The sequence below is a fragment of the Streptomyces sp. NPDC020490 genome, assembly GCF_044335305.1.
In the GTDB taxonomy this organism is placed as follows: Bacteria; Actinomycetota; Actinomycetes; order Streptomycetales; family Streptomycetaceae; genus Streptomyces.
Genome location: NZ_JBIRUY010000025.1, coordinates 63,915 through 121,585, shown reverse-complemented (window position 1 = coordinate 121,585; position 57,671 = coordinate 63,915). Strand labels below are relative to the sequence as shown.

The 57,671-nt window shown below is 72.9% G+C and carries 42 protein-coding genes and 1 other RNA gene (1 of these 43 only partly in view); 24 read left to right on the top strand and 19 right to left on the bottom strand.

Annotated elements, in window-relative coordinates; translation table 11 throughout:
* A protein-coding gene (galE, locus tag ACH4ZX_RS25135) for a UDP-glucose 4-epimerase GalE (RefSeq protein ID WP_398276780.1) crosses the window boundary here: on the bottom strand, nt 1–459 show its start. The gene continues 522 nt to the left of window position 1, outside the view; only the first 459 of its 981 coding nucleotides appear in the window; it begins with the start codon at nt 457–459; its stop codon lies beyond the left edge, outside the window.
* Nucleotides 460–700: 241 nt separating this feature from the next.
* Between galE and ACH4ZX_RS25130 the strand changes: the two genes are divergently transcribed.
* A complete protein-coding gene (locus ACH4ZX_RS25130; protein WP_398276829.1) occupies nt 701–2,446 on the top strand; it encodes a glycosyltransferase family 39 protein in 1,746 nt (581 codons plus the stop codon).
* On the opposite strand, the gene ACH4ZX_RS25125 is transcribed toward ACH4ZX_RS25130, so the two are convergent.
* Nucleotides 2,391–2,867 (bottom strand): MarR family winged helix-turn-helix transcriptional regulator, encoded by a 477-nt coding sequence (locus ACH4ZX_RS25125; protein WP_398276777.1) that lies wholly within the window; start codon nt 2,865–2,867, stop codon nt 2,391–2,393. The two genes, ACH4ZX_RS25130 and ACH4ZX_RS25125, sit on opposite strands and share 56 nt — an antisense overlap.
* A gap of 120 nt (nt 2,868–2,987) precedes the next feature.
* Between ACH4ZX_RS25125 and ACH4ZX_RS25120 the strand changes: the two genes are divergently transcribed.
* Nucleotides 2,988–3,401, top strand: coding sequence for an organic hydroperoxide resistance protein (locus tag ACH4ZX_RS25120; RefSeq protein WP_398276774.1), 414 nt, complete (start codon nt 2,988–2,990; stop codon nt 3,399–3,401).
* A gap of 43 nt (nt 3,402–3,444) precedes the next feature.
* On the opposite strand, the gene ACH4ZX_RS25115 is transcribed toward ACH4ZX_RS25120, so the two are convergent.
* From ACH4ZX_RS25115 to ACH4ZX_RS25080, 8 genes are all read right to left on the bottom strand, one after another.
* Nucleotides 3,445–5,010 (bottom strand): hypothetical protein, encoded by a 1,566-nt coding sequence (locus tag ACH4ZX_RS25115; protein WP_398276771.1) that lies wholly within the window; start codon nt 5,008–5,010, stop codon nt 3,445–3,447.
* Between the two features lie 79 nt (nt 5,011–5,089).
* Nucleotides 5,090–7,339: a CDP-glycerol glycerophosphotransferase family protein gene (locus ACH4ZX_RS25110; protein ID WP_398276768.1), complete on the bottom strand. Its 2,250-nt coding sequence runs from the start codon at nt 7,337–7,339 to the stop codon at nt 5,090–5,092.
* Nucleotides 7,340–7,347: 8 nt separating this feature from the next.
* Complete coding sequence (locus ACH4ZX_RS25105) at nt 7,348–9,579, bottom strand: CDP-glycerol glycerophosphotransferase family protein (RefSeq protein ID WP_398276765.1); 2,232 nt, start codon at nt 9,577–9,579, stop codon at nt 7,348–7,350.
* Nucleotides 9,580–9,733: 154 nt separating this feature from the next.
* Nucleotides 9,734–12,010, bottom strand: coding sequence for a CDP-glycerol glycerophosphotransferase family protein (locus ACH4ZX_RS25100; RefSeq protein WP_398276762.1), 2,277 nt, complete (start codon nt 12,008–12,010; stop codon nt 9,734–9,736).
* A gap of 152 nt (nt 12,011–12,162) precedes the next feature.
* Nucleotides 12,163–13,080: a carbohydrate ABC transporter permease gene (locus ACH4ZX_RS25095; RefSeq protein ID WP_398276759.1), complete on the bottom strand. Its 918-nt coding sequence runs from the start codon at nt 13,078–13,080 to the stop codon at nt 12,163–12,165.
* Nucleotides 13,077–14,429, bottom strand: coding sequence for a carbohydrate ABC transporter permease (locus tag ACH4ZX_RS25090; RefSeq protein WP_398276756.1), 1,353 nt, complete (start codon nt 14,427–14,429; stop codon nt 13,077–13,079). Before ACH4ZX_RS25090 ends, ACH4ZX_RS25095 begins: the two co-directional genes overlap by 4 nt.
* Before the next feature lie 42 nt (nt 14,430–14,471).
* Nucleotides 14,472–15,842 carry an ABC transporter substrate-binding protein gene (locus ACH4ZX_RS25085; RefSeq protein WP_398276753.1) on the bottom strand — a complete coding sequence of 457 codons (1,371 nt, stop codon included), beginning with the start codon at nt 15,840–15,842 and terminating at the stop codon, nt 14,472–14,474.
* Between the two features lie 373 nt (nt 15,843–16,215).
* Nucleotides 16,216–19,815, bottom strand: coding sequence for an FHA domain-containing protein (locus ACH4ZX_RS25080; RefSeq protein ID WP_398276825.1), 3,600 nt, complete (start codon nt 19,813–19,815; stop codon nt 16,216–16,218).
* Between the two features lie 353 nt (nt 19,816–20,168).
* Here ACH4ZX_RS25080 and ACH4ZX_RS25075 point away from each other — a divergent pair, with 353 nt between their 5' ends.
* From ACH4ZX_RS25075 to ACH4ZX_RS25060, 4 genes are all read left to right on the top strand, one after another.
* Nucleotides 20,169–21,872, top strand: coding sequence for a protein kinase (locus ACH4ZX_RS25075; RefSeq protein ID WP_398276750.1), 1,704 nt, complete (start codon nt 20,169–20,171; stop codon nt 21,870–21,872).
* Nucleotides 21,873–22,145: 273 nt separating this feature from the next.
* Nucleotides 22,146–23,378 carry a serine/threonine-protein kinase gene (locus tag ACH4ZX_RS25070; RefSeq protein ID WP_398276747.1) on the top strand — a complete coding sequence of 411 codons (1,233 nt, stop codon included), beginning with the start codon at nt 22,146–22,148 and terminating at the stop codon, nt 23,376–23,378.
* A 67-nt stretch (nt 23,379–23,445) separates the two neighbouring features.
* Nucleotides 23,446–24,552, top strand: a complete 1,107-nt coding sequence (gene prfB, locus ACH4ZX_RS25065) for a peptide chain release factor 2 (RefSeq protein WP_398276744.1) — start codon at nt 23,446–23,448, stop codon at nt 24,550–24,552.
* A gap of 304 nt (nt 24,553–24,856) precedes the next feature.
* Nucleotides 24,857–25,459 (top strand): hypothetical protein, encoded by a 603-nt coding sequence (locus ACH4ZX_RS25060; RefSeq protein WP_398276741.1) that lies wholly within the window; start codon nt 24,857–24,859, stop codon nt 25,457–25,459.
* 186 nt (nt 25,460–25,645) lie between these two features.
* Here the strand turns inward: ACH4ZX_RS25060 and ACH4ZX_RS25055 are convergent, their stop codons facing one another.
* The gene (locus ACH4ZX_RS25055) at nt 25,646–25,837 is read right to left on the bottom strand and encodes a hypothetical protein (RefSeq protein ID WP_016438128.1); all 192 of its coding nucleotides are present in this window, start codon (nt 25,835–25,837) and stop codon (nt 25,646–25,648) included.
* A gap of 312 nt (nt 25,838–26,149) precedes the next feature.
* On the opposite strand from ACH4ZX_RS25055, the gene ftsE reads away from it, so the two are divergent.
* The 6 genes from ftsE (at nt 26,150) to ACH4ZX_RS25025 (ending at nt 31,462) form a co-directional block, all read left to right on the top strand.
* Nucleotides 26,150–26,839: a cell division ATP-binding protein FtsE gene (ftsE, locus tag ACH4ZX_RS25050; protein ID WP_264930924.1), complete on the top strand. Its 690-nt coding sequence runs from the start codon at nt 26,150–26,152 to the stop codon at nt 26,837–26,839.
* A 41-nt stretch (nt 26,840–26,880) separates the two neighbouring features.
* Nucleotides 26,881–27,798, top strand: a complete 918-nt coding sequence (gene ftsX / locus ACH4ZX_RS25045) for a permease-like cell division protein FtsX (protein WP_398276738.1) — start codon at nt 26,881–26,883, stop codon at nt 27,796–27,798.
* Nucleotides 27,799–27,866: 68 nt separating this feature from the next.
* On the top strand, nt 27,867–29,045 hold the full coding sequence (locus ACH4ZX_RS25040; RefSeq protein WP_398276735.1) for a S41 family peptidase: 1,179 nt from the start codon (nt 27,867–27,869) through the stop codon (nt 29,043–29,045).
* 45 nt (nt 29,046–29,090) lie between these two features.
* Nucleotides 29,091–29,570 (top strand): SsrA-binding protein SmpB, encoded by a 480-nt coding sequence (smpB, locus tag ACH4ZX_RS25035; RefSeq protein WP_324784162.1) that lies wholly within the window; start codon nt 29,091–29,093, stop codon nt 29,568–29,570.
* Nucleotides 29,571–29,772: 202 nt separating this feature from the next.
* Nucleotides 29,773–30,172: a transfer-messenger RNA gene (gene ssrA, locus ACH4ZX_RS25030) on the top strand.
* A gap of 309 nt (nt 30,173–30,481) precedes the next feature.
* A complete protein-coding gene (locus ACH4ZX_RS25025) occupies nt 30,482–31,462 on the top strand; it encodes a PHB depolymerase family esterase (protein ID WP_398276732.1) in 981 nt (326 codons plus the stop codon).
* Between the two features lie 63 nt (nt 31,463–31,525).
* On the opposite strand, the gene ACH4ZX_RS25020 is transcribed toward ACH4ZX_RS25025, so the two are convergent.
* From ACH4ZX_RS25020 to ACH4ZX_RS24995, 6 genes are all read right to left on the bottom strand, one after another.
* Nucleotides 31,526–32,536, bottom strand: coding sequence for a LacI family DNA-binding transcriptional regulator (locus ACH4ZX_RS25020; protein WP_398276729.1), 1,011 nt, complete (start codon nt 32,534–32,536; stop codon nt 31,526–31,528).
* A complete protein-coding gene (gene yicI, locus ACH4ZX_RS25015) occupies nt 32,536–34,785 on the bottom strand; it encodes an alpha-xylosidase (protein ID WP_398276726.1) in 2,250 nt (749 codons plus the stop codon). Before yicI ends, ACH4ZX_RS25020 begins: the two co-directional genes overlap by 1 nt.
* A gap of 12 nt (nt 34,786–34,797) precedes the next feature.
* Nucleotides 34,798–35,622: a carbohydrate ABC transporter permease gene (locus tag ACH4ZX_RS25010; protein WP_360752529.1), complete on the bottom strand. Its 825-nt coding sequence runs from the start codon at nt 35,620–35,622 to the stop codon at nt 34,798–34,800.
* Nucleotides 35,619–36,587 (bottom strand): carbohydrate ABC transporter permease, encoded by a 969-nt coding sequence (locus ACH4ZX_RS25005; RefSeq protein ID WP_398276723.1) that lies wholly within the window; start codon nt 36,585–36,587, stop codon nt 35,619–35,621. The genes ACH4ZX_RS25010 and ACH4ZX_RS25005 overlap by 4 nt, the downstream gene beginning before the upstream one ends.
* On the bottom strand, nt 36,584–37,879 hold the full coding sequence (locus tag ACH4ZX_RS25000; protein WP_398276720.1) for an ABC transporter substrate-binding protein: 1,296 nt from the start codon (nt 37,877–37,879) through the stop codon (nt 36,584–36,586). Before ACH4ZX_RS25000 ends, ACH4ZX_RS25005 begins: the two co-directional genes overlap by 4 nt.
* A gap of 127 nt (nt 37,880–38,006) precedes the next feature.
* Entirely contained in the window at nt 38,007–39,323 is a 1,317-nt protein-coding gene (locus ACH4ZX_RS24995; RefSeq protein ID WP_398276717.1) for an MFS transporter, read from the bottom strand.
* Between the two features lie 84 nt (nt 39,324–39,407).
* On the opposite strand from ACH4ZX_RS24995, the gene ACH4ZX_RS24990 reads away from it, so the two are divergent.
* The 4 genes from ACH4ZX_RS24990 (at nt 39,408) to ACH4ZX_RS24975 (ending at nt 45,196) form a co-directional block, all read left to right on the top strand.
* Nucleotides 39,408–40,373: a LysR family transcriptional regulator gene (locus ACH4ZX_RS24990; protein ID WP_398276714.1), complete on the top strand. Its 966-nt coding sequence runs from the start codon at nt 39,408–39,410 to the stop codon at nt 40,371–40,373.
* A gap of 151 nt (nt 40,374–40,524) precedes the next feature.
* The gene (locus tag ACH4ZX_RS24985; RefSeq protein ID WP_398276712.1) at nt 40,525–41,691 is read left to right on the top strand and encodes a hypothetical protein; all 1,167 of its coding nucleotides are present in this window, start codon (nt 40,525–40,527) and stop codon (nt 41,689–41,691) included.
* On the top strand, nt 41,691–43,889 hold the full coding sequence (locus ACH4ZX_RS24980; RefSeq protein ID WP_398276709.1) for a glycosyltransferase: 2,199 nt from the start codon (nt 41,691–41,693) through the stop codon (nt 43,887–43,889). The genes ACH4ZX_RS24985 and ACH4ZX_RS24980 overlap by 1 nt, the downstream gene beginning before the upstream one ends.
* Nucleotides 43,886–45,196: an acyltransferase gene (locus ACH4ZX_RS24975; RefSeq protein ID WP_398276706.1), complete on the top strand. Its 1,311-nt coding sequence runs from the start codon at nt 43,886–43,888 to the stop codon at nt 45,194–45,196. The genes ACH4ZX_RS24980 and ACH4ZX_RS24975 overlap by 4 nt, the downstream gene beginning before the upstream one ends.
* Before the next feature lie 171 nt (nt 45,197–45,367).
* On the opposite strand, the gene ACH4ZX_RS24970 is transcribed toward ACH4ZX_RS24975, so the two are convergent.
* Nucleotides 45,368–45,628, bottom strand: a complete 261-nt coding sequence (locus ACH4ZX_RS24970) for a hypothetical protein (protein ID WP_398276703.1) — start codon at nt 45,626–45,628, stop codon at nt 45,368–45,370.
* Nucleotides 45,629–46,092: 464 nt separating this feature from the next.
* Between ACH4ZX_RS24970 and ACH4ZX_RS24965 the strand changes: the two genes are divergently transcribed.
* The 8 genes from ACH4ZX_RS24965 to ACH4ZX_RS24930 all read left to right on the top strand — a co-directional run bounded on the left by ACH4ZX_RS24965 (nt 46,093) and on the right by ACH4ZX_RS24930 (nt 56,343).
* Nucleotides 46,093–47,454 carry a nitrate/nitrite transporter gene (locus tag ACH4ZX_RS24965; protein ID WP_398276701.1) on the top strand — a complete coding sequence of 454 codons (1,362 nt, stop codon included), beginning with the start codon at nt 46,093–46,095 and terminating at the stop codon, nt 47,452–47,454.
* 117 nt (nt 47,455–47,571) lie between these two features.
* Nucleotides 47,572–48,723 carry a uroporphyrinogen-III synthase gene (locus ACH4ZX_RS24960; RefSeq protein ID WP_398276698.1) on the top strand — a complete coding sequence of 384 codons (1,152 nt, stop codon included), beginning with the start codon at nt 47,572–47,574 and terminating at the stop codon, nt 48,721–48,723.
* 303 nt (nt 48,724–49,026) lie between these two features.
* The gene (locus ACH4ZX_RS24955; protein ID WP_398276695.1) at nt 49,027–49,623 is read left to right on the top strand and encodes a CGNR zinc finger domain-containing protein; all 597 of its coding nucleotides are present in this window, start codon (nt 49,027–49,029) and stop codon (nt 49,621–49,623) included.
* 350 nt (nt 49,624–49,973) lie between these two features.
* On the top strand, nt 49,974–50,495 hold the full coding sequence (locus ACH4ZX_RS24950; RefSeq protein WP_010039908.1) for a sigma-70 family RNA polymerase sigma factor: 522 nt from the start codon (nt 49,974–49,976) through the stop codon (nt 50,493–50,495).
* Entirely contained in the window at nt 50,495–51,301 is an 807-nt protein-coding gene (locus tag ACH4ZX_RS24945) for an anti-sigma factor family protein (protein WP_398276692.1), read from the top strand. Before ACH4ZX_RS24950 ends, ACH4ZX_RS24945 begins: the two co-directional genes overlap by 1 nt.
* 258 nt (nt 51,302–51,559) lie before the next feature.
* Nucleotides 51,560–53,902: a HelD family protein gene (locus ACH4ZX_RS24940; RefSeq protein WP_398276689.1), complete on the top strand. Its 2,343-nt coding sequence runs from the start codon at nt 51,560–51,562 to the stop codon at nt 53,900–53,902.
* Nucleotides 53,903–54,356: 454 nt separating this feature from the next.
* Nucleotides 54,357–55,772: an NAD-dependent malic enzyme gene (locus tag ACH4ZX_RS24935; RefSeq protein ID WP_398276686.1), complete on the top strand. Its 1,416-nt coding sequence runs from the start codon at nt 54,357–54,359 to the stop codon at nt 55,770–55,772.
* A 289-nt stretch (nt 55,773–56,061) separates the two neighbouring features.
* Nucleotides 56,062–56,343 (top strand): HU family DNA-binding protein, encoded by a 282-nt coding sequence (locus tag ACH4ZX_RS24930; protein WP_007382399.1) that lies wholly within the window; start codon nt 56,062–56,064, stop codon nt 56,341–56,343.
* A 292-nt stretch (nt 56,344–56,635) separates the two neighbouring features.
* Here the strand turns inward: ACH4ZX_RS24930 and ACH4ZX_RS24925 are convergent, their stop codons facing one another.
* The gene (locus tag ACH4ZX_RS24925) at nt 56,636–56,905 is read right to left on the bottom strand and encodes a hypothetical protein (RefSeq protein ID WP_398276684.1); all 270 of its coding nucleotides are present in this window, start codon (nt 56,903–56,905) and stop codon (nt 56,636–56,638) included.
* Nucleotides 56,906–57,671 lie beyond the last annotated feature (766 nt).

Genomic DNA, 57,671 nt, shown 5'->3' with positions numbered 1-57,671 from the left:
CCGCACCAGCCACTCCCCGGCCAGCTTGGTCTCGCCGTACGGCGACAGGGGTGCGCAGGGCGTGTCCTCGGTGACCAGCTCCACGTCCGGCATGCCGTAGACCGCTGCGGAGGACGAGAAGACGAAGGAGGGGACGCCGGCCGCCGTGACCGCCTCCAGCAGGACGCGCAGGCCCTCGACGTTCTCCCGGTAGTAGTGCAGGGGCCGCGCCACCGACTCGCCCACCTGCTTCTTCGCGGCGAGGTGGACGACGCCGGTCACCGCGTGGTCGGCGAGGGCGCGGGCCACGCGCTCGGCGTCCAGGGTCGAGCCCACGACCAGCGGCACGCCCTCCGGCACGCGCGCCGCGTCGCCCGTCGACAGGTCGTCGTAGACCACGGCGCCGCCGCGAGCCTCGGCCATCGCCCGTACGACGTGCGCCCCGATGTAACCGGCGCCGCCGGTGATCAGCCAGGTCATGTGCGGCCGTCCCCTCGTTCCTGCCCTGGTGTGCCGCGTATCAGTGAAGCAGGCCGCCGGGTGGAGCGGGCCGCACGGGCTTTCCGGCGTACGGGTGCCATCGGACCGTCAATCTCCGGCAGCCGCCCGCCCGCGGCACACAATCGGCTGCGTGGACAGCCAGGACAGTGGGGGCGCAGAGCGGGTGGGCCGGTGGCGGGTGCGGGCGGACGTCGGGGCGGTGGCGGTGCCCACGGCCGTGATGCTCGCCATCGGGCTGTGGGGCCTGGACCGCGGCGGCATATGGGGCGACGAGGGCGTCACCTTCCTGGTCGGGCAACGCTCGGTGCCGCAGATCTGGCGGTTCCTGCACGGCATGGACGCGGTGCACGGCCTGTACTACCTGTTGATGCACGCCGTCCTGGCCGTCCGTCCCGACGAGGTCGTGCTGCGTCTGCCGTCCGTGTGCGGGGCGGCCGCAGCGGCCGGGCTGGTCGCCGCCCTCGGCGTCCGGCTGGCCCGCCCGCGGGTCGGGCTGTGGGCCGGTCTGCTGTACGCGGTCACCCCGCTGACCGGCCACTACGCGCAGGAGGGACGCTCGTACGCGCTCGTCGCGGCGGGCGTGGCCGCGGCGACGCTGCTGCTGGTGCGGGCGCTGGAGGCGCGGCCGTCGCGGTGGTTGCCGTACGGGACCGTCGTCGCCGTGACCTGTCTGCTGCACGAGCTGGCCGTGCTGGCCCTGTGCGCGCACGCCGTGACGCTGGCGCTGCTGCGGGCGCCGGGGAGGGTGTGGGCCGGCTGGGGGCGCGCGGCCGGTGCGGCGGGGCTGGTCCTGCTGCCGCAGGTGTGGGTGTCGCGGCGGCAGTCGGCCCAGGTGGCGTGGCTGGTGGCGCCGGGGTGGGAGCAGGCGGGGCAGCTGCTGCGGGACTTCGCCGTCGCCCCGCACGGCCCGGCGTTCTGGGCGGCGGTGCTGCTGATGGCGGCGGGGCTGGGCGCGGGCCGGACGGGAGCAGTCGCGGGTCCGTTGCTCCTGGTGCCGCCGGGCGTCCTGATGATCCTGTCCCAGGTACGGCCCCTGTACCACGAGCGGTACGTGCTGTACGCGCTGGCGGGCGCGTCGCTGCTGGTGGCCGCGGGCGCCGACCGGTGCGCGCGGGCCGTGGTGCGCCCACGACCGCATCATCCGTCCCCGGTGCACCCGCCGTCCCCGGTGCATGCACAGTCCCCGGCGCACCCGCCGCGCCCGGCGCGCGCGCCGTACCCGCCACCTCCGGCTTACCCACCGCGCACGGTGCGCGCGACGGCGCAGCCGTCGTCCCCGCGTCCGGGCACGGGCGCTACGCCGGGTGCAGGCGCGCCGCCCTCGCCCGCGCCGCCGCCGTCCGCGCCGCCGTCCGCGCCGCCGGGTGCGGGCGGGCCGCCGTCCGCGCCGCCGCGCACGTCCGTGTCGCGCGCGCCCGTGCGGTCGCGGGTCGCCCTGGCCGGGGTCCTGGCGGTCGGCGTCGTCTTCGTGCACCACCTGCCCCTGTACCGGTACGACCGGTCCGCCGCGCACCGTCCCGAGAACCTCGCCGCCGTCGCCGCCGTCGCCGCCCGTGAGATCCGCCCCGGCGACCCGGTGCTGTTCGTGCCGTCGGTCTGGCGGCTGACGGCGCTGGCGTACCCGCAGGACTTCAGCGGGGCCCGCGATGTCGCGCTGCGGGAGTCCGGGCCCGCGTCCGGGACGCTGAGCGGGCTCGAGACGACGCCCGAGCAGCTGCGCGACCGCCTCGCCTCGGCGGACCGCGTCTGGGTGCTCGCCGAGACGCGTGTGCTGAGCGCGCCCGCCGACCCGGGCGACCCGACCGACCGCGCCAAGCTCGCGCTGGTCGGCGAGCAGTTCGAGCCCCGCGCCCAGTACGTCCGCGGCCGAGTCACCCTCCGCCTCTACGTGCGTCGCGCCGCCCAGGGGGCTACGAGCGCTCCGCCGGCGCCCCCTGCGCCGCGGCCGAGTCCAGCGCGGAGGTGAGCCGGTCCAGACGGGCGCGCAGATCTCCGATCTCGTCGAGGTCGAGGCCGGTGGACGCCGCGATCCGGCGCGGCACCTCCAGCGCACGCTCGCGCAGCGCGGCCCCCTCGCCGGTCAGCCGCACCTCCACCGAGCGCTCGTCGCGTGCGCTGCGCTCCCGCACGACGAGACCGGCCGCCTCCAGGCGCTTGAGCAGCGGGGACAGGGTGCCGGAGTCGAGGCGCAGGTGTTCGCCCAGCCGCTTCACGGGCAGTTCGCCGTGCTCCCACAGCACCATCATCACCAGGTACTGCGGGTAGGTGAGCCCGAGGTCCTTGAGGACCACGCGGTAGACGCCGTTGAAGGCGCGCGAGGCGGCGTGCAGGGAGAAGCAGACCTGCTGGTCGAGGCGGAGCCAGTCGGTGGCGGGAGTGGTGGCCATGCTCACGAGGATAGCTCTCCCCGCCATTTAGTTGCGCACAATTGAATTGCGTGCTCTACTTGTGGTCGTGAGGCGGCCGCAGCGAGCCGCCGGTACGTGACTCGAGAGGGATGGTCTTCCATGGACGCGCTCTACACCGCCGTCGCCACCGCCACCCACGGCCGCGAAGGCCGCGCCGTCAGCTCCGACGGCAAGATCGACCTTCCGCTGTCGATCCCGGTGGAGATGGGCGGCAACGGTCAGGGCACCAACCCCGAGCAGCTGTTCGCCGCCGGCTACGCCGCCTGTTTCGGCAGCGCCCTCGGACTCGTCGGCCGCCAGGCCAAGGTGGACGTCACCGACGCCGCCGTCACCGCCGAGGTCGGCATCGGCAAGCAGGGCGAGGGCTTCGGCCTCCAGGTGACCCTGCGCGTCGAACTGCCCGACGGCCTCGACGAGGAGACCGGCCGCAAGCTGGTCGAGCAGGCCCACCAGGTCTGCCCCTACTCCAACGCCACCCGCGGCAACATCGAGGTCGACCTCGTCATCGAGTGACACCCGGGGGGCCGGGCCCGACGGCCGGGCCACGGCCGCGCCCTCACGTCCCCGCCCCGACCCGCGCCAGCACCTCCCCGGTCCGCCGGCTCCGCGCCACCACCACCGCCTCCGCCGGCACCGGCCGGCCGCGCGTCAGCAGCAGCCAGCGCACGTGGTAGCGGCGGACCAGGGCGGCCCGCCGGGCGCGGGTCGCGTCGGGGGCGAAGTAGGCGCGGACGTCGGCACCGCGGCGTCTGCGCTCCCGCTCGTCGAGGGCGGGGTCCGGCCAGATCGGCGCGGCGAGGTTCGGACCGTACCCGGCGATGAGGTGCGAGGCGGTGTAGTCGTCGGTGAGCACCACCTCGCCGCGCCCGATGTACCGGGCCGCCCAGCCGTACGTCGGCCAGCGCGGCGGCTGCTCGAACCCCACGGGGTCCAGCGCGCGCGGCACCACCGCGCCGGCGTGCACGGTGAAGAACCCCACGCACGCCCACACCACCGCCGTCGCCCCCAGCACCTTCCGCACCGACCCCCACGGCCGGGGCGCCGCCAGCTCCACCGCGAGCGCGAACTGCAGCGGCACCAGCGCCGCCCACAACGCCCTCGCGTACGTGTAGTGCCCGCTCACCCAGCCGTACGCCAGCACCAGGCACCCCAGCGCGAACATCAGCACCAGCGGATCACGCGCCGAGCGCCGGGCCCGCCACCACAGCGCGGGCGCCCCGATCAGCGCCAGCCACGAGTTGCCCGCCAGGTGCTCGTACAGCCGCCGGTGCATCCCGTCCATGCCCGTGTCGCCGCTCAGCGACAGCACGTCGTAGTACGGCCACACCAGGGCGAGAGCCAGCGCCGACGCGGCCGCCAGCGCCCACCGGGCCGCGACCGGCCGGCGCCAGTCGCGCTGCCGCGCCGCCACGACCGCCACCGCGCCGGTCGCCGCGGAGACGGCCGTGACCGGGTGGATCAGCAGGATCAGGCCGTACAGGGCGCCGATCCCGGCGTAGCCCCACCAGCCGCCGAGGCCGCTCGGACCGACGTAGCGGACCGGCGCATCCCGTTCGCAGGCGCGCCGGCCGGTCAGCGCCCATGCCCAGAACGTCAGCCCGATCGCGAACGCCGACGGATAGCTGATGTTCGTCGTCATCGGCATCAGCCCCAGGTAGCCGCTCCACAGGATCCGCTCGGTGCCCCACAGCAGCGTCATCGCGGGCAGCGCCAGCACCGGCGCCCACGGGCGGGGCGTGAGCACCCGCACGAAACGGCCGACCCCGGTCAGCAGCACGGCCAGGTGCAGCGGACCCGCGAGCCGCAGGACCGCCCACCCGGACAGTCCCGTCAGCCGGGCGAACACGCCCTGCGCGACGGCGTACGGGCCGTAGTACGGGCTGCCCGTGCCCGGCAGGTCCGCCATGGAGTGGGCGGGGTGCAGCAGGTCGGCCCGCAGCCGCTCGACGACCGCCGCGTGCTGGCCGGCGTCGCAGCACAGCGGGATCCGCCAGAACGCCAGGGTCATCACCAGCCAGAACAGGCCGCCGAAGACCTGGTACGGGCTGGGCCGCCGGAGCCGGCCGGCGTGCAGCGCCGTCGCGCCGCGCAGGGTCCGGCGGACGAGGACGCCGGCGCTCACAGGACGGCCGGCCGGGCAAAGGTCTTGGGCATGGGCCGTATGTTTCCCGCCGGGAGCGACGCCTTGGCCGTCCGTCACCTCAACGGGTGAGACGGTGTGTCGGAACCTCCCGGCCGTCTCCGGCGGCGGGGGCGGGGACGACGGGGCAGGGCTCCGGGCCGGGCATCGGCTCGCCCAGCATCAGCGTCCGCACCACCCGCTCGGCGGCCCGGCCGTCGTCGAACTCGCAGAACCGCTCCCGGAACGCCGCCCGCAGCTTCGCCGACTCCTCGTCCCGCCAGCCGCCCGACGCGAACAGCCACGCCAGCTCCCGGTAGGAGCGCGACACCGGGCCCGGCGGCTCGGCCGTGACGTCGAAGTAGACGCCCCGGCTCGCCACGTAGGCGTCCCAGTCGTCGGCGTGGACCACGATCGGCCGGTCCAGGTTGGCGTAGTCGAACATCAGCGCCGAGTAGTCGGTGACCAGCACGTCGGAGGCGAGCATCACGTCCTCGACGTGCGGCTCGTCCGTCGCGTCCACCAGCACGCCCCGCCGGTGCAGGTCGGCCAGGCCCAGGCCGCGCGCGATGCCGGCGGCGAGCGAGGGGTGCAGCCGGACCACGAGGGTGTGGCCGGGGCCGAGATCGGCGGCGAACCGGGCCAGGTCGATCCGGTCCACATGGCCGCCGCGCCGGTACTCCCGCCGGGTCGGGGCGTACAGCACGACCGTGTCGCCGTCGGGGATGCCGAGCCGCTCGCGGACCGCACGGCCGCGCCGCGCGGAGGGCTCCACCAGGACGTCGTTGCGCGGGCTGCCGGTCCGCAGCGAGGTGAAGTGACAGGGGTAGGCCCGCTCCCACGCCAGCTCGGAGTGGCGGTTGGCGACCAGGCTGTAGTCCCAGCGGTCGGCGCGGCGCAGCATCTGCGGCACGCTGAAACCGTGCCGGGCGCCGGGCTTGTCCAGCAGGTCGGCGCCCATGAACTTCAGCGGGGTGCCCAGGTGGGTGTGGATGTGGACGCTGCCGGGCCGCTTGACCAGGCTGCCCGGCCAGTTGACGTTGTTCACCCAGTACGTGGCCCGCGCCATGACCGCGTGGTAGCGCGCCGACCCCGGCGTCACGTGCTCGATGCCCGGCGGCAGCGTGTCCACCGCGTCCTCCCGCACCACCCACACCCCGCGGATGTGCGGGGCCAGTTCGCGGGCCTTGGCGTGGATCGCCGCCGGGTCGCCGGACACCCCCCGGTGGTGGCCGGAGGAGTAGACCGCCAGGTGCGGGTCGAGGGGGAGCCGCGACCCGGCCCCGTACAGGACCCGCTGGGAGCGCGCCGAGACGGTCCGCGCCGTGCGCCGGGCCGCCTTCCCCGCCAGGGCGCGCGCCCCGCGCGCGCCCCGCAGCGCCGCGTACGCCGGGTAGGGCGACGACGCCAGCAGCCGGATCTCGGTGCCGCGCGGGCCGTCCGGCGGGGTGAAACCGGCCGGGAGGTGACGGCGGTGGAAGGACCGGATCTCGCGGTGGAAGGCGGCGCGGTGACCGGGCGTCACCCGGTCCTCGCAGGCCAGCACGTACAGCATGTGGTCCAGCGCCCGCTCGAACAGCAGCGGCCGCGCCCAGGCCAGGTCCGCGCGCTCCTCCAGGAACGCGAACAGGCCCTCGTACTGCGCGAAGATGTCGAAGTGGCGGCGCCCCGGCGTCTTGGTGATCGCGCCCTGCCGGCGCTGCCGGTACTCGACGCCGATCCGGTTCAGGCAGGCGATGCGGTCCGCGAGGACCATCGACCGGTAGGTGACCGGCGCGTCCTCGTACAGGCCGGGCGCGTACCGCAGCCCGTGCCCCTGGAAGAAGGAGCGCCGGTAGGCCTTGTTCCAGGCCACCAGGAACAGGTGCACGTACTCGGGGCTCTCGCGCAGGCTGAAGGTGTCCGGGCCCGCCGCCTGGAGCAGGGCGGCGGAGTCGCTGCGCCCGCCGCGCCCCCACCAGTGCGTGCGGACGTGGTCGAAGACCAGGATGTCGGGGTCGCCGGCCGACTCCAGCCGGCCGGCGACGGCGGCCAGCAGGCCCGGCGTGTAGGCGTCGTCGCTGTCGAGGAAGAGGACGTAGTCGCCGCCCGCCTGCTCCAGGCCGGCGTTGCGGGCCCGGCCGAGACCGACGTTCTCCGGCAGGTGCAGCACCCGCACCCGCGGGTCGCGCGCGGCGTACTCGTCGAGGATCGCGCCGCAGCCGTCGGGCGAGCGGTCGTCGACGGCGACCACCTCGAAGTCGCCGTACGACTGCCCGAGCACCGAGTCGAGGCACTCGCGCAGGTAGCCCTGCACCTTGAAGACGGGGACGATGATGCTGAAGCGGGGCACGGCTGACGTCAGCTCCTTACGAGGGGGGAGGCGGCCGGGGCCGGGACGCGCTCCGCGAGCGGGAGAACGGGCGGGATCGACTCGGGCGGCTCGCCGAGCAGCACCCGGCGCACGACCCGTTCGGCGGCGCGCCCGTCGTCGAACTGGCAGAACCGCTCCCGGAAGGCGGCGCGCGCCGCGGCGGCCTCCGGCCCCGCCCAGGAACCGTCGGCGAAGACCCGCGCCAGTTCCTCGGGCGTGCGGGCCACCGCGCCCGGCGGGCTCTCCATCAGGTCGAAGTAGACGCCGCGGGTCTCCCGGTAGACGTCCCAGTCGTCCGCGTACACCACGATCGGCCGGTCCAGGTTGGCGTAGTCGAACATGATCGACGAGTAGTCGGTGATCAGCGCGTCGGCGGCCAGGCACACGTCCTCGGAGGAGCGGTGCGAGGACACGTCAATAATGCGGCTGATGCGGCCTTCCCGGCCGGCCCGGCCGGTGTCCGGCCTGTCGCCGCGGTCGTAGAAGTAGTGGGCGCGCAGCAGCACGACGACGTTCTCGCCGGCCGCCTCGCAGAACGCCTCCAGGTCCAGGCCCGTCTCGAAGCCGGTGCGGTAGTCCCGGTGGGTGGGCGCGTACAGGACGGCCGTGCTGCCCTCCGGCACGCCCAGCTCCCGGCGCACGCGCGCCACGTCGTCCGCCGTCGCCGTGCAGTAGACGTCGTTGCGCGGATAGCCGTACTCCAGGGTCTCGTGCGCGCCGGGGAAGGCACGCTCCCACATCTCGGTGGAGTGGCGGTTGGAGGTGAGGTTGTAGTCCCAGCGGTCCACCCGGGCCAGCAGCCTGGCGAAGCTGCCGGTCGCCGCCGCGACCACGGGGTACGCCACCTGGTCGACACCCATCTTCTTCAGCGGGGTGCCGTGCTGGGTCTGCACGTGCACGCTGCCGGGCCGTTTGACGACGGCGTCCGCGAAGTTGGCGTTGTTGACGAGGTAGGTGGCGCGGGCCAGCACCTCCCAGTACCGGCGGCTGCCGATCACCGCGTACTCGACGCCCGCCGGCACGGTGTGCGCCTGGTCCGCCTCCACCAGCCACACCCCGCGGATGTGCGGGGCCAGTTGGCGCGCCTTGGCGTGGATCGCCGCCGGGCTGCAGGCGTAGCCGCGGCCCCAGTAGGCGCAGTACACCGCGAGGTGGGGATCCAGCGGGCGGCGCAGGGCGCGCGCGTAGCGCAGGCGGGTGCGCAGCCCCTTCGGACGCGGCAGGCGCTCCCGCGCCCCGGCCGCCGCCCGGTTGACGGAGCGCAGGGCGCGGAACGCCGTGTACGCCCCCGCCGCCAGCAGCCGGTGCTGCACGCCGACACTGCCGCCCGGCGGGCGGAAACCGGCCGGGCGGTGGCGCCGGTAGAGCCTGCTCGCCCGCCGGAAGAAGGCCCGCCGCCTGGCCGGCAGCCGCCGGGGATGCGCGGCGGTCTTCAGGATCGCGGCGAAGAGCTGCGCGAACAGCGGACCCGACCGCTCGGCCGGCAGCCCCAGTTCGGCGGCCCGGGTGAGCACCAGGTCGGTCTGGTCGAGGAGTTCGAAGTGGTGCTCGCCCGGCCGGGCCGCCCGGCTGCCCTGCCGCCGCACCAGGTGCCGTACCACGACCCGGCGCAGCACCGCGGCCCGCTCGGCGTGCAGCGCGACCAGCCCGCAGAAGCCGACGTCGGTGAAGTGGCCGCCGGGGAAGAGGAGTTCGTGTTCGAGGAGGAAGGCGCGGCGGTGCGCGGCGCTCCACGCCGGCAGCCGCACCCCGGTCAGCTGCGGCACCTGGCCGGGAGCGAAGGCGCCGTCCGGGAGCGTCCGCGGCCACAGCAGCGCGGCCGGGTTGCTTGGCTCGCCCTCCCACCACGGGGCCCGCTCGTGCTCGAAGTACAGCACGTCGACGTCGCCGGTCTCCGCCAGGCGGGCGTCGAGCGCCGTCAGCGCGCCCGGTACGAGGGTGTCGTCGCCGTCGAGGAACAGTACGTACGCGCCGGTCGCCGCCCGCATGCCGGTGTTGCGGGCCCCGGCCAGACCGGCCGAGGGGGGCGAGTGCACCGGGACCACCCGGGAGTCCCGCTCGGCGTACCGGGCGGCGACGTCCGCCGCGGGTGAGCCGGGGGCGTCGCAGACCGGGATCAGCTCGACGTCGCCGAAGGACTGCGCGAGGACGGAGTCCAGCGCCTGGGACAGCCGGCCCGCCACACCGTGGGACGGGACGATGATGCTGAAGCGGGGCATTCTGATCTTCCTGTCGATGTTCTGCACGGGCTTGGGCGCCTCAGGCGGCGCGGCCTCGCCCCGGACGCCCGGCGGGGCGCCGGCTGCGCGGCCTGCTCGGGGTGGGCCGCGACGGACTGGAGGGCATGCGAACTCCCCGGAGTGACAACGGCGTTCAGAGGCTGTCGGTGACGGTCAGCGGGCCGGCCGGTTGCGGCACCGTGGTCTGCGGGGCGCGCGCGGGGGCCGCCGCCGACGGCACCGGGCGGCGCTCGGCGAGCGGCACGACCGGCGGCAGGTCCGCCCCGCGTTCACCCAATACCACGTGCCGGACCACGCGTTCGGCGGCGCGCCCGTCGTCGTACGGGCAGAAGCGCTCCCGGAACGCCAGGCGCAGCCGCGCCGAGCGGGCGTCGTGCCAGCGTCCGGCGGCGAAGACCTCGATCAGCTCGTCCTCGCTGCGGACGACCGGGCCCGGCGGGGCGTCACGCAGGTCGAAGTAGGCGCCGCTGGACGCCTCGAACGCCTCCCAGTCCGCGGCGTGCACCACGATCGGCCGGTCCAGGTTGGCGTAGTCGAACATGATCGACGAGTAGTCGGTGACCAGGACGTCGGAGGCGAGGCAGACGTCCTCGACGCTCGGGTGGCCGGTGACGTCGATGATCCGCGCGCCCCGCGGCAGGGGGCCGGTGTGCCGGGGGTGGGCGCGCAGCAGGACGACGAAGCGCCGCCCGAGCCGGCGCGCGACGCGCTCCACGTCCAGGGCCGGTCCCTGGGTGCGCCGGTGGTCGCGGCAGGTGGGCGCGTACAGGACCGCCACCGCGTCCCCGGGGACGCCGAACAGCTCGCGCAGCCGCGCCACGTCCGCCGGGGTCGCGCGCTGGAAGACGTCGTTGCGCGGGGCGCCGTACTCCAGCGTGGTGTAGGCGCCCGGGAAGACGCGTTCGAAGGTCAGGGTGGAGTGGCGGTTGGCGGACAGCACGTAGTCCCAGGTGTCGACGCCTCGCAGCAGGGCGGCGAAGTCCGTGTCGCGGGCGGCCGCCGGGCGCTCCTGGAGGTCCAGGCCCCGGTGCCGGAGCGGGGTGCCGTGCCCGGCCCGCACCAGGATCTGGCCGGGGCGCTTGACCAGGCGCCGGTCGAGGTCGGCGTCGTCGACGAGGTACTTGGAGCGGGCGAGCGCCGTGAAGTACGCGGCCGTGTCCGGGCTGACCCGCGGGGCCGCCCCGGGGGCGGGGTGCCGGTGCCCGGGGCGGGCGACCCACGTCGTGCGGATGTGCGGCGCCAGGGCGCGGAACGCCTCCTCCAGTGCCCCCGGGTCGCAGCCGTGGCCGCGGTCCCCGGCGGCGGAGAAGACGGCGCGGTCGGCGCGCAGCGGCAGGCACCGCTGGAAGCGGTAGTGCAGCCGGAGGCCGCCCGCCCGCACCGCCCGGAGCAGGCGCGCGGCGAGCTTGCCGGTCCTGCGGTGCGCCGCCGACGCCAGCCGCAGGGCGCGGTACGTGCGGTGCAGGCCCCAGCGGACCAGGGCGTGCCGCAGCGGAACGCGGCCGCCGGTGCCGCCGGTGCCGCCGGGGCCGCCGGGAACCCGGTAACGGCGGTAGTACGCACGGGCCTTGCGCAGGAACTCGGCGCGGGCCTCGCGCGGCAGCCGGTCGCGCCGGGAGAACACCACGATCAGATGGTCGACCATGCGGCGGAACAACACCGGCCGCCAGCAGGCCAGTTCGGGGTGCCGCTCGAGGTAGGCGAAGACGCGGTCGTACTGCTCGAAGACGTCGAAGTGCCGGCGGCTGGTGGTGCCGAGGATGTTGCCCCGGCGGCGCTGCCGGTAGTGGACGCACACCCGGTCGAGGGTGGCCAGCGACTCGGCCGCCATCAGCGCCGGGAACGTCCACGGGGTGTCCTCGTAGTAGCCGGGCGGGAAGGCGAGCGCCTCGCGCTCGACGAACTCCCGCTTGTACGCCTTGTTCCAGGCGACCATCAGCAGGCGCAGCAGGCCCGGCCGGTCCGCCAGCCGGAAGGGCGCCGGGCCCTGCTCGGTGAGCTGGGCGGCGGCCTGGTTGCGGACGGTCTCGCCCGACCAGAAGGTGCGCGTGTAGTCGTAGACCAGCACGTCCGGGTCGCCCGTCTCCTCCAGCCGGTCGGCGATCGCCCGCAGCGCGTCCGGGGCGAGGGTGTCGTCGCCGTCCAGGAACACCAGGTAGTCGCCGGTGGCCCGCGCCAGCCCGGCGTTGCGCGCGGGACCGAGGCCCCCGTTCTCGGGCAGGTGCACGGGGCGCACGCGCGCGTCGCGCCGTGCGAACTCGTCGATGATCTCGCCGCAGGCGTCCGGCGAGCGGTCGTCCACCGCGATCACCTCGAGATCGGGGTACGACTGGGTCAGCACCGATTCCAGGCATGCGTGCAGGTACGCCTGAACCTCGTACGCGGGGACGATGACACTGAACCTGGGCAAGGCACATCCAAGTTGGCTCGGCGCGGGGGGTTCTGCCCAGGAACGGCCAGTGGAGTGACCTGGTTACGGTTTGTACGGCATACGGGGGATACCGGGTGAACGAGAGGGGGCGGGGCCGTGACGCCCCGCCCCCTCGGGCGTTGTTCACACGGTCACTTGACGGCGCCGGCCATCACGCCGGAGACGAACTGCCGCTGGAAGGCGAAGAACACGGCCAGCGGGATCACCATCGAGATGAACGCGCCGGGCGCCAGCACGTCGACGTTGTTGCCGAACTGCCGCACCTGCGTCTGCAGGGCGACCGTGATGGGCTGGGTGCCCGCCTTGGTGAACACCAGGGCGACCAGCATGTCGTTCCACACCCACAGGAACTGGAAGATGCCCAGGCTCGCGATCGCGGGCCCGCCGAGCGGCATCACCACGCGGGCGAACAGGCGCAGTTCGCCGGCCCCGTCGAGCCGGGCCGCCTCCAGCAGCTCCCGCGGGATCTCCGCGAAGAAGTTCCGCAGCAGGAACACCGCGAACGGCAGGCCGAAGCCCACGTGGAACAGGATCACCCCGGAGATCGTCCCGAACAGGCCGATGTTGCCGAAGAGTTCGGCGATCGGGATCAGCGCCACCTGCACCGGCACCACCAGCAGGCCGACCACGCCCAGGAACCACCAGTCGCGGCCCGGGAACTCCATCCACGCGAAGGCGTAGCCCGCGAGGGCGCCGATGACGACGACCATGACCGTCGCCGGGACGGTGATCCAGATGGTGTTCAGCAGCGCGTCGGTGATGTCGCTGTTGTCCAGCAGTTTCTGGTAGCTGTCGAACGTGATCTGCGAGGGCTCGCTGAACACGTTCCACCAGCCGTTCGCCGCCATGTCCTCGGGGGAGCGCAGCGACGCCAGCAGCAGGCCGATCGTCGGGACCAGCCAGAACAGGGCCACCACCAGGAGGAAGGCGCGCAGCACGCCGCCGCTGACCGCGCCCGCGAGCCGCGAGCCGAGCGACTGCCCGGCCTTGGCGGGCCGGACGGGCTCGACGGGCGCCGCTTCGGGGAGACTTCCGGCCTCCGCGGTCATCGCCGCACCTCCCGTCGCAGCCTGCGGACATTGAACAGCATCACCGGGATGACGAGCAGCAGCAGGAACACCGAGATCGCGCTGGCGATGCCGGGCTGGTCCTCGGAGAAGCCCTTCCGGTACAGCTCCAGGGCCAGCACGTTGGCGTCGTCCTGGGAGCTGTTCGGGGCGATGATGAAGACCAGGTCGAAGATCTTCAGGACGTTGATCATCAGGGTGACGACGACGACCGCGAGCACCGGCGCCAGCAGCGGCACGGTGATCCTGCGGAACACCTGCCACTCGCCCGCGCCGTCGACGCGGGCGGCCTCCAGCAGTTCCCGCGGGATGCCCGCGAGCCCGGCCGCGATCAGGACCATCGCGAAGCCCGCCCACATCCACACGTAACTGCCGATGATCGCCGGTGTGACCAGCGACGGACCGAGCCAGTCCAGGCCGTTGTACGGCTCCGCGAAGTTGGACGCGGGCAGCCGCAGGTGCGCCCCGTCGGCCTTCGCGGGCAGCGTGAAGGTGCCGTCGTCCGCGGCCTTCGCCGTCGCCACGACCTCGCCGTCCTTGACCGCCTCGATCCGCATGCCGGGATAGCCCAGCTCGGAGGCGTCGACGGCGCCGAGCTTCCCCACGCCCTTGCCGCGGGTGAAGTCCTGCCAGGTGGTGCCGGTGATCTTCCCCGGGTCGGGCTTCGCCTGTACGGCGTGGACCGCGCTGCCGGGCATCTGGTCGGGGGCGACGCCGACCAGCGGGAGGGCGACGGACTCCCCGGTGCGGACGGCCGCCTTGGTCACGAAGCCGCCGCCCTGCGCCGTCAGCGGTGACTCGCGGCCCGGGTGCGCCTTCGGGAACGCGGAGGACTCGGCGAAGGTGTCGTGCACCCCGACCCACACCGCGTTCGCCACGCCCTTGTCGGGGTCCTGGTCGTAGACCAGGCGGAAGATGATGCCGGCCGCCAGCATCGAGATCGCCATCGGCATGAAGACGACCAGCTTGAACGCCGTGCCCCAGCGCACCCGTTCGGTGAGCACCGCGAAGATCAGGCCGAGCGCGGTCGCCACCGTGGGCGCGAACACCACCCAGACGATGTTGTTCTTCAGCGCGGTGCGGATGCCGTCGTCGGTGAACAGGGCCCGGTAGTTGTCGAATCCGGCGAAGCCGTCGCCGGAGGCGTTGTAGAAGCTGCGGACGACCGAGTACCCGATCGGGTAGACCACGAGCGCGCCGAGCAGCACCAGGGCCGGCAGCAGGAAGAGCGCTGCCACCGTCCGGCGGGTGCCGGTCACACTCTTGCGCGGACGGGGAGCGGAGGGTCTCGCCGTGTTCTTGGCGACACCCTCCGCGGCGGCCGGCGTCATCGCCGGCTCCACCCCACTGTGACGTGTCCGGTCATCGCCCGGTCAGCCTCCGTACGCCTTCGCCGCGTCCGCCTCGAGCTTCGCCTGCGCGCCCGCCACGTCCTTGGGGTTCTTCAGGAAGTCCTGAAGGTCCTTCCACTCGCCCTTGCCGGGCGTGCCGCCGAAGGACTGCGGGGCCTGGTCGGACATGTCGAAGCGGAAGTCGTCGCCGGCCGCGACGAGGGCCTTGGCGATCTTCTGCTGGACCGGGTTCGGATACGCCGAGTTCGGCACGTTCTTGTTCGGCGAGAGGTAGCCGCCCAGCTTGGCCTGGATGGTCGCCGCGTCGGGCGAGGCCAGGAAGGTGACCAGGGCCTGCGCCGCCTTGGAGTCCTTCAGGATCACGGCCGCGTCGCCGCCGGAGACCACCGGCGGGCTGTCACCGACCGCGGGGAACGGGAACACCTTCGCGTCGGTGCCGACCTGCGCCTTGGTCTCCTGGATGTTGACCTGCACGAAGTCGCCCTCGTAGACCATGGACGCCTTGGGCTGGGCGCCGCCGGTGAAGGTCTGCGTGACGGAGGCGGGGAACTCCGTCTGCAGGGCGCCGGAACTGCCGCCCGCCACGTAGTCCTTCTTGCCCCAGATCTGGGCGAGCGTGGTCAGGGCCTCCTTCACGGAGGGGTCCGTCCACTTGATCTTGTGCTGGGCGAGCTGGTCGTACTTCTCCGGGCCCGCCTGGGAGAGATAGACGTTCTCGAACCAGTCGGTCAGCGGCCAGCCGTCCGCGCCGGCGACGGAGAACGGCGTCACACCGGAGTCGTAGACCGTCTGGGCGGTGCCGAGCAGTTCCTTCCACGTCTTCGGCTCGGAGGCGCCCGCGTTCTCGAAGACCTTGGCGTTGTACCAGATCAGCGACTTGTTGGCGGCCTTGTAGTAGGCGCCGTACTGCTTGCCGTCGACCTTGCCGATGTCCTGCCAGCCCTGGGCGTAGTTCTTCTTCAGCTCCGCGACGGCCTCGGTGCCGAGGGGCTTGGCCCAGCCCTTGTCGACGGCCTGCTTGATGGCGCCCGGCTGCGGCAGCAGCGCGACGTCCGGCGGCTGCCCGCCCGCGACCTTCGAGCCGAGAAAGTTGATGATCGGGTCCTGGGCGGGCACGAAGGTGACCTTGGCGCCGGTGCGCTTCTCGAATTCGGCCAGGACCTTCTTGAAGTTCTTCTGCTCGCCGCCGGTCCAGACGGCGGCGACCTCCAGGCTCGCGCCGTTCAGCTTCGGGAGGGTGACGGTGGAGCCCGTCTCCTTGCCGCCGCCTGTGTCGTCCTTGCCCTTGTCGTTGTCGTCGCCGCCGCAGGCGGTGAGCGACAGTGTGAGCGCCCCTAAGAGGAGCGCGGCGGCCGTCCTCGCGGCCCTGCGGTTCTTGCTCGTGCTGTGCATTCACTGCCCCGTTCTTCGATCTTCGTCGAACGACCGAGCGCTGTCCCGTCCGTCTGGTCTACGCCCGTGCGCAGGGGGCGGCAAGAGCGCCTCCGGTGTCAAGCGGCGATTCGTGACCGCGTCGTGACCGGGGGTGGGGGCGGGTGTCCGGACGGGTGTGCGGATGGGGTCCGGACGGCTGTCCGGACGGGGCGCGGGCGGGTGCGGACGGCGTGACCGGCGCCCGGCGGGCGCGCCCGCGGGCCGGGCGGCGCGCCGAGGGCCGGGCGGGGGCGGCCATGGGGCGGGCGGCTGTCGGGTGGACGCCGAGCGGGTGCCGACGGGTGTCGGGCGGGCTGCGAACGGCCGTCGGGGCTGCGAACGGCCGCCGGTGCTACAGCAGTGACGGGACGTGTGCCGCCGACACTTCTCGTGCGGCCCTCTCCAGCGCGCTGGCCAGCAGGGCGAGGTCCGTCGGACCGTTGCCCAGTTCCCGTACGGGGCGGCGGGCGGGCGGGTCGCCCATGCGCTCCCACTCCAGCGGGACGACCGTGGGGCGCAGCGTCGCCGTGCGGGGTATGCGGCCCGTGACCCGGCCGCCCTGGAAGGCCGTGGCCCGTCCGTCGGCCCAGGTCAGGTGGCCCCGGCCGGGAGCCGGCTGGTCCGGTCCGGCGCCGGGCGTGTCCAGCGTCACGCGCAGGCCGGCCCGGCGGGCCGGTTCGGTCTCCGCGGTACGGCCGCCCGGCCCGGCCGCCGCCACCAGGTGCACGCCGAGCCGCTCGCCCTCCCGGGCCACCGCCTCCAGCGCCCGCATCACCGAACCGGCCGCCGGCCGGCCGGGTGAACCCAGCGCGGGGGACACGAGGGCGTCGAGGTCGTCGACGACCACGACCAGCCGGGGCAGCGGCGGCGGCGTGTCCTCCGCCCGTCGGCGGGCGGCCGCCGGGCGCAGTCGCAGGGTCGAGCTGGGCGGGGTGTCCAGGTCGGCGGCCCCGGCCCCGGCACCGGACGGGCCGGCGGCGCGGCCTCCGGCCGCCAGGGCCGCCGCGGCCGCCGCGCCGGGTGCCACGGCCGCGGTGCCTGCCGTGGTGCCTGCCGCAGTGCCGGGCGCGGGCGCGGCGGCGGGCGTACCGCGGGTCCCCGCCGTCCGCTGCGGGACGATCCGGCCCGCCGCCGCCCGCCCGGCGTGCCACTTATCGAAGTCGCAGCGGCCCAGCAGTTCGGCCCGCCGCTTCAGCTCGGCGCTCAGGGACTGCGCGAACTCCCGCATCCGCACGGGGTCGTTGGCGGTGAGGTGGGTGGTCACGTGCGGGACGTCCGTGCAGACGCGCAGGCCCTCGCCGGGCCCGCCGGGCGCGCCCGTGCCGTCCCGGCCGTCGATCAGGACGATGCCCAGCCGGTCGGGGCGTTCGGCGGCGGCGAGCGAGGCGACCACGGCCCGCAGCAGTTCCGTGCGTCCGCTGCCCGCCGGTCCCTCGACCAGCAGGTGCGGCCCGTCCGCCGCGAGGTCCGCGCAGACCGGCCCGCGCGGACCGGCGCCGAGCACGGCCCACGCCCGCCCGCCGAGCGACTGCGCGTCGTCCGCCGCGTCCGCCCAGCGCGCCATCAGCGACGCCGGGGTGGCCCGGGCGAGCCCCAGCTCGTCCAGCAGCCGCGCCGCCTGGGGCAGCGGCACGGACACGCGCGTGTGCTGTTCGGCCGGGGAACCGTCCGGCCGCAACGGCGCCAGCGCCCGCGCGAACCGCTCGGCCCACGCGAGCGACACGGCGTCCACGGCGGCCGTCGTGCCGGGACCCACCGGCCCCGCGTGCGGCGGGGCGGGCGCGGCGGAGCGGCCCGCGGCACCGGAGCCGGGGCCGTCACCGAGGCCGGGGGTGGGGGTGGGGCGGTCGGCGGGGGCCGGAGCGGTCCGGGCCACGCGCATCAGGCGCAGCGCCGTGGCCACGTCGCCGCTGAGCAGCGCGACCGCGCCGCAGTCCCGGAACGCCGGGGCCACCGCGCACGCCGCCTGGTAGGTCTCCGTGACCGGCGACGTGGGCGGCGCGGACTCCGTCTCGGCGAGGCACACGACGTGTATCCCGGCCGCCGGTCCCGCCAGGGCCAGCCGGGTCACCGCCTCGCGCACGGCGGTGCCTCCGGGGTCGCCGTCCACCACCACCACGGTGTACGGCCCGGTGAAGCCGTCCGCCCCGTCCTCGTCGTCGTCCCGGGCCCAGGAGGGGCGCCGGGCGGCGGTGCGGGAGGCGGCAGGGAGCCCGGGGGCCGGGACGGACGGCCGGGCACCCGGACGGGCGTCCGCCGACCGGTCCTCCAGGCGCCGGATCAGCTCGTCGGTGCGCGCCGCGGCCTGGTCGTGGTCGTAGGCGAGCAGGAGACGGCAGTCCTGGCCGTGCGCGGGACGCACATGGGGGAGCCAGCCGAGCCAGGACCACTCCGCGGCACGCTCCTGCACCGGACGGGAGCGGTCCGCGCTGATCAGGACGATCTCCAGCAGTTCGGGGGAGTGCAGCGCGGCGAGCTGGGCCACCACCGCGCGGGCCAGCCCGGACAGGCGCGCGCGGGGGCCGGCCAGCCCCAGGGCGCCGGCCTCGCGCAGGTTCGCGGTCACCGGCACGGCGGGCAGCAGGCCGGAGCCGTCGGGCGCCGCCCGGTCGGCCGTGCCGAGCCGCACGGTGAGCGTCTCCGGGTGTCCCGGCCCGCGCTCCCACAGCCGGGGGCCCGGACCGAGCGCCGTCAGCAGCAGCGCCGCCGGGTCCGGCCAGGTCTCCGGCAGCCGGGAACCACCGGCGGGCGGGGACGCCGCCGCGCCGGGGGCGTCCTGGGCGCCGTACGCCTCGTCGGCCGCCGCGGTCTGCTCGCCGCGCCCGCCGGCCAGCCGCCGGGCCCATGCCGTGAGCCCGCCGCGCCTGCGCGCACCCTGGGCGGCCGTACCGCCCCGCGCGCGTGCGCCGTCTCCCACCGAGCCGTGGTCCACCGCGCCGTGGTCCACCGCGCCGTGGTCCACCGAGCCGTAGTCCACCGAGCCGTGGTGCGCCGCGTCGTGGGTGGGCGCGCCGGGGTTCCACGCGACCGCGCCCGGGTGGCCGGCGTGCGTGTCCCCGGCCATGTAGCGGGTCGGCCCGGACGGTGGCTGCGGCGGGCCGCTCTCGATCCGCGGCGCCCCGCCCTGCTCCGGCACCACCGGGGCGTGCCCCTGGGCGCCGGTCGCCTGCCGCAGGGCGGCGCCCGTGTCGCCGCCGTCCGCCACGCGCGCGTGGGACCCCGCCGGAGCCTGCGCGGCGGCCCCGGCCGGGCCCGCGCCGCCCGGCGCCGTCCGGTCCGCCCCGGAGGGCACCCGTATGTGGCCCTCCCCGTCCGGCGCGGTCGCCACCCGCTCCTGCGGCCGCGCGGCGGGGGCGAGCCGCAGGGCCGACTCGCCGATCCGCAGCAGCCCGCCCGGGGTGAAGGGCACCGGGCGGGCGTCCACCCGGGAGCCGTCCAGGACCGTGCCGTTGGTGGAGCCGAGGTCGGCGACCGAGACGCGGCCGTCGGCGGCGACCGTGACCGCGCAGTGCAGCCGGGAGACGTCCGGGTCGTCGAGCGGGACGTCGGCGTCGGCGGAGCGGCCGATGCGGATCTCCCCGCCGTGCAGCAGGTGCACTCCGCCCGCGTCGGGCCCGGCGACCACGTGCAGCTGGGTCGGGGCGTCGGCCGGCTCCGGGTGCGGCTCGGGGTCGGCCGGGGCGCCCAGGGACAGCACCGCGCCGTCGGTCAGCGGGGGCTCGCCGAGGGTGCTGCGGCGGTCGTCGAGCCGCTCCGCGCCCGCGTACAGCACGGGGGCGCCGCCGGACGCGGCCGCGCTCCCGTCGCCGGAGACCGCCGAGGCCAGCGCCGACGCGACCGCGGCGAGGGCCGTGCCGGCGGGCGCCGTGACCAGTACGTCGCGGCTCGCGGTGCGGCCCCGGGCCCGGTCGGGCGGGCCCAGCGGGTCAACGACGGTCAGCCGGATCTGCATCGCCGTCAGCGGTCCCTTCTGCGCGGGCGCGGACTTCCCCCCACCCCGCACGAGCACATCGGCCAGTACTGCAGGCATCCTCGCACCTGCCGCCGACAACACGCCCGCCGCCGGAGGGCAAGTGATCTTGATTGGTCGGCTCTGCCCGCAAAAGTGCCTGACAGCCGCCCTCCCGATGACCGCTTGAGATCGGTCACGACCGCTTCCGGCAACCGACGGACCGGGTCGAGCGTCTTTCCTTCGCACAGGCGCGGGAATCTCGTACGCGAGACGCTTGGGCGACGACAGCCGGTGGCGCCCTTCGCGCCATTACAGTGGGTCGGAACGTAAGCAAGCAGCAGGGAGCCCATGACGTGCGGCCGGTAGGGAGCAAGTACCTGCTCGAGGAACCGCTCGGACGCGGCGCCACGGGCACCGTCTGGCGAGCCCGCCAGCGCGAGACCGCGGGGGCCGAGGCCGCCGTGCCGGGCCAGCCCGGCGAGACCGTCGCCATCAAGGTCCTCAAGGAGGAGCTGGCGAGCGACCCGGACATCGTGATGCGCTTCCTCCGGGAGCGCTCCGTCCTGCTGCGCCTGACCCACCCCAACATCGTCCGGGTCCGCGACCTGGTCGTCGAGGGTGATCTGCTGGCGCTGGTCATGGACCTCATCGACGGTCCCGACCTGCACCGCTACCTGCGCGAGAACGGTCCGCTCAGCCCCGTGGGCGCCGCCCTGCTCACCGCCCAGATCGCCGACGCGCTCGCCGCCAGCCACGCCGACGGAGTGGTCCACCGCGACCTGAAGCCCGCCAACGTCCTGCTGGCGCAGGGCGGCGGCCAGATGCACCCGATGCTGACCGACTTCGGCATCGCGCGCCTCGCCGACTCCCCGGGCCTGACCCGCACCCAGGAGTTCGTCGGCACGCCCGCGTACATCGCGCCGGAGTCCGCCGAGGGCCGCCCGCAGACCTCCGCCGTCGACGTCTACGGCGCCGGCATCCTGCTGTACGAGCTGGTCACCGGCCGCCCGCCGTTCGCCGGCGCCACCGCCCTGGAGGTGCTGCACCAGCACCTGAGCGCCGAACCGCGCCGCCCCTCCACGGTCCCCGACCCGCTGTGGACGGTCATCGAGCGCTGCCTGCGCAAGAACCCCGACGAACGGCCCAGCGCCGAGAACCTCGCCCGCGGCCTGCGCGTCGTCGCCGAGGGCGTCGGCGTCCACGCGAGCAGCGCCCAGATCGCCGCCGCGGACGCCGTCGGGAGCCTGCTGGCCCCCGACTCGTCCCCGGCCGCCGTCCCCGGCTCGGCGGACGCGACGCAGGTGCTGCAGCACGGCGCGGGCGCCTTCGACCCGAACGCCGCGACCAGCGTCCTGCCGCACACCGGCGCCCCCGGTCCGGCGGGCGCCGCGGACCCCACCGCCGTGCTGCCGCAGACCGGCGCCGCCGACCCGACGGCCGTTCTGCCGCCGGTACCGCAGGGGCAGCCGGACCGGCAGTCCGGTGACCCGGAGCAGCCGCACCCCTGGCAGAGCCAGCTGCGCGCCGCCCGCGACCGCAACGAGCAGACCCAGGTGCAGTACATCGACCCCGGCGAGGATCCGCTGCGCCGCCGCCCCCAGCGCCAGGTCGCGCGCCCGCAGCAGCAGCCGCAGCGGCCCCAGCAGCGCCCGCAGCAGCGGCCCCCGCAGGCCGGCCCGGACTACGGCTACCCGCACCAGCCGCAGCAGTACGCCGGCCCGCCGCAGCAGTACGCCGCGCCGCAGCAGCACCAGCGGCCCCGGCAGCAGCAGCCGCAGCGGTACGCGCCGGAGCCGCAGCAGCCCGCCCGCGAGCCCCGGCAGCCGCGGCAGCGCGGCGCCAACCCGATGAAGATCCCCGGCCTCGGCTGCCTGAAGGGGTGCCTGTTCACCATCGTCATCCTGTTCGTGGCGAGCTGGCTGATCTGGGAACTGAGCCCGCTGCAGGACTGGATCGGCACCGGCAAGGGCTACTTCGCGCAGCTCAAGGACTGGTTCGACACCGTCTCCGGGTGGATCGGCGACCTGGGGAGCTCGATCTCGGGCAACGGCGCCTGACAACCCGGGCGCGGGGCGCCGGTGCGGGTGCGCCGGTCCGGGGTGCGCCGGACCGGGGTGAGCCACCGGGTGAGCCGTCCCGGGAAGCGCCGGTCCGGGGTGGGTGAGCCACCGGGTGAGCCGTCCCGGGAAGCGCCGGTCCGGGTGCGCCGGGCCGAGGACGCGTCGGACTGGGGATTTGTCGACTTCTGGCGGGTGATTTCCGTCTCCGCGGTGAAGGTCGGCTCCCCGGACGCGTAGTTTTAGCGACAACACGCGTCGGTAGGAGCAGTCTTGGCACGGAAGATCGGCAGCCGGTACACCGCCAACCAGATCCTGGGGCGGGGCAGCGCCGGCACGGTGTGGCTGGGCGAGGGGCCGGACGGTCCCGTCGCCATCAAGCTGCTGCGCGAGGACCTCGCCTCCGACCAGGAGCTCGTCGGGCGCTTCGTGCAGGAGCGCACCGCGCTGCTCGGTCTGGAGGACCCGCACATCGTCTCCGTGCGCGACCTGGTCGTGGACGGCAACGACCTCGCGCTCGTCATGGACCTGGTCCGCGGCACCGACCTGCGCACCCGCCTCGACCGCGACCGGCGGCTCGCGCCGGAGGCGGCGGTCGCGATCGTCGCCGACGTCGCCGACGGGCTCGCGGCGGCGCACGCGGCCGGCGTGGTGCACCGGGACGTGAAGCCGGAGAACGTGCTCCTCGACATGCAGGGCCCGCTGGGCCCCGGGGGCGCCCACCCCGCGCTGCTGACCGACTTCGGGGTGGCGAAGCTGATCGACTCACCCCGCCGGACGCGCGCGACGAAGATCATCGGCACTCCGGACTACCTGGCGCCGGAGATCGTGGAGGGCCTGCCCCCGCGGGCGGCCGTCGACATCTACGCCCTCGCCACGGTCCTGTACGAGCTGCTGGCGGGCTTCACGCCGTTCGGCGGCGGCCACCCCGGCGCGGTGCTGCGCCGGCACGTCACGGAGACGGTGGCCCCGCTGCCCGGCATCCCGGACGAGCTGTGGCAGCTGATCGTGCAGTGCCTGGCCAAGGCGCCGGCCTCGCGGCTGCGGGCCTCGGAGCTCGGCACCCGGCTGCGCGAGCTGCTGCCGCTGCTCGCGGGGATGCCGCCGCTGGACGTGGACGAGCCGGACGTGGAACCCGCCCCTCAGGACGCCCCGCCGCCGGAGCCGGTGTCCGCGGGCGGGACGCGCCGCGGCGCGGTGCCGCTGGTCCCGGGCTCCAGGCCGGCCGACTCCAACCGGGACACGCACACCTCGATGCGGGTGCCGGGGCCGGACGAGCTGGCCGGGGGCGCCCGCGGCACGGCCCGGGTGCCCAGGGCCGCCGGGGCGCCGCGTCCCGGCTCGGCGAGGCACCGGGCGATCGCCCGGCGGCGCCGGATCGTCCTCGCGGTGGCGGCCCTGGTCCTGGCCGCGGCGGCCGGGATCGGCACCTGGCTGGCCACGTCCGGCGACGACGCGGACACCGCACCGCGGGACCCGGGGGCCTCGGCGCCGGCCGCCCCGTGACCGGCGGGACCCGGGTGCGCCGTGGTCACCTGCGTTCCACGGTTGGCGGAACCGTTACGCTGGAGGCGTGGCAGTCGTCGATGTATCCGAAGAGCTAAAGTCCCTCTCCTCGACCATGGAGTCGATCGAGGCCGTTCTGGACCTCGACAAGCTGAGGGCAGACATCGCCGTGCTCGAGGAGCAGGCGGCCGCGCCGTCCCTGTGGGACAACCCGGACGAGGCGCAGAAGATCACCAGCAAGCTGAGCCATCTGCAGGCCGAGGTCAGGAAGGCCGAGGCGCTGCGCGGGCGGATCGACGATCTCTCGGTGCTGTTCGAGATGGCCGAGGAGGAGGACGACCCGGACACCCGCGCCGAGGCCGAGTCCGAGCTCGCCGCCGTCAAGAAGGCGCTGGACGAGATGGAGGTCCGCACCCTGCTCAGCGGGGAGTACGACGCCCGTGAGGCGCTCGTGAACATCCGCGCCGAGGCCGGCGGCGTCGACGCCGCCGACTTCGCCGAGAAGCTCCAGCGGATGTACCTGCGCTGGGCCGAGCGCCACGGCTACAAGACCGAGATCTACGAGACGTCGTACGCCGAGGAGGCCGGCATCAAGTCGACCACCTTCGCCGTGCAGGTGCCGTACGCCTACGGCACGCTCTCCGTGGAACAGGGCACGCACCGGCTGGTGCGCATCTCGCCCTTCGACAACCAGGGGCGCCGGCAGACCTCCTTCGCGGGCGTCGAGGTGCTCCCGGTGGTCGAGCAGACCGACCACATCGAGATCGACGAGTCCGAGCTGCGCGTGGACGTCTACCGCTCCTCCGGTCCCGGCGGCCAGGGCGTCAACACGACCGACTCCGCGGTGCGCCTCACCCACCTGCCCACCGGCATCGTCGTCTCCTGCCAGAACGAGCGGTCGCAGATCCAGAACAAGGCCACCGCGATGAACGTCCTCCAGGCCAAGCTGCTCGAGCGGCGCCGCCAGGAGGAGCAGGCCAGGATGGACGCCCTCAAGGGCGACGGCGGCAACAGCTGGGGCAACCAGATGCGGTCGTACGTGCTGCACCCGTACCAGATGGTCAAGGACCTGCGCACCGAGTTCGAGGTCGGCAACCCCGAGGCCGTCTTCAACGGCGAGATCGACGGGTTCCTCGAGGCCGGGATTCGCTGGCGCAAGCAGCAGGAGAAGTAACCGCGAACAGCTTTGTCGACTTGGCAACTGCCGCCCCACGGGCGGCAGTTGCCTTTTGTGTGGGCGCTGTGTCTGGGGTTTACGTCACACTCACAGACTCCAACTCCCGTCAAAGAAGGCCGAATTCAGACATTGCGCGCGCAACGGCCTTGACGTTGCTGTGAAAAGTGGGAAGGGTGAAGCCTTGGCATGCGTATCTCTGGGGCGCATGTGAACCGGGGGGCTCCTTCCGTGCAGCCGTCCCCGTCGATCACGGCCCCGAGCGCCGCCTCACTGACGATGAGCTACTGGGGGTAGCAACCACATGACCAACAAGATGCGCGTCCGCGTCGCGCGGATCGCCGCGGGTGCCGTGATCGCCGCCGGCGCCTCGCTGACCGCCGCGGGCGTCGCGGCCGCCGACGACTGCGATCTCCTCGACATCTGCGTCACGCCGACGCCGACCCCGACCGACCCGGCGCCGACCGAGACCACGCTGCCGACCGACCAGCCCACGGCGACCGACGAGCCGACCGACCCCACGGAGGAGCCCACCGAGCCCACCGAGGAGCCGACCGACGAACCGACCTCGCAGCCCACCGACCCGGGCAACGGCAACGGCAACGGCGGTGGCAACGGGAACGGCAACGGCAACGGCAACGGGAACAACGGGGGCGGCAACAGCAACACCGACCCCGACGGCGGTTCCGGTACCTCCGCGCAGGAGGAGGGCACCTCCGCCCTCACCGACACCGGCACGAACACCTCGTCCGGCACGGCGGCCCAGGGCGGCGGCGACGAACTCGCCGAGACCGGTGCCGGCCAGACCGTCTTCCTGGTGATCGGCGCCGCCACGATGATCGCCGGCGGTGTCGGCTTCCGCGTCCTGCCGCGCCTGGTGGGCGGCCGCGGCGGCGCCGCGGCCTGACGCGTACCGACGGCGTCCGCCCGCGTACGCGGCGTGCGCGGGCCGTGGGCGCCGCCGTGGCGCATCGCGGGAACACCGCGGGACACAAGCAGGTCAAGGGGCCCGGAGCGTGTCACACGCTCCGGGCCCCTGCCGTGTCTGTGTTCCGGGTCCCGTCCCGGTCGCCGCGCTACGCGGTCCGGTGCGCTACGCGGTCTGGTGCGCCAGCAGCGCCACCGCGGCGATCAGCACCGCGAGCAGCGCGATCAGCGCCATGGGGTTCAGCCCCGCGAAGAAGTTCTCCTGCTGCAGCCGCTCGCGGTTCGCACGGCACACGGGGCACCGGCCCTCGCTCACGGGCGCCGCGCAGTTCGCGCACACCAGCCGGTCGTACGTCATGCGCTCGCCCTCCTTGCCCGACGGTTCCACCGGGTGAACGCCCGAAGGTCGCCGGACGTTCCCCCTCCACTGTGCCAGGTTCGCCCCGGCGGTGCCCGGGGTCGTCCGTCCCGGGGTGAGTGAGGCTCGTCTCGCCGGGGCGGGCGGACGGCTGTCCGGCGCCCCGTTCCGTCTCCTCGCGGCCTCCCCGGAGCCTTCCCCGCACGGCACAAAACCGCACATCCGCTACGCAACCGCCACCGGTGCCTGCGCTCACGCGCCCGACTCGCGTATGGTCACGCTCATCTACCCCCGGCGACCCGTGGTGCATCCGTGATCCGATTCGACAACGTCTCCAAGGTCTACCCCAAGCAGAGCCGTCCTGCACTCAGGGATGTGTCCCTGGAAGTGGAGAAGGGCGAGTTCGTCTTCCTCGTGGGGTCCTCCGGCTCCGGAAAGTCCACCTTCCTGCGGCTGATCCTCCGCGAGGAGCGGTGCAGCCACGGTCAGGTGCACGTCCTGGGCAAGGACCTCGCCCGTCTGTCCAACTGGAAGGTGCCGCAGATGCGCCGCCAACTGGGCACCGTATTCCAGGACTTCCGGCTCCTGCCGAACAAGACGGTGGCGGAGAACGTCGCCTTCGCGCAGGAGGTCATCGGCAAGTCGCGCGGCGAGATCCGCAAGTCCGTGCCGCAGGTGCTCGACCTGGTCGGCCTCGGCGGCAAGGAGGACCGCATGCCCGGCGAGCTGTCCGGCGGTGAGCAGCAGCGCGTGGCCATCGCCCGGGCGTTCGTCAACCGGCCCAAGCTGCTCATCGCCGACGAGCCCACCGGCAACCTCGACCCGCAGACCTCCGTCGGCATCATGAAGCTGCTCGACCGGATCAACCGCACCGGCACGACCGTCGTGATGGCAACGCACGACCAGAACATCGTGGACCAGATGCGCAAGCGCGTCATCGAGCTGGAGAAGGGCCGCCTCGTCCGCGACCAGGCCCGCGGCGTCTACGGCTACCAGCACTGACCGCGTCCCGACCCGTCCACGGAAAGGCTTGATCCGACGCCATGCGCGCCCAGTTCGTCCTGTCGGAGATCGGTGTCGGTCTCCGTCGCAACCTGACGATGACCTTCGCGGTCGTCGTCTCCGTCGCCCTGTCCCTGGCCCTGTTCGGCGGCTCGCTGCTGATGAGCGACCAGGTGAACACCATGAAGGGCTACTGGTACGACAAGGTCAACGTCTCGATCTTCCTCTGCAACAAGAGCGACGCCGAGTCGGACCCCAACTGCGCCAAGGGCGCGGTGACCGAGGACCAGAAGAAGCAGATCATGGCCGACCTCGGCAAGATGTCGGTCGTCGAGAAGGTCACGTACGAGTCGCAGGACGAGGCGTACAAGCACTACAAGGAGCAGTTCGGCGACTCCCCGCTGGCCAGCTCCCTCACGCCGGACCAGATGCAGGAGTCGTACCGCATCAAGCTGAAGGACCCGCAGAAGTACAAGGTCGTCGCGACCGCCTTCGACGGGCGCGACGGCGTGCAGTCGGTGCAGGACCAGAAGGGCCTCCTGGAGAACCTCTTCGGGCTGCTCAACGGCATGAACTGGGCGGCGCGGGCGGTGATGGCGCTGATGCTCGTGGTGGCGCTGATGCTGATCGTCAACACGGTGCGGGTGTCCGCGTTCAGCCGACGGCGTGAAACCGGCATCATGCGCCTGGTCGGCGCCTCGGGCTTCTACATCCAGGCGCCGTTCATCGCGGAGGCCGCGGTCGCCGGGCTGATCGGCGGCACGGTCGCCTGCGGATTCCTGCTGATCGCCCGCTACTTCATCATCGACCACGGGCTCGCCCTGTCGCAGAAGCTGAACCTGATCAACTTCATCGGCTGGGACGCCGTCCTGACGAAGCTGCCCCTCATCCTGGCCACCAGCCTGCTGATGCCGGCGTTGGCCGCTTTCTTCGCGTTGCGCAAGTACCTCAAGGTGTGACGCACGCCAAGAGGGCCGTACGGGCAACGGGCCGTGCGGCCCTCTTGCGTTGTCCTAGACTCACCGGCATGTCAGGCCGTGACCTGTTCTGCCAGCCCCGCCGCGTCCGCCGCGGGGCCGCCCTGACATTGGTCTTCGCGAGCGTGCTGGTGGCCGGCGCGGCGACCGGCTCCCTCCCCGGACCCGACCGGAAATCCTCCCCGGACGCGGCCCGTCCGTCCGTCCCCCTCAGTCACCACGAGGACGTCGCCGAGGCCGCCCGGCAGGCCATGGCGGACGGCAAGTCCCCCATGGAGGCCGCCGAGCACGCCGTCAGCCGCAGCGGGGACCGCTGGGGGGCCGTGTACTCGCAGGGCGACTACGAGGAGTTCGAGCAGGCCCTCGACGGCCGCTACACCGGCGTCGGGCTGTGGGCCCGGCGCGAGCGGGACGGCCGCGTCGAGGTGACCCGGGTCCGGCCGGGCTCGCCCGCGGCCGCCGCCGGGATCCGCAAGGGCGACCGGCTGCGCAGCGTCGACGGCCGGAAGGTGGACGGCCTGCCGGTCACCGAGGTCGTCGCCCTGCTGCGCGGCGAGGCCACCGACGCGCCCGCCGGCACGACGGTCACGCTCGGCCTGCAGCGGGGCACCCGCGCGTGGCACGAGACGGTGCGGCGCGCCAGCCTGTCCACGGACTCCGTCACCGTCCACCGGCTCGCCGACGGCGTGACCGTCCTGCGGGTCGACGCCTTCACCAAGGGCTCCGGCGCCGCCGTCCGCACCGCGGTCCGGAAGGCCCCGGCAGACGAGGGCGTCATCCTCGACCTGCGCGGCAACTCCGGCGGCCTGGTCTCCGAGGCCGTCACCGCCGCCTCCGCCTTCCTCGACGGCGGCCTGGTCGCCACCTACGACGTGGACGGCGACCAGCGCGCCCTGCACGCCGATCCGGGCGGCGACACCACCAGACCCCTGGTCACGCTCGTCGACGGCGGCACGATGAGCGCGGCCGAACTGGTCACGGGCGCCCTGCAGGACCGCGGTCGCGCGGTCGTCGTGGGCTCCCGCACCTTCGGCAAGGGCTCGGTGCAGATGCCGAGCCGGCTGCCCGGCGGCTCCGTCGCCGAGCTGACCGTCGGGCACTACCGCACCCCCTCCGGGCGCGAGGTGGACGGCCGGGGCATCACGCCCGACCTGGAGGTCGGGCAGGGCGACCGGCAGGTCCTCGAGCGGGCCGAGACGGTGCTGAGCGGCCTGGGCGACGCGGATTAAGGACTGGCCCGGACACCCCCGCACAGTGCGAAAATGGTCGGCACTATGGCTAAGGAAAAAGGGCGCAAGCTGATCGCGCAGAACAAGAAGGCGCGGCACGATTACCACATCCTCGACACCTACGAGGCCGGTCTCGTGCTCACCGGGACCGAGGTGAAGTCGCTGCGCCAGGGACGGGCCTCGCTGGTGGACGGCTTCGTCCAGCTCGACGGGAACGAGGCGTGGCTGTACAACGTGCACGTGCCGGAGTACAGCCAGGGCACCTGGACCAACCACGCCGCCCGCCGCAAGCGGAAGCTGCTCCTGCACCGCGAGGAGATCGCCAAGCTGGAGTCGAAGTCCCAGGAGACGGGTCACACGATCGTGCCCCTCGCCCTCTACTTCAAGGACGGCCGGGCCAAGGTCGAGATCGCGCTGGCGAGGGGCAAGAAGGAGTACGACAAGCGTCAGACGCTGCGCGAGAAGCAGGACCGGCGCGAGGCGGAGCGGGCGATGTCCGCGGTGCGGCGCAAGCAGCGGGCGTGATCCCGTGGCGGCGCGGTCTCCGGCCCCGCCGCCGGTGGTCCCGTGACCGTGTGGTCCCGTGACCGTGTGGTCCCGTGACCGTGTGGTCCCGTGAACGCGAGGTCCCGTGGCCGCCGGGAATATGCTGGCACGCGGGTTCGTTGGTCACGTACGATGGCATCAGCACCGGCCACGGCCGGGGTGAGCATTGAAAAATCAACATGGGGATGATCGGTTTCGACAGCGGCTGTCGAAGCAGGGGAAGCGTGTCGAGGAAGCGGCCATGATCTCGTAAACCACAGGCCGAAAAAAATAATCGCCAACATCAAGCGCGATTCCTCCCAGCAGGCCTTCGCCCTCGCTGCCTGATCTCAGGTAGCGAAGCGAGCCTCCTATCACGGGAGTGTCAGCCCGGGGCTGTTCCCGACCCGGATCCTGGCATCAGCTAGGGGACTAAACCTTGATCCCGGTCACGGGGTGAAGAGGGAAACCAAACAGTGACTGAGCCCGTCGGAGACTTGTCCGCGTGATCTCCGGGGCCGAGAAAAGCGAAGCGGACTGCACACGGAGAAGCCCTGATTCCGCACCGTTGGACGCGGGTTCGATTCCCGCCATCTCCACGAAGACGAAGGCGACGTGTGCCCGCGACAGCGCGGGCCGCGTCGCCTTCGTCGTTTCCGCGCGACTGCGCCGCACCGGCGGGGGCTTCGCCACCGGCACCTCCTGCGCCGCCGGCACCCTCTGCGCCACCGGCACCTCCTGCGCCGCCCGCACCTCCTGCGCCGCCCGCACCTCCTGCGCCGCCCGCACCCCCTGCGCCACCCGCCCCCCTGCCGCGGGCGCGGGCGCGTGGCGGGCCACAGTCCGGGGCGTCCGCTTGTGGGGCCCGGGGCCATATCGGCGGGGCGTTCACGCTTCTACGGTCCATGTTCATGACACAGACCAGAGCCGCACGCCGCCTCACCGTCCTGGCGACCCTGCTGGTCGCCCTGCTCTCCCTCGTCCAGCCGGGGCGGGCGCACGCCGCCGCCTCCCTGGAGGAAGTCACCGGATTCGGGTCCGACCCCGGCGCCCTGCGCATGTTCCGCTACGTCCCCGCCGGTCTGCCCGCCGGACGCCCCGTCGTCGTCGCCCTGCACGGCTGCACGCAGGACGCCGCCGGTTACGGCACCGGCAGCGGCTGGCTCCAGCTCGCCGACCGCTGGGGCTTCTCCGTCGTACTGCCGCAGCAGCGCAGCGCGAACAACGCCTCGAACTGCTTCGACTGGTTCCAGAGCGGCGACATCGCGCGCGGGCAGGGCGAGGCCGCCTCCATCGCGCAGATGGTCGACCGGCAGCTCGCCGACGTGTCCGGGGACGCCGGGCGCGTGTATGTCACGGGGCTGTCCGCCGGGGGCGCGATGACCGCCGTGATGATGGCCGCGTATCCGGAGAAGTTCGCCGCGGGCGGCATCGCCGCCGGGCTGCCGTACGGGTGCGCGCAGGCCGCCGGATCGCCGTACGTGTGCATGTACGTCGGCGCCACCCAGACCCCGCAGCAGTGGGGCGACCGGGTGCGGGCCGCCCGGCCCGGCTACGGCGGGCCCTGGCCGACGCTCACCGTGTTCCAGGGCACCGCCGACTACACCGTCAAGCCCGTCAACATGACCGACCTGATGAGGCAGTGGACCAACGTCCACGGGGCCGACCAGACGGCCGACGTCAGTGACACCGTCGCCGGTTACCCCCACCAGGTCTTCCGGGATCCGGCCGGTGCCGTGGCCGTCGAGACGTACAGCATCACCGGCATGGGGCACGGACAGCCCGTCGACCCGGGCAGCGGCGGCGAGCAGTGCGGTACGGCGGGGGCGTACCTCCTCGACGTCGGCCTGTGCGCCGCCTACCGGCTCGGGCGGGCGTGGGGGCTGGGCTGAGCCGGTCCTCCCGTACCGTCCGTCCACCCGTACCGGTCCGCCCGTTCCGGCCGGCACCGCGGGTCACGGGGCGTCCCGCGGTGCCGTGCTCGCCCGGTCCGTCAGCCGGGGCGGCAGCAGCGTGGCCTCGGGCACGGGCGTGCCGCCCAGCTTCCGCATCAGCAGCTCCACCGCCCGCTCGCCCACCTCGGCGGACGGCAGGGCGACGGAGGTGACCGGGACCCGTAACGACTCGGCCAGCTCGTCCGGGCAGATCGCGGTGACGGACAGATCGCCCGGGACGCGCAGGCCGAGCTGTTCGAAGGCGTCGATCAGCGGCTCGAGGACGGGTTCGTTGTGGACCACGACGCCGGTCAGCGCGGGCTGCTCGCGCAGCAGCTGCTGGGCGACCAGGCGGGCGGCCGCGGGGGAGGCCTCGCAGGGGTGGACGGAAGAGGCGAGCCCGCCGCGGTCGGCGGCCGCGGTGAAGCCCTGGACGACGCGCTGGGCGAACGCCGTCTGCCGCACGTACACCTCCGGCGGCGACCCGACCAGGGCGACCACCCGGTGCCCCAGCCGTGCCAGATGCTCCACGCATGCCTCGCCGGCCGCTTTGAAATCCAGGTCGATGCAGGTCAGCCCGTCCGGATCGGCGGGGAAGCCGATGGCCACCGAGGGCCGGTCCAGCGAACGCAGCAACGGCAGCCGGGGATCGTGGAGCTGGACGTCCATCAGGATCAGCGCGTCCACCAGTGCCGTGTCGGCGACCCGCCTGAGCCCTTCCTCGCCCTCCTCCTGAGTGAGCAGCAGCACGTCGTGGTCGTGCCGGCGGGCGGCGGTGACCACCGACACGGCGAACTGCATGGCCACCGGCACATGGATCCCGGTGCGTAACGGGATCACCAGCGCCAGCACGTTGGACCGGCTGCTGGCCAGCGCCCGGGCGCCGGCGTGCGGCCGGTAGCCCAGCTCGCGGATGGCCTCCTCGACCCGGCGCCGGGTCTCCTCCGAGATCGGGCGCTTGCCGCTGAGCGCGTAGGAGACGGTGCTGGGGGAGACGCCGGCCCGCCGCGCCACATCCGTGATCTTCACCATCAGGACAGCTCCAGGGAGAGGAATCCGGTGCCCGCCTGTGCCCGCGCCGTGCGCTCCCCGACCGCCAGGTTCCACGGGGCCGCCGGATCACTGCACGACGCCCGCAGAGTCTCCCCCTCTCGTACGACGGTGAACACCACCTCCCCGACGCGCACCGTCACCTGGTCGCCCCGCTCCAGCTCGTACGCCCGCAGCGTCACCCCGTCGGCGTGGTCGTAGTCGGGCCGGTCGGCGACCGCCCCCACCGGGATCACCGCTCCCGGCCTGACCAGCAGCGGCACGCCGAGGAACCCGTGCCGCTCGCGCACCCAGCGCGGGCCGGTCACCGTCTGCCCGCTGACGAGATGGGTCCAGGTGCCGGCCGGGCAGTAGTACGTCACGTCGCCCTCGTCGTTGAAGACCGGCGCCACCAGCAGGTCCGGGCCCAGCATGTACTGCCGCTCCAGGTGCGCGCACCCGGGATCGTCCGGGAACTCCAGCACCATGGCCCGCATCACCGGCACGCCGTCGGTGTGGGCGGTGCGGGCGGCCTCGTACAGGTACGGCATGAGGCTGAGCTTGAGCCGGGTGAAGTGCCGCAGCACGTCCACCGACTCCTCGTCGAACAGCCACGGCACCCGGTAGCTGGAGCTGCCGTGCAGGCGGCTGTGCGAGGACAGCAGTCCGAACGCCAGCCACCGTTTGAACAGCGCCGCCGTCGGGGTGCCCTCGAACCCGCCGATGTCGTGGCTCCAGTAGCCGAAGCCGGACAGGCCGAGCGACAGCCCGCCGCGCAGCGACTCGGCCATCGACTCGTACGTCGCCTCGCAGTCGCCGCCCCAGTGCACCGGGAACTGCTGGCTCCCGGCCGTCGCCGACCGCGCGAAGACGACCGCCTCGCCCTCGCCGCGGTGCTTGCGGAGCACGTCGAAGACGGTGCGGTTGTAGAGGTGGGTGTAGTAGTTGTGCATCCGCTCCGGGTCGGAGCCGTCCGACCACCGCACGTCGACCGGGACCCGCTCGCCGAAGTCGGTCTTGAAGCAGTCGACGCCCTGCGCGAGCAGCGCCTCCAGCTTGGAGGCGTACCAGTCGCGGGCCGCCGGGCTGGTGAAGTCGACCAGCGCCATGCCCGGTTGCCACAGGTCCCACTGCCAGATGCTGCCGTCCGGCCGCCGCAGCAGGTGGCCGAGCGCCTTGCCCTCGGCGAAGAGGGGGGAGCGCTGGGCGATGTACGGGTTGATCCACACGCAGATGTGCAGCCCCTTCGCCTTCAGCCGGGCCAGCATCCCCTCCGGGTCCGGGAAGACCCGCGGGTCCCACCGGAAGTCGCACCACTGGAACTCGCGCATCCAGAAGCAGTCGAAGTGGAAGACGGAGAGGGGGAGTTCGCGGTCCCGCATGCCGTCGATGAACGACGTCACCGTCTCCTCGTCGTAGGAGGTGGTGAAGGACGTCGACAGCCACAGCCCGAACGACCAGGCGGGCGGCAGCGCCGGGCGGCCGGTCAGGGCGGTGTACTTGCGGAGGATGTCCTTCGGGGTCGGGCCGTAGATGACGTAGTACGTCAACTGCTGCGACTCCACGCTGAACTGCACCCGCGAGACCGCCTCCGAGCCCACTTCGAAGGACACCTTGCCCGGGTGGTCGACGAAGACGCCGTAGCCCGCGTCCGTCAGATAGAACGGGACGTTCTTGTAGGCCTGTTCGGTGGCCGTGCCGCCGTCGGCGTTCCAGATGTCGACGACCTGGCCGTTCTTGACCAGCGGGCCGAACCGCTCTCCGAGGCCGTACACGCTGGTGCCCACGCCGAGGCCCAGCTGCTCCCGCAGGTAGTGGGCGCCGGTCCCGTCCCGCATGATGCCCATGCTCTTGGGGCCGCTGGAGGTGAGGACGCGGCCGTGGGCGAGGAAGTCGACGTGCCACGGGCCGGTGCGGGCAACCCGGACCGAAAGCGCGCCGGAGGTGAGGGTGGCGTGCTCCTCGTCGTACTCGGTGTGGACCGCGACCTCCGCCCCGGTCAGCTCGAACTCGGGTCCGCGGGGCTGCTCCCCGTCGAAGTGGGTCAGGGTCACCCCGACGACGTCGGGCATCGGGGCGTGCGCGGTGATCGTCACGACCGGTCCCTTCAGCAGGTCGCCGCGGTGCCGGATGGGCTGGGTCGGCGCGTGGATCTCCAGCGTGCGGTCCGGGGCGGCGACGTCCAGGACCTGGACCGGATGGGCCGCGGTGACACCCTCGCGCAGCAGCCAGTAGCCGTCGGTGAACTTCACGGGCGCACCCCTTTACTTGACGGCGCCCACGGCGATGCCGCGGGTGAGCGTCCGCTGGAAGACGAGGAAGAAGACGATCGCGGGCAGCACGCCCAGCAGAGCGGCGGCATTGGTCATCGTGGCGTCCATCAGGCGCTGGCCCTGCAGGACGCCGAGCGCCACCGACACGGTCTGGTTGTCGTTGGAGATCAGCATCACCAGGGGGAGCAGGAACTCGTTCCAGGTCCAGATGAAGAAGAACACCAGCAGGACCCCGAGGGTGGGCCGGCTGACCGGGACCACGATCCGCCACAGCACCTGCCACTTGTTCGCGCCGTCGATCCGGGCGGCCTCGATGATCTCGTGCGGGAACTGCCCGAGGACCGAGGAGAGGAGATACGTGCCGAAGGCCGCCTGGATCACCGTGAACACGATGATCACGCTGAGCCGGGTGTCGTACAGGCCCAGTTGCTTGCTCAGGTAGTAGACCGGGTAGACCAGCGCCTCCTGCGGGAGCATGTTGGCGAGGACGAAGAAGGCCAGGATCCAGGTGCGGCCCTTCATCCGGCCGATGCCGATCGCATAGGCGTTGAGCACCGACAGGGCCGCGGCCAGAACGGCCACGCAGCCGCTGATCAGCACGGAGTTGAAGAGTTTCTGGCCGTAGTCGACCCGCTGCCAGAAGTCCTTGAGGCCGTCCAGGTAGAGGCCCTCGGGCAGGCTGAGCGGGCCGTGCGCGGAGTACTCGGCCGGCGACTTGACCGCGTTGACGGCCACGATCACGAACGGCACCACCATGAACAGGGCGGCGAGGCACAGGGCCAGCAGCACCGGGTAGCGGCGCAGGGCGGCGGTCATGCGCGGACCCCTTCCTCGGCGTCCTCGGCACGGGTCTGGAATTTCAGGCCGATCAGGGAGAGGCCCAGGATGATCACGGTGAGGATGGTCGAGATCGCGGCGCCGTAGCCCACCTGGGTCTTCTCGAAGAAGGTGGCGAAGGAGAAGTACGACGGCACGTCCGTCGCCCCGCCCGGGCCGCCCTTGGTCAGCACGTACACCGCGCCGAACACCTTCAGCGCCGCGATCGTGCACCAGGTCAGCACGACATAGGTCTCCGGGCGGATCTGCGGCAGCGTGATGTGCCAGAACCGGCGCCACCAGCCGGCTCCGTCCAGCTCGGCCGCCTCGTACAGCTGCGGGTCGACGCGTTGCAGGCCCGCCATGAAGACCACCAGCGGAAAGCCGATCTGCACCCACACCATCACGCCCATCACGCTGTACAGCGCGAGGTCCGGATCGCCGAGCCAGTCCTGCTGCCAGGAGCCCAGGCCGACCGCCTTCAGCAGTTCGTTGAGGGAGCCGTTGTCGGGGGCGAGGATCCAGCTCCACACGATCCCGGCGACCGCGATCGGCAGCACCTGCGGGAGGTAGAAGCAGGCGCGCAGCACCGCGGCCACCCTGCTGCCGAAGTGCTTGCCGACGTAGTCGAACAGCGCGGCGGCGAGGACGAGTCCGAGCACCGTCGGCACGGCCGCCATGGCGACGACCATGAACATGCTGTGCCGGAAGGACGCCCAGAACTCCGAGTCGTCCATCAGCTCCCGGTAGTTGGCGAGCCCGGTCCACGTCGGGCTGCCGACGCCCTGCCAGTCGGTGAAGCTCACGCCCGTGTTCATCAGGAACGGCAGGACGATGACCGCCAGGAAGGCGAGGATCCCGGGAAGCAGGAAGAGAGCGTACGAATCGCGGGTACGGGGGCGGCGCGGGCCGGCCGGCAGGTGCTTGCCGACGGCCCGCGGGCCCCGTTCGACGGTGGCCGTCATTGCTTCGGCGCGCCCTTGTCGTAGGCCTGCTGGAGGGCGTCGAGGTAGCCGTCCGGCTTCTCGCTGCCCGTCATCAGCTTCTGCGTCTCGGAGACCAGGACGTCGTAGAAGCCGTTCACCGGCCAGTCCGGGTAGAAGGCCAGGCCGTCCCGCTGGCTCACCGTGTTGAAGTTGGCGATGAGCTCCTTGGACTTCGGGTCGGTGATCGCGGACGCGTCGGCCGCGACCGGGATGCCGCCCTTGTTGCCGAGCAGGTTCTGGATCTTCTTCGACATGGTGATGTCGATGAAGTCGTAGGCGAGGTCCTTGTTCCTGGCGTTCTTCGGGACCACCCAGAGGTTGCCGCCGGAGCCCAGGGTCAGGTTCGAGCCGGGCCACAGGGTGGTGCCCCAGTCGAACTTGACCTCCGACTGGAACCGGCCGTACCACCAGCTGCCGGAGAACAGGATCGGCGTCTTGCCCTGGATGAAGGAGACGCCCGCGTCCTCGGCCTTGGTGCTGGTGGACTTCTTGCTGATGTAGCCCTTCTTCACCCAGTCGGCGAAGGTGTCCGCCGCGTAGGTCCAGGCCGCGTCGTGGAAGTCGGTCCTGCCCTTGTACAGCTCGTAGCTGTCGACCCACGAGCGGTCGGCCTTGGAGAGCGCGAGCTGGTACAGGTACTGCTGGGCGATGTACTCGGCGCCGCCGTTGGCGAGCGGTGTGATGCCCTTCTTGGCGAAGGTGTCCATGGCGGCCGTGAGATCGTCGAACGTCTTCGGCTCGTCGATCTTGTACTTCTTGAACAGGTCCTTGTTGTAGTAGACCATCGTGTACTCGGCGTAGTTCGGTACGCCGTACCAGTTGCCGGAGCCCATGACGCCGTTGGTGTCGTACATGCTGGTCGTGCGCACGCCGGCGCTGAGCTTCTTGTCCCAGCCGCGCTTGGTGGCCTCGGCCGTCAGGTCGGTCAGCAGCCCCTGCTTCGACAGCTGGCCCGCGGTCGCGTTGCCCTTGTTGTACTCCATGATGTCGGGCGCGTCCGAGGAGTTCAGGACCATCGGCGCCGTCTTCTGGACCTGCTCGAAGCCCTTCTCCTCGACCTTCACCTTCACACCCGGGTGCTTGGCCTCGAACTCCTTGATCGCCTCGTTCCAGGCCTGGCCCATCGCGCTGTTGGGCGCCTCGTAGTGCCAGAGCCTGAGGGTCTTGCCGTCGGACGATCCGCTGTCCGAGCCGCCGCAGGAGGTCAGCAGCAGCGATCCGCCGAGGATCGCCGCCGTGACCGTCGTCACGCGCATTCGTGTTGTCAACATTCCGTGCCTCCCACGGAGCCGGATGGGTTCAGGGCGTCACGCGAAGGACGGCCGTGCCGTCGAATCGATTCGATGCGTGACGTCGAAGCGCTTCGACGGCCGAAGGTAGGTGCGGTCTGTGAGCCCGTCAATGCATCGCACGAAATTGGCCGCTCCGGTTCGGAGCGCCCCGTTGCGCGAGGGAGATCGTCAACGCGACCGCCGCCGCTGTCACCGGCACCCCGAACCCGGCCGCCGTCGACAGGTGCTCCACGCTCCAGCCGCCGGTGGCCGAGCCGCAGGCGATGCCGCCGAGCAGGCCGGTCACCGCCAGGGTCATGCCCTCGTTGAGCCGGCCTGCGGGTGTGCGCGCCTGCACCAGCGTCATCGTCGTGACCATCGTCGGGGCGGTCGCCATCCCGGCGACCAGCAGCGCGCCCGCCAGCAGCGGCAGCGAGCCGGCGCGGGCGGCCGCGAGCAGCGGCAGGGTCAGCAGCGCCGTCATCGCCGCGACGCACCACGGCAGCCGGCGCTCCGCGGGACCGGCCGGGCGCACCGCCCCGAACAGCAGGCCCGCCGCGAACGAACCGGCCGCCTGCAGGGCGAGCACCGCGCCCGCCGCCGACCGGTGCCCCTGTGCGTCCGCGAACGCGATCGTGACGACCTCCATGGACCCGAACACCGCGCCCGTCGCGAGGCACATCGCGAGCAGCGCCGGCATGCCCGGCGCGCGCCACGGCGGCTTCGGGCTCCGCAGGGCTCCGCGCGCGTGGACCGGGTGGACGGGGGGCTCGGTAGAGCGCTGGGCGGCGAAGACCAGCATGCCGGTCAGCAGCAGCACCGCACCGGCCAGCGTGCCCGCCTCGGGGAAGAGCGACGCGCACAGGAAGGCCGCGAGGACCGGGCCCAGCATGTAGCACAGCTCGTCCGCGGCCTGCTCGAAGGAGTTGGCCGTGTGCAGCGCCCGCTCGTCGCCCCCCAGCAGGTGGGACCAGCGGGCCCGGGACATGCCGCCGGTGTTCGGGGTCGTCGCGGTGGCGGCGTAGGAGGCGAACAGGGTCCAGACGGGGGCGCCGAGGCGCACGCACAGCACCAGGGCGAGGGAGCCGAGGACGGCGACCGCCGTGGCGGGCACGGCCACCCGCGCCTGGCCGTGCCGGTCCACCAGCCGCGCGATCCACGGGGCGACGACGGCGGTCGCCGCCAGCCCGGTCGCGGTGACGGCGCCGGCCAGGGCGTACGAACCGCGGGCCGCGGCGATCATCACCACCGCGCTCACGCTGAACATGCCCATCGGCAGCCGGGCCACCAGGTTCCCGGCTGTGAAGGCCAGGGCGCCGGGCACGGCGAACAGCCGGCGGTAGGGGCCGGGCGGGCGCGGGCGGAAGCGGGGGGAGAAGTCGACGGCCACGACGGCGTCGCCGGTGACGGTGTAGCTGACGGTGTGGAGGGGCTGCTCGGACATGCGCACCACCGTCGCCCGCGCCCGGTCACCGGGTCCAACACCTTCTCCGCGCCCATTCACGCGGTCCCGTTGTAAATTCGGCGGATGCCCGCCAACCTCGACCCGCGCCTGCTGCGCGCCTTCGTCGCCGTCGCCGAGGAACTGCACTTCACGCGCGCCGCGGTCCGCCTCTACGTCGCCCAGCAGGCGCTCAGCCGGGACGTGCGGCGCCTGGAGCGCGAACTCGGCGCCGACCTGTTCGTGCGCACCACCCGGCAGGTGACGCTGACGGCCGACGGCGAGCGGCTGCTGCCGCACGCGCGCCGGGTGCTGGAGGCGCAGGACGCGCTGCTCGCCGCCTTCGGGCAGGCCCGGCCCCTGCTGGTCGACCTCAACTCCCCGGGCCTGGCCACCGGCCGCCGGGTCCTGCACCGGGCCCGCGAACTCGCCCCCGAGCAGGAGTTGATGGCCCGCTACGAGAGCGGCCTCACCGGAGCCGCGGGCGAGCTGGCCGCCGGGCGCCTGGACGCCTCGTTCGGCCGGTTCGCGGGACTCGACCCGGCGCTGCGGGCCCCGCTGGACCACCAGCCCGTCCGCTACGAGCCGATGGCGCTGGTGCTGCCGGAGGGTCACCGGCTTGCCTCCCTGGCGGCGGTGCCGCTGGCCGCGCTGGCGGGCGAGACGGTGTACGCGGGCGCCGGGAACCCCCGTACGCCGGAGTGGACCGACCTCGCGCGCCGCCTGTTCGACGGGCGGGGCGTCGAGATCGCGCCACCCGCCCCGCTGGCCGTCGGCGAGGAGGAGTTCCAGCGGCTGATGGCCAAAACGGGCCACCCCGTCCTCGCCGTGGTGGACTTTCCGGCCATGCCAGGCACCGTGGTGCGGCCCCTGGTGGACCCGGTCCCGCTCTCGCCGGTGTCGCTGGTGTGGCGAAAGGGACTGGTCCATCCCGGACTCGACGCGCTTCGACAGGCCGCGGCCGAACTCGCCGCCGCGGAAAACTGGCTGCGACGACCGTCCGAGGGATGGATTTCAGCCACCGACGAGAGGGCCATGACGTCTCACAACTGACACGTGGCCACCACAGTTCCTCCGCGTGCGCTACATTCATGCCCTGAGCACGGTGTGGTAAAGGGGGCGCTCGAACCGGGTGGGGGCCTGGCTCAGCCGACGGGTGCTCGAGTCGTAAGCGCACCCAGAACTGTCCCGTGGGGGGTTGTGCGTGCGTGTGAAGAAGTGGCGGGAAGACGCCCAACCGGAATGGGCCGGTTCGGCATCCGGGGCCCAGGCTCTCCCGGCGACCGGGGGAGACACCCGGGCGTTTCCCGAACCCGGAGCGACCGGAGTCCCCGACGGCGCCTTCCGGGCCTTCGGCGACGCCGCCTTCGGAGAACCCGCTTCGGGAGCCCCCGCCTCGGGAGACGCCGACGCCACGCAGGCGCTGCGCGGCGGCCCCGGCGCCCACCCGCACGCCGACGCCTTCGCGCGGACCGACGCCTTCCCGCACGCCGCGCACGCCGACGCCTTCGCGCGGACCGACGCCTTCCCGCACGCCGCGCACGCCGACGCCGACCACACCGCCGTGCTTCCCTCCTCGGCCCGCCCCGGGACCGGCCCCGCCGCCCCGCGCGACCCCTGGCAGACCCCGGGCGACACGGAGCACACCCACGACCCGCACGAGGTGACCGTCCAACTGGACGCCGTCAGCCTGCAGCAGGACATGGGCCTGCGCCGGGCCAAGGGCGGCGCGGCCGGTGGCGACGGCTCCGACAGGCCCGTCTTCGTCGACGAGTCCGGCCGCCGCAGCCGCCGCTTCCGCCGCATCGGTGTGGCCATCGGCCTGGCCTGCGCGGTCTACGCCGTCGTCATCGTCATGACCCTGCTCTCCGGCAGCTCCGACGCCCCCTGGCTGCCGGTGCCGGGCCAGAAGGACGAGCAGCCCGCCGACGAGGTCGACACCTCGCCGCAGCCCTCCGGCACCGCGGACCCCTCCGGCACCGCCGGCGCCTCACCCGGCGCGTCGGCCACCACGACCGACGGCGCGACGGCCTCTCCGGGCGCCGCCGGCGTCACCCCCGGCGCGTCCGGGGGCGCCGGGCAGGGGGCCTCCGCGGACCCGCAGCCGTCGGCCAGCACGTCGACGTCGAAGCCGGGGACCGGCGTGAGCCCGCCCGTCCCGTCGCTCTCGGCCGACCCGGTCACCCCGTCGGCCGGCCCCAGCACGGGCGGCAGCACCACCGCCGCCCCCTCCGAGTCACCCGTCGGCGACACCACCGGCCTCGGCAACGGCACCGGCGCCGTGGCCGCCGGCCCGAGCACCCCGACTCCCGTCGCCGAGGAACCGGGTACGCCCGCCCTCCCGTCCACGTCCCCGGAGTACCACCTCTGATGGCATCCCGCTCCCGCCGTCGCAGGGCCGCGAACAAGGCCCCCGACGGCTCCCGGCGCCGCGTGCCCATGCGGCTGCTGCTGCCCATGCTCGTGCTCGTCGCCCTGATGGCGATGCTCATGCTGCGCGGCTACGTGCACAGCGAGATCCTCGCCGACCACCGCATCCAGCCCGAGGCGGCCGCCGACAAGGTGCCGGAGAAGATCATCGACGGCGGCCCGGTCATCGACACCCGCAGCGGCCGCACCACCAGCCTGCGGCTGTCCGACCACCACCTCGTCCTCACCTTCGACGACGGCCCCGACCCGACCTGGACCCCCAAGGTCCTGGACGTGCTCAAGGAGCACCACGCGCACGCGGTCTTCTTCGTCACCGGCACCATGGCCTCGCGCTACCCGGACCTGGTCAAGCGCATGGTCGACGAGGGCCACGAGGTCGGCCTGCACACCTTCAACCACCCCGACCTCTCCTTCCAGTCCAAGAAGCGCATCGACTGGGAGCTGTCGCAGAACCAGCTCGCGATCACCGGCGCCGCCGGCATCCGCACCTCGCTGTTCCGGCCGCCGTACTCCTCCTTCGCCGACGCCATGGACGACAAGTCCTGGCCGGTCACCGAGTACATCGGCACCAAGGGCTACATCACGGTCGTCAACAACACCGACAGTGAGGACTGGCAGAAGCCCGGCGTCGACGAGATCATCCGCCGCGCCACGCCCAAGGACGGCAAGGGCGCCATCGTCCTGATGCACGACTCCGGCGGCGACCGCCACCAGACCGTGCAGGCGCTCGACAAGTTCGTGCCCATGCTCCAGGAGCAGGGCTACCAGTTCGACAACCTCACCGAGGCGCTCGGCGCGCCCAGCGCCCACACCAAGGTCGCCGGACTGGACCTGCTCAAGGGCAAGGCGTGGATCTTCCTGGTCAGCGCCTCGGACAACATCACCGGCGTGCTCGTCGTCGGCCTCGCGGTGATCGGCGCCCTGGTCATCTCCCGCTTCGTGCTGATGCTCCTGCTCTCCGGCGTCCACGCCCGCCGGGTGCGCCGCCGGCGCTTCAGCTGGGGACCGCCGGTGACCGAACCGGTGTCGGTGCTGGTGCCCGCGTACAACGAGGCGAAGTGCATCGAGAACACGGTCCGCTCGCTGATGGCGAGCGAGCACCCGATCGAGGTCATCGTCATCGACGACGGCTCCAGCGACGGCACCGCGCGGATCGTGGAGGCGATGGGCCTGCCAGGCGTCCGCGTCGTCCGGCAGCTCAACGCGGGCAAGCCGGCCGCCCTCAACCGGGGCCTGGCCAACGCCCGCCACGACATCATCGTGATGATGGACGGCGACACGGTCTTCGAACCGTCCACCGTCCGCGAGCTGGTGCAGCCCTTCGGTGACCCCAAGGTCGGCGCCGTCGCCGGCAACGCCAAGGTCGGCAACCGCGACTCGCTCATCGGCGCCTGGCAGCACATCGAGTACGTGATGGGCTTCAACCTCGACCGCCGCATGTACGACATCCTGCGCTGCATGCCGACGATCCCCGGCGCCGTCGGGGCCTTCCGCAGGTCGGCCCTGGAGCGGGTGGGCGGCATGAGCGACGACACGCTCGCCGAGGACACCGACATCACCATGGCGATGCACCGCGACGGCTGGCGGGTCGTCTACGCCGAGAAGGCGCGGGCGTGGACCGAGGCCCCGGAGTCCGTGCAGCAGCTGTGGTCCCAGCGCTACCGCTGGTCGTACGGCACCATGCAGGCCATCTGGAAGCACCGCAAGGCGCTGGTGGAGCGGGGCCCGTCGGGCCGCTTCGGCCGCGTGGGCCTGCCCCTGGTCTCGCTGTTCATGGTGGTGGCGCCGCTGCTGGCCCCGCTGATCGACGTGTTCCTGCTGTACGGCGTGGTGTTCGGCCCGACGCAGAAGACGGTCGTGGCGTGGCTGGGCGTCCTGGCGATCCAGGCCGTGTGCGCCGCCTACGCGTTCCGTCTCGACAAGGAGCGCATGACCCACCTCATCTCGCTGCCCCTGCAGCAGATCCTCTACCGCCAGCTCATGTACGTCGTGCTGCTCCAGTCCTGGATCACGGCGCTCACCGGCGGCCGCCTGCGCTGGCAGAAGCTGCGGCGCACGGGCGTCGTCGAGGCGCCGGGAGGCCCGGTGCCACGCCGGCGGACCGCGACCAGCAGCAGTGATCGGAGGCCCGTGGCATGACCCACGGATACACGACCGGAACCCCGGAGTCGACGCCGTCCTACGGCTTCCCGCAGGCGCGGACCGCGCAGGCGGCGCCCGCCGCCGGCCCCGACACCGTGCCCGTCCCCGACACCGCGGCCGCGCCCGAGACCGCGCCCGCGCCGAAGAAGCCCGGCCGTGACCGCTACCTGGACCTGCTGCGCTCCATCGCCCTGGTCCGCGTGGTGGTCTACCACCTGTTCGGCTGGGCCTGGCTGACGGTGCTGTTCCCCTCCATGGGCGTGATGTTCGCGCTGGCCGGCTCGCTGATGGCGCGGTCCCTGAACCGCCCCGCGGTGAGCGTGATCAAGAGCCGCGTCCGGCGCCTGCTGCCTCCGCTGTGGGCGTTCAGCGCGGTGGCGCTGGCGCTGATGTTCGCGGGCGGCTGGAACCCGGTGAAGGACCCCGACCACGGCGGCACCTGGGGCCTCGTCGACCTGGTCAACTACGTGATCCCGATCGGCGCCCCGCCCTTCCCCTGGCACATCGGCTCCAAGTCGGGCCTGCTGGAGGACACCTGGGCGGTCCAGGCGTGCGGCCCGCTGTGGTACCTGCGCGCCTACCTGTGGTTCGTGGTGGCCTCCCCGCTGCTGCTGTGGGCGTTCCGCAAGGCGCCGTGGCCGACGCTGCTGGCCCCGCTGGGCCTGACCGCGATCGTCGGCACGGGCCTGGTGACCATCCCCGGCGAGACCGGCAACGCGGTCAGCGACTTCGCGGTCTTCGGCGGCTGCTGGGTCCTGGGCTTCGCCCACCACGAGGGCGTCCTGCAGCGCGTCCCGCGCTACATCGCCATCTCCTGCTCGGCGCTGATCATGGCCTTCGGCCTGTGGTGGGCCTCCGGCCACCTGGGCCCCGACGGCTGGGACCTCAACGACATCCCGCTGGCCCAGGCGACCTGGTCCTTCGGCTTCGTGGTGATCCTGCTCCAGTACTCCCCGTCGTGGCAGGAACTGCCGGGCAAGCTGGCCAGGTGGGACAAGCTGGTGACGCTGTCCAACAACCGCGCGGTCACCATCTACCTGTGGCACAACATGCTGATCATGGCCACGGTCCCGATCATCGACCAGGCGTACAACCTGCCGTTCATGCAGAGCGACCGAGCGGTGGCGGCCCTCGACTCCACCTACATGCTGTGGATGTTCTTCCTGGTCTGGCCGCTGATCGGCCTGGTCATCCTGGCCTTCGGCTGGATCGAGGACATCGCCGCGAAGCGCAGCCCCCGCCTGTGGCCGGACGGCCACCGCAACAAGCGCCCACAGCCCAACCCCGGCACGCACCGCTCCTGACGGCCCCGCTCGCGTCCGCGAGCTCCGGCACCACATCAAGGGCCGCCCGGATCCCCCGGGCGGCCCTTCGCCGGTGCGGTACCGGGCCGGGCATCGGTCCCCATCCTCCGACGTGGGGATAGGGCTGTGGCCCGTCGATGTACGACGGGCCATGCCTTCTCATCTGTGGTTCTACTTCGGGGTGTTCTTGTCGTTGGCCGGGAGCTTGATGGTCTCTTCGTAGTCCGTCCAGTGGTAGACCCACTGCTTGCGGACGGCGACTTTCCCGGCCCAAGGGAACAGGCTCTCGGAAAGGCCGATGATGCGGTCGGCCATGGTGTCGAGTGCCTTTTGAACGCTGGTCCCAGGGATGTTGACCCCCTTCAGGCCGCGCGGCACCTCAAACTCGAAGCTGATGCGCAGTGAACGTGGCGTTCCCTCGTGTTCTGACATTGCCCCTCCCTCATGACGAGCGCCAGTACGCATGAGAGTACGTCAATTTGGTAGAACGTCAACTCTCTCACGAGAGCGATGGTTTCCAGTGAGTACTTGAGGGAGTCCCTGGATGAAAAGGGCAGTTCAGAGGCCAGGTTCGCCCGCGTTTTGCAAACCAGCGGAATCTCTTCTCGTGACGTCGCTGTTGGGCGGCCAGAGTGAGGGGCCCCCTCGCGTTATCGGGCGCGGCTGGAACGCGAGCGCTGGGGGGTCGCTGCCCGAGGTCAGTGGGGCCCTTGCGGTTCGGGATTATGCGCTGGCCAGCCGAGATCCCGAGCAGGCGCGCCCCCCCGTGACCTCTCATCCCGCCCCCGCGCGGGGTGAGAGCAACGTTCCTTCGCGGTCACCCGGTGCCACAGGGCGGAAACGCGCTCTCCCTACCTTCGGGAACCACCGAGCCCGAAGCGCACCGTGGAGGCGTCATGACAGCACCGAGCAGGGGCGGCCGCTGGATCCAGCACTGGGATCCGGAGAACGAGACCTTCTGGAACGAGACCGGGGAGAAGATCGCCAAGCGCAACCTCCTCTTCTCCGTCCTGTCCGAGCACATCGGGTTCTCCGTGTGGACCCTGTGGTCCGTGCTGGTGCTCTTCATGGGCCCGGAGTACGGGCTGACCCCCGCCGACAAGTTCCTGCTCACCTCGATGGTGACGCTGGTCGGGGCCGCTGTCCGGGTCCCCTACACCTTCGCCGTCGCGATCTTCGGCGGCCGCAACTGGACCGTCGTCTCGGCCAGTCTGCTGCTCGTCCCGACCATCGCCGCCTTCGTCGTCATGGAGCCGGGGACCTCCTTCTCCACCTTCCTGCTCGTCGGCCTGCTCGCCGGCGTCGGCGGCGGCAACTTCGCCTCCTCCATGACCAACATCAACGCCTTCTTCCCGCTGAGGAAGAAGGGGTGGGCGCTCGGGCTCAACGCGGGCGGCGGCAACATCGGCGTGCCGGTCATCCAGTTGGCCGCGCTCGCCATCATCGGCGCGAGCGGCGGGCCGCGCGTGCTGCTCGGGATCTACATCCCGCTGATCGTCGTCGCCGCCGTCCTCGCCGCCCGCTTCATGGACAACATCGAGAACGTCAGGAACGACACCGGCGCCGCCCGGGACGCCGCGAAGGACCCGCACACCTGGATCATGTCCTTCCTCTACATCGGCACCTTCGGGTCGTTCATCGGGTACTCCTTCGCCTTCGGGCAGGTGCTCACCAACCAGTTCGGGCGTACCCCGCTGCAGGCCGCCTACGTCACCTTCATCGGCCCGCTGCTCGGCTCGCTGATCCGGCCGGTGGGCGGCCGGCTCGCCGACCGGTACGGCGGCGCGAAGATCACCCTGTACAACTTCGTCGCCATGGGCGCCGCGACCGCGGTGCTGATCGTCGCCTCGATGGAGAAGTCGCTGGCGCTGTTCACCGCCGCGTTCGTGGTCCTGTTCGTGCTCACCGGCCTCGGCAACGGCTCCACGTACAAGATGATCCCCGGCATCTTCCAGACCAAGGCCCTCGCCAAGGGGCTTCAGGGCGAGGCGGCGGCCGCGTACGGGCGGCGGCTGTCCGGGGCGTCCATGGGGCTCATCGGCGCGGTCGGCGCGCTCGGCGGCGTCGGCATCAACCTCGCCTTTCGCCAGTCCTTCCTCTCCTACGGCTCCGGCACCGGCGCGTTCGTCGCCTTCCTGGCCTGCTACGCCCTCTGCTTCGCGGTGACCTGGGCCGTATACCTTCGCCGCTCGGCCGCCGCGACGCCCTCCACCGCTGCCACAGAGACGAAGCCGCAGCTCAGCTACGCCGAGGTGTGACGTAACACCGGCGACATCAAGCCGAACCGAGCCTGTCACGCACCGTTGACAGGCTCGTTCGGTATGCAGGATCCGCGACCATCGCCTGCACGACGACTCGAGTTCGGGACGAGAGCCATGTACGACGAACAGCAGCGACCGGACCACGGCCCCCTGGCGGGCTTCACCGTGGGTGTGACGGCCGCGCGCCGCGCCGACGAACTGGGGGCGCTGCTGCGGCGCCGGGGAGCCGCCGTCCTGCACGCGCCCGCCCTGCGCATCGTGCCGCTCGCCGACGACAGCGAACTGCTGGCGGCGACGAAGGACCTGATCGACCGGGCGCCGGACGTCGTGGTGGCCACCACCGCGATCGGCTTCCGCGGCTGGGTGGAGGCCGCCGAGGGCTGGGGCCTGGGCGAGCCGCTCCTGCGGCGGCTGCGGGAGGTCGAACTGCTCGCCCGCGGGCCCAAGGTGAAGGGCGCCGTCCGCGCGGCCGGGCTGACCGAGGAGTGGTCGCCGTCCAGCGAGTCCATGGCGGAGGTGCTCGACCGGCTGCTGGAGGAAGGGGTCGACGGGCGCCGCGTCGCCGTGCAGCTGCACGGCGAGCCGCTGCCCGGGTTCGTGGAGTCGCTGCGGGCCGGGGGAGCGGAGGTCGTCGGGGTCCCGGTGTACCGGTGGATGCCGCCGGAGGACATCGGGCCGGTGGACCGGCTGCTGGACGCCGCCGTCTCCCGCGGCCTCGACGCGCTCACCTTCACCAGTGCCCCGGCGGCGGCCTCGCTGCTGTCGCGGGCCGAGGAGCGCGGGCTGCTGCCGGAGCTGACCGACGCCCTCCGCCATGACGTGCTGCCGGCCTGCGTCGGCCCGGTCACCGCGCTGCCGTTGCAGTCCCGCGGCATCGACACCGTCCAGCCGGAGCGGTTCCGGCTCGGCCCGCTGGTGCAGCTGCTGTGCCTGGAACTGCCCGGCCGGGCACGGGCCCTGCCGGTCGCCGGGCACCGGGTGGAGATCCGCGGGCACGCCGTGCTGGTCGACGGCGAGCTGAGGCCGGTGCCGCCGGCCGGGATGTCGCTGCTGCGGGCGCTGGCACGGCGGCCGGGGTGGGTGGTGGCGCGGTCGGAGCTGTTGCGGGCGCTGCCGGGCGCCGGGCGCGACGAGCACGCGGTGGAGACGGCGATGGCCCGGCTGCGGACGGCTCTCGGGGCGCCGAAGCTGATCCAGACGGTGGTGAAGCGGGGCTACCGGCTGGCGCTGGACCCGGCCGCCGACGCGAAGTACGGCGACGTGTGACCCCGGCCGGGCCGCCGCGGCCGTCCCTCCGAGCGGCCCCGCGCGCCCTGGCCGGTTCCTCGCCGGTTCCTCGCCGGTCCCCACCAGCCTCTCGCCGGTCCCCGCCGGTCCCCACCAGCCTCTCGCCGGTCCCCGCCGGTCCCCGCCGGTCCCCGCCGAGCCCTCGTCGGTCCCTCGCCGGTACGAGGGGTTCCGGCGGTGTGAGGGGAGGGGCACTGTAGGAGGGAGACGGTTTCCCGGCCCCTTCACTGGCGTCCACCGGCCCCCGCGCGGCCGGGGTGACCCCGAGGCGGTGACAGGCACATGGCACTGGGTACGGCCACGGCCCCGTACGAGCTGCGGTTCGACGCCGGGCGGATCTGCCTCGATCTGCTCGCGACCACCCACCCCGAGGAACGGTTCGACTCCCTCGACGCGCTGCGCGCCTGGATCGCCGGAGCGGGACTGGTGCCGCCCGGCACGCCGTTGGCACACGCCGACACCGGCTGGCTGACCGCCTTCCGTGAACTGCGGGTGGAGATCAGCCGGTTGGTGCAGGCCGGCCTGGCGCCCGAGCCCCGCCCGGCGCCCGGCGCCGCGCTCGGCCGGGTCAACGAGATCGCGCGTACGGCACCCCCGGCCCCGCGCGCCGTACCGGGCCGGGACGGCGTGCTCGTACGGGAGTTGGACGGGCCGCCCGAGTGCGCGCAGCTGCTCGGCGCGGTCGCCCGGGATGCCGTGGAGCTGCTGACGGACCCCGTCGCGCGGGCCCGGTTGCGCCAGTGCGAGGGCGACAACTGCCCGATCGTCTACCTGGATTCGTCCCGGGGCCGCAGGAGGCGCTGGTGCTCCAGCGAGGTCTGCGGGAACCGCGAGAGGGTGGCCCGGCACCGGCGGCGCGCGGCGCTCACCCGTTCCTGACCTTCCCCGGCGAGACTTCTGACCGGCCGTTATGCGGCTTCTGCGCCGCGGCTGTTGATGTGATGTCTGTTACATCGCGTTTACCTGTGCGGTCGCGGGGCCGCCCGGCTCCCGCCGGCTCGACCCTGTCGATGTGGCGGAAATGTGAAGGTCGAGCGGCGAGAATGTGCTTCCTTGTCCCTCTCGTCGCATCACCCGCCAGAAAACTGTCGCCTCTCTTTGAACAGCCCGCGCAGCCCCTACGTACCCGTGCACGAGCGACCGACTGGGGGAACCCCCGGACACCGGAGGTGGGCGTGCGCAAGGATGCGGCCGTGGCCAATGAACGTGGATCGAGGGCCCGACATCGCATGTCCCAGCCCTCGGAACCTGACGAGGAGCTGATGCGTGCCCTGTACAGGGAGCACGCCGGACCCTTGCTCGCATACGTGCTGCGCCTGGTCGCCGGAGACCGGCAGCGCGCCGAGGACGTGGTCCAGGAAACACTCATCCGTGCCTGGAAGAACGCCGGTCAGCTCAACAGGGCGACCGGATCGGTACGCCCCTGGCTGGTGACGGTCGCACGGCGCATCGTCATCGACGGCCACCGCAGCCGGCAGGCCCGGCCGCAGGAGGTCGATCCGTCGCCGCTGGAGGTCATCCCCGCGGAGGACGAGATCGACAAGGCGCTGTGGCTGATGACGTTGTCCGACGCGCTCGACGACCTGACCCCGGCCCACCGGGAAGTGCTCGTCGAGACGTACTTCAAGGGGCGTACCGTCAATGAGGCGGCCGAGACACTGGGCATACCGAGCGGCACCGTCCGGTCCCGGGTGTTCTACGCCCTGCGTTCGATGAAGCTGGCGCTGGAGGAGCGGGGGGTGACGGCGTGATGAGTGTTTACGGGGGATTCGGAGCGAGCGGTACGGGTATGTCTGGCCCTATGCAGGGATCTCCGGTGCCGAACGAGCATGAGACAGTCGGCGCCTACGCCCTCGGCATCCTCGACGACGCCGAGGCGACCGCTTTCGAGGCGCACCTCGCCGGCTGCGAATGGTGCGCCCAGCAACTCGACGAACTCGCGGGGATGGAGCCGATGCTGGCCGCCCTCGCGGACCTGCCGGGCTCCGGCTCGCCCGCGATCGGCGAGTCGCTGTCCGCCAAGCCCAGCCCACGGCTCGCGGAGAAGCTCGTCGACGAGGTCGTGGTGCGCCGCAAGACCAGGACCCGGCGCAACTTCTTCGCGCTCGCCGCGTCGGTCGCGCTGATCGCCGGAGGTCCGCTCGCGGTGCTCGCGGCCACCGGAGACTCGAACGACACCGGCACCCAGGCCGCGGGCCCCGCCCAGGCGGCGTTCCAGTCCATGGGCGACCGGGTCTCGGCGACCGACCCGAGCACGCACGTCAGCGCGACGGTCGCGATGGAGAAGAAGGACTGGGGCACCCACGCCGTCCTGCAGTTGAAGAACGTCAAGGGACCGCTCAAGTGCTCCCTGATCGCCGTCGGCAAGAACGGCGAGCGCGAGACGGTGACCTCCTGGTCCGTCCCCAACTGGGGCTACGGCATCCAGGACGCCCAGACGGAACAGGCCCGCAACCCGCTCTACGTCCACGGCGGCGCGGCCTTCACCCCGAACCAGATCGACCACTTCGAGGTCATGACCTTCGACGGCAAGAAGCTCGTCGCGGTCGACGCGTAGGGCCCGTCCTGCGGATCGGGCGGCCGGCACGCGGTGCCGTGGACGGTGCCGTGCGTGCCGCCCGCCCGCCGTGGACGGTGCCGTGCGTGCCGCCGGCCGCCCGCCGACGGTGCGCGCCGCGGCCGCGGGAGACCGGCGGCCCTCGCCCCCGGGTGAGCGTGAGGAACCGCCGGCCGGCGATGCCGCCCCTCCCCGTAGCTTCCACCGGCCCCCTTCGCGTACGGTTGACGGCTGCCCAGCACGTCAGAAGGGGGCCCGGTGGCCGCTCAGGCTCAAGAATCCGCGGTCGGCTCGGTTCACGACTCCGCCCACGACTCGGTGCGTGACCGAGAGATCGACATCGAACAGGAACACCTGGACCGGGTGTACCGGCGCCTCGAGGAGAAGATCCACGAAGCCGAGTTCCTGATGAACGACGCGGCCAAGCGCGGCCAGGTGGGCACCCCCGGCGCGCTCGCCGAGCGGGACGCCCAGGTCTTCCGGGCGGGGATCCACCTCAACCGGCTCAACAGCGAGTTCGAGGACTTCCTCTTCGGCCGCATCGACCTGCTGCTCGGCAAGGACGGCAAGAAGGGCCCGGACGGCGCCTACACCGCCGTCGAGCCCGCCGAGGGCGCGGTGCGGGCCGACAACACCGCCGACATCGCCGAGACCCTGCACATCGGCCGGATCGGCGTCCTCGACCAGGACTACTCCCCGCTGGTCATCGACTGGCGGGCCCCGGCCGCGGCCCCCTTCTACCGCTCCACCCCGGTCGACCCCGGGCGGGTCGTCCGGCGCCGCGTCATCCGCTCCAAGGGCCGCAAGGTGCTCGGCGTCGAGGACGACCTCATGCGCCCCGAGCTGACGGCCTTCCTCGACGGCCGCGAGCTGCCCGTCATCGGCGACGGCGCCCTCATGGCCGCCCTCGGCCGGGCCCGCAGCCACACCATGCGGGACATCGTCGCCTCCATCCAGGCCGAGCAGGACCTGGTCATCCGCGCCCCCGCCGCCTCCGTCACCTACGTCGAGGGCGGCCCCGGCACCGGCAAGACGGCGGTCGCCCTGCACCGCGCCGCCTACCTCCTCTACCAGGACCGGCGCCGCTACGCGGGCGGCATCCTGATCGTCTCCCCGACCCCGCTGCTGGTGGCGTACACCGAGGGCGTGCTGCCCTCCCTCGGCGAGGAGGGCCAGGTCGCCATCCGGGCGGTCGGCTCACTCGTCGACGGCGCCGAGGCCACGCTGTACGACTCCCCGGCCGTGGCCCGCGCCAAGGGCTCGTCCCGCATGCTCAAGGTGCTGCGCAAGGCCGCGCGCGGAGCCCTGGAACTGAACGGTTCACCGGACCGGCTCCGGGTGGTCGCCTTCGGCCGCCGGCTGGAACTGGAGGCCGCGGAGCTCGACCACGTCCGGCGCACCGCCCTCGGCGGCACCGCCCCCGTCAACCTGCTGCGCCCGCGCGCCCGCCGGCTGCTCCTCGACGCGCTGTGGGAGCGGTCCGGCGCCGGCACCCGGCACACCGACCCGGAGCTGGCCGCCGAGCTGCGCTCCTCCTTCGACGAGGACATCACCTCCGAGGACTCCTTCACCGAGTTCCTCGACGCCTGGTGGCCCGAGCTGACGCCGGGCGACGTGCTGGAGGCGATGGCGGACGAGAGGCGGCTCGGCCGCTGGGCCCGACGCGTCCTCAACCCCGGCGAGGTCCGCAGGGTCGCCCGTTCGCTCCGGCGCGAGGGCCGCACCGCGCACGACATCGCCCTGCTGGACGAGCTGCACGCGATCCTCGGCGTCCCGGCCCGCCCTAAGCGCCGGCGCGAGCTGGACCCGCTGGACCAGCTGACCGGGCTGGAGGAGCTGATGCCGGTCCGCGAGGAGTCGCAGCGCGAGCGGGCCGAGCGGCTGGCGCAGGAGCGCACCGAGTACGCGCACGTCATCGTCGACGAGGCCCAGGACCTCACGCCGATGCAGTGGCGCATGGTCGGCCGCCGCGGCCGGCACGCCACCTGGACGGTCGTCGGCGACCCGGCGCAGTCGTCCTGGTCGGACGTCGACGAGGCCGCCGAGGCCCGCGACGAGGCCCTCGGCACCCGTCCGCGCCGCCGCTTCCGGCTCACCGTGAACTACCGCAACCCCTCCGAGATCGCCGAGCTGGCGGCCAAGGTGCTGGCCCTCGCCATGCCGGGAACGGAGGCCCCGTCCGCCGTCCGCTCCACGGGCGTGCGGCCCCGTTTCACCGTGGCGGGCGAGTCGCTGGGCGAGACGGTCCGCGCCGAGGCCGCCCGGCTGCTGGACCTCGTCGACGGCACGGTGGGCGTCGTGGTCGCCATGAACCGGCGCGCGGAGGCGGCCCGCTGGCTCACCGGGCTGGGCATGGGGGTCCCCCCGGACGAGCGCAGCCGAGACTGGGGGAGGGTGGTGCCGCTCGGCAGCCTGGAGGCCAAGGGCCTGGAGTACGACGCGACGGTCGTCGTCTCCCCGGCGGAGATCGCCGACGAGTCGCCGGCCGGCCTGCGGGTGCTGTACGTCGCCCTGACCCGGGCGACCCAGCAGCTGACGGTCGTCTCGGGCGAGCGGGACGAGCCGGACGCGTCCGGGATCCCGGATCTGCTGAGGGACTGACGATCCGCTGACCGACCGAGAGGTCCGCCGAGGGACGGAGAGGTCCCCTGGCCGACCGAGAGGTCCGCCGAGGGACGGAGAGGTCCCCTGGCCGACCGAGAGGTCCGCCGAGGGACTGAGAGAAGGAACTCGCCGTACGGGAATGGCCATCCGGGATCCGTTTGTTAGCCTGGGTGTGGCACCGGCCCGATCCAAGCCCCCGGGCCCAACCTTTGTCGCTGCGAGCGACCACTTGCCGCGAGGCGAGCATGGCGGGTCGGTGTCATTGACCACGGAAGAGGTCCGCGTCCACTCCGGCGCGGACCTCTTCCCGTTCTCCCGTTCTCCCGCCGCGGTCAGGGGCCCCGGTGTGAACAAAACGTCCGCAATCCCGTCCCGCTAACGCCTACTCGGCAGTAGGTGCGACGATCGGACGGCATACAGCGTCACCCGGTGAAAGCAGAGGAAGTCGGTCATGGCAACGGCGCCCAGCGTCTCCTACTCGATGACGGTCCGGCTGGAGGTGCCCGCGAGCGGAACCGCCGTCTCGCAGCTCACCACCGCCGTGGAGTCTTCCGGAGGCTCGGTGACCGGCCTCGACGTGACCGCGTCCGGCCACGAGAAGCTGCGCATCGACGTCACCATCGCGGCCACCTCCACCGCGCACGCCGAGGAGATCGTCGAGGAGCTGCGCGGCATCGAGGGCGTCACGCTCGGCAAGGTCTCGGACCGTACCTTCCTCATGCACCTCGGCGGCAAGATCGAGATGGCGTCGAAGCACCCGATCCGCAACCGCGACGACCTGTCCATGATCTACACGCCCGGCGTGGCCCGGGTCTGCATGGCCATCGCCGAGAACCCCGAGGACGCCCGCCGCCTGACCATCAAGCGCAACTCCGTTGCGGTCGTGACCGACGGCTCGGCCGTGCTGGGCCTGGGCAACATCGGCCCGAAGGCCGCGCTGCCGGTCATGGAGGGCAAGGCCGCGCTCTTCAAGCGGTTCGCCGGCATCGACGCCTGGCCGATCTGCCTCGACACCCAGGACTCCGACGCGATCGTCGAGATCGTGAAGGCCATCGCCCCGGGCTTCGCCGGCATCAACCTCGAGGACATCTCCGCCCCGCGCTGCTTCGAGATCGAGGCCCGGCTGCGCGAGGCGCTCGACATCCCCGTCTTCCACGACGACCAGCACGGCACCGCGATCGTCGTCCTCGCCGCGCTGAAGAACGCGCTCCGCTGCACCGGCAAGGCGATCGAGGCCATCCGGGTCGTGATGTCCGGCGCCGGCGCGGCCGGCACCGCCATCCTGAAGCTGCTGCTCGCCGCGGGCGTGAAGAACGCCGTCGTCGCCGACATCCAGGGCGTCGTGCACGCCGGCCGGGAGGACCTGGTCCGGGCCGCCGCCGACTCGCCGCTGCGCTGGATCGCCGACAACACCAACCCCGAGGGCCTGACCGGCACCCTGAAGGAAGCGGTGCGCGGCGCCGACGTGTTCATCGGCGTCTCCGCCCCGAACGTCCTCGACGGCGGCGACGTGGCCGCGATGGCCGACGACGCGATCGTGTTCGCGCTCGCGAACCCGGACCCCGAGATCGACCCGGCGGTCGCCCGGCAGACCGCGGCCGTCGTGGCCACCGGACGCTCCGACTTCCCCAACCAGATCAACAACGTGCTGGTCTTCCCGGGTGTCTTCCGCGGCCTGCTGGACGCCCAGTCCCGCACGGTCAACACGGAGATGATGCTGGCGGCCGCGACCGCGCTGGCGGAGGTGGTGACCGAGGACGAGCTGAACCCCAACTACATCATTCCGAGCGTCTTCAACGACAAGGTCGCGGGTGCCGTGGCCGGCGCGGTGCGGGAGGCGGCGAAGGCGGCGACCGCCGTGTCGTAGGCGTGCCGTACGGTGCCGGAGCTGTGAGTATCGCCACCCGAGACGTGCCCCGGCGCGTCGCGGAACCGGGGCCCGACGGCCGCACTCTAGGGTTGCGGGCACGCGCGAGCCTTTCCGTGTGACTCCCCAGGGTGGTTGCACGACTCCTACGGGTGCCGGATTGGCTTTCCCGCCGCAGGTAGGGGCAGGATGCGTCCCTGGGCGCGAGCGCATCGGCTTTCACAGCGCCTGACATGCGGCTCCGCCGCGTGGCACGCCTCAACGGCAAGAAGAACACGGGAGTAAGAACATGAACCGCAGTGAGCTGGTGGCCGCGCTGGCCGACCGCGCCGAGGTGACCCGCAAGGACGCCGACGCCGTTCTGGCCGCGTTCGCCGAGACCGTCGGCGAGATCGTCGCCAAGGGCGACGAGAAGGTCACCATCCCCGGCTTCCTGACCTTCGAGCGCACCCACCGTGCCGCTCGCACCGCGCGCAACCCGCAGACCGGCGACCCGATCCAGATCCCGGCCGGTTACAGCGTGAAGGTCTCCGCGGGCTCCAAGCTCAAGGAAGCCGCCAAGGGCAAGTAAGCACTCCGCCTGGTGGCGCCGGTCCACCGCAGCGGCGTCCGGCTTCGCCGCCATGGGTGAGCGCGGGTACGGCACTGTCCGGTCGCGCCCCCGCGGCGGAGCCGCAGGCTCCACAGGGCCCGCACAGGGCCTCCCGGCCGAAGGCGTCGGAAAGGGCCGCCCCGCCTTCACGGGCGTCCAGGAGCCGTCGCAGGACGTGGTCGTGTCGATCAGGCCGCGAGCAGTTCATGCAGGCGCCCGGCCGGGATTACCCGGCCGGGCGTTCTGCGTCGGCGGCTGTTCGGCGTGGCCGCTACGTGCCGGAACCGTCGGACGTAGCCGGCGCCGGCACGTCGGCACCGTCGGAAGCGGATTCCCCTTCCTTCACCCAGTCGGGCTTGACCGGAACGGCGTGATGGTCGGTGTCCAGCCTGATCTCGTCGCCCTGCTCGATCGTCCAGCATTCCAGTTCCCGCAGCCACAGGGCGTGCAGATGCGCGTGCGCCGCCTCAGCGTCCATGAACACGTACGCCACGCGCTCGACGGGCCTGTCCGGCCCCAGCGCCTGGGTCCGGCGCGCCACACAGGCATCCAGCATCTCGCCCGGTGAGACGTCCCGTCCGTGGACGATGATGCGCGGGCATCGGCCGTCGGCGTCGTAGACACCCTTGAGGTCATGGTGATCACGAGCATCTCGGACATGAGGCCGCTGACCGGAGTGATGTCCTCCAGCAGCGGATGCCCGGCCCGGGCCTGCTCGAGCGCCGTGGCCGGATCCGCCCGCACATCGTGGAACTGGACGGGGGTGACGTCTCCCGGTCCGCGCAGCACACGCCAGGGGCCGAAATCCAGCCACCGGCGGGAGACCAGCCGGTCGTGCCCGGCCCCACGGAAACCGCAGAGCCGGCCATGCGAGCAATGGAGCCCGCCGAAGCTGTGGGACCGATAGGGATCGTCCCCGCGTGCCCACTCCCGATGAATGCTCATGAAGGAGGCGAGTTCGAAGGGCGTGGCACCCGAGGTGAGCGCCGCGAGCATGACCTCCGGATCCGCCGGTTGCGGTGAACTGAGTCTGTCTGACCAGGCTGCCCCGATCCAGGCTGAGGAAGGTCTCGTCATCGCCGGGCCATTGCACGAGCGAGTCGTCCTCGCTGCGCAGTATTCGTCCCTGCCGGTCCGGATCTGGTTGCACGCTCCGCCGGGCATCACCGTGGGACGCGAAGACCTGCGTGGGGGGGGGGGGGGGGGGGGCCCGCCCCCCCCCGGGGGGGGGGGGGGGGGTGGGGGGGGGGGGGGGGCGCCGGCCCGGCCCGGGGGGGGGGCGCGCCGCCGGGCCCGCGGGTGGGCCA

Coding starts and splice junctions, on each gene's coding strand:
- ACH4ZX_RS25130 (WP_398276829.1), top strand. CDS start 701: ATGCTCGCCATCGGGCTGTGGGGCCTGGACCGCGGCGGCATATGGGGC.
- ftsX (WP_398276738.1), top strand. CDS start 26,881: ATGCGCGCCCAGTTCGTCCTGTCGGAGATCGGTGTCGGTCTCCGTCGC.
- ACH4ZX_RS25090 (WP_398276756.1), bottom strand. CDS start 14,429: ATGACGCCGGCCGCCGCGGAGGGTGTCGCCAAGAACACGGCGAGACCC.
- ACH4ZX_RS25020 (WP_398276729.1), bottom strand. CDS start 32,536: ATGGTGAAGATCACGGATGTGGCGCGGCGGGCCGGCGTCTCCCCCAGC.
- ACH4ZX_RS25005 (WP_398276723.1), bottom strand. CDS start 36,587: ATGACGGCCACCGTCGAACGGGGCCCGCGGGCCGTCGGCAAGCACCTG.
- ACH4ZX_RS25095 (WP_398276759.1), bottom strand. CDS start 13,080: ATGACCGCGGAGGCCGGAAGTCTCCCCGAAGCGGCGCCCGTCGAGCCC.
- ACH4ZX_RS24965 (WP_398276701.1), top strand. CDS start 46,093: ATGACAGCACCGAGCAGGGGCGGCCGCTGGATCCAGCACTGGGATCCG.
- ACH4ZX_RS24930 (WP_007382399.1), top strand. CDS start 56,062: ATGAACCGCAGTGAGCTGGTGGCCGCGCTGGCCGACCGCGCCGAGGTG.
- ACH4ZX_RS25025 (WP_398276732.1), top strand. CDS start 30,482: ATGACACAGACCAGAGCCGCACGCCGCCTCACCGTCCTGGCGACCCTG.
- ACH4ZX_RS25000 (WP_398276720.1), bottom strand. CDS start 37,879: ATGTTGACAACACGAATGCGCGTGACGACGGTCACGGCGGCGATCCTC.
- ACH4ZX_RS24955 (WP_398276695.1), top strand. CDS start 49,027: ATGGCACTGGGTACGGCCACGGCCCCGTACGAGCTGCGGTTCGACGCC.
- ACH4ZX_RS25125 (WP_398276777.1), bottom strand. CDS start 2,867: ATGGCCACCACTCCCGCCACCGACTGGCTCCGCCTCGACCAGCAGGTC.
- ACH4ZX_RS24950 (WP_010039908.1), top strand. CDS start 49,974: ATGTCCCAGCCCTCGGAACCTGACGAGGAGCTGATGCGTGCCCTGTAC.
- ACH4ZX_RS24995 (WP_398276717.1), bottom strand. CDS start 39,323: ATGTCCGAGCAGCCCCTCCACACCGTCAGCTACACCGTCACCGGCGAC.
- ACH4ZX_RS25060 (WP_398276741.1), top strand. CDS start 24,857: ATGACCAACAAGATGCGCGTCCGCGTCGCGCGGATCGCCGCGGGTGCC.
- ACH4ZX_RS24970 (WP_398276703.1), bottom strand. CDS start 45,628: ATGTCAGAACACGAGGGAACGCCACGTTCACTGCGCATCAGCTTCGAG.
- ACH4ZX_RS25040 (WP_398276735.1), top strand. CDS start 27,867: ATGTCAGGCCGTGACCTGTTCTGCCAGCCCCGCCGCGTCCGCCGCGGG.
- ACH4ZX_RS24960 (WP_398276698.1), top strand. CDS start 47,572: ATGTACGACGAACAGCAGCGACCGGACCACGGCCCCCTGGCGGGCTTC.
- ACH4ZX_RS25105 (WP_398276765.1), bottom strand. CDS start 9,579: ATGCCCCGCTTCAGCATCATCGTCCCGTCCCACGGTGTGGCGGGCCGG.
- ACH4ZX_RS25120 (WP_398276774.1), top strand. CDS start 2,988: ATGGACGCGCTCTACACCGCCGTCGCCACCGCCACCCACGGCCGCGAA.
- ACH4ZX_RS24980 (WP_398276709.1), top strand. CDS start 41,691: ATGGCATCCCGCTCCCGCCGTCGCAGGGCCGCGAACAAGGCCCCCGAC.
- smpB (WP_324784162.1), top strand. CDS start 29,091: ATGGCTAAGGAAAAAGGGCGCAAGCTGATCGCGCAGAACAAGAAGGCG.
- ACH4ZX_RS25085 (WP_398276753.1), bottom strand. CDS start 15,842: ATGCACAGCACGAGCAAGAACCGCAGGGCCGCGAGGACGGCCGCCGCG.
- ACH4ZX_RS24945 (WP_398276692.1), top strand. CDS start 50,495: ATGAGTGTTTACGGGGGATTCGGAGCGAGCGGTACGGGTATGTCTGGC.
- ACH4ZX_RS25055 (WP_016438128.1), bottom strand. CDS start 25,837: ATGACGTACGACCGGCTGGTGTGCGCGAACTGCGCGGCGCCCGTGAGC.
- ACH4ZX_RS24975 (WP_398276706.1), top strand. CDS start 43,886: ATGACCCACGGATACACGACCGGAACCCCGGAGTCGACGCCGTCCTAC.
- ACH4ZX_RS24990 (WP_398276714.1), top strand. CDS start 39,408: ATGCCCGCCAACCTCGACCCGCGCCTGCTGCGCGCCTTCGTCGCCGTC.
- ACH4ZX_RS25010 (WP_360752529.1), bottom strand. CDS start 35,622: ATGACCGCCGCCCTGCGCCGCTACCCGGTGCTGCTGGCCCTGTGCCTC.
- ACH4ZX_RS25080 (WP_398276825.1), bottom strand. CDS start 19,815: ATGCAGATCCGGCTGACCGTCGTTGACCCGCTGGGCCCGCCCGACCGG.
- ACH4ZX_RS24935 (WP_398276686.1), top strand. CDS start 54,357: ATGGCAACGGCGCCCAGCGTCTCCTACTCGATGACGGTCCGGCTGGAG.